The organism is Roseimarinus sediminis (assembly GCF_050433125.1).
GTDB classification, from domain to species: domain Bacteria; phylum Bacteroidota; class Bacteroidia; order Bacteroidales; family Prolixibacteraceae; genus Roseimarinus; species Roseimarinus sediminis.
On sequence record NZ_JBNPXV010000014.1, the window covers coordinates 90,858 to 133,936 of the forward strand.

Here is a 43,079-nt window from a genome sequence, read left to right on the forward strand (position 1 = left end):
TGGAAAGCCTGCCTTTCAACACCAAGGGTGCCGACTGGGGACCTACCTTGTACAAGAACCAGCTGGTTTATGTTTCAACAGGCGATCCCGATGAAAGCAGGGACATCAAATACAACTGGGACCAACTTCCCTTTCTCGACATTTATTCGGTTGAAATTGATGAGTACGGGAATTATTCAAAGCCTGACATCTATGCGAAGGAGCTGATGACTTCATTTCACGATGGTCCGGCCACCTTCGATACCAACATCGACCGGATGTATTTCAACAGTAACCGAACCAATAAAAACACCAACCGGGTAGACGATGCCAATAACCTTCAGATTTATTATGCCGACCTCGAAGATGGCAAATGGGAGTTAAAAGGTGGATTTAAGTACAACGATGCCCGCGATAACTATCGCCATCCGTCGATCGATGCCAGCGGCGATGTGCTTTATTTTGCCTCCGACCGCCCCGGCGGAAAAGGTGGCAACGACATCTGGTGGTGTCGCAAACAAAATGGAGAATGGGGTGAACCCGTTAATTTGGAGGAGATCAATACCGAGGGTGAAGAAGTATTTCCCTTTATTGCCAGCGACGGGGTATTGTATTTTTCATCCGACGGACTGGGGGGCATGGGTGGCCTCGATATTTACATGGCCCTGCCCGACCGGGGTGTGTTTACCTCTTATGAAAATATGGGTTATCCCGTGAATACTTCGCGTGACGATTTTGGCTTGGTACTTGAAGAGACCGGCATGAGCGGATATTTTTCTTCCGACCGCCCGGGTGGCCTGGGGCACGATGATATTTACCAGGTCGACATTCTTTACGTCCCGGTACAAATAAGGGGTGTGGTGCGCGACCGAATCAATACCTATGAACTCGAAGGAGTAAAAGTAGCACTGCTCGACGAAAACATGGATACCGTTGAAGTAGCTTATTCGAAAGAAGATGGCGAATTTGTATTCAGCGCTTTCAAACAACGAAACTATAAACTGGCAGTAACGAAGGAAGATTATCTCCCGGCCGAGAAAGAAGTTTCGACCTACAATAAGCTGCCCAATGAAAAAATATTGGTTGAAATCTTTATCGAAATGAATTTCGACCTGATGGATCAGCCCGACCGACTTGAGCCGCTTAGCCTTGAAAAAATTGGTGATGATGAACTGCAAATTATACAAATCGAACACATCAACTATGCATTCGACAGTGATGAAATTCTGAAAGATGCAGCGTACATTCTCGATAAAATGGTTGATATGGTTAGTAAATACCCCGATCTGGAGGTGATCATCGAATCGCATACCGACTCAAAGGGTAGCGATGAATACAACCTGCGCTTGTCGAAACGACGCGCTGCATCGGCCTATGAATACCTGGTGGATAAAGGAATTGAACCAACAACCATTGAATATACAGGTTATGGTGAAACCCAGCTACTGAATCATTGCGACGATGGAGTGGATTGTATCGAGGAAGAACATGCCATTAACCGACGTTCGATTATTAAACTGGTGCGCAGGGGCAAATACAAAACCAACCGGAATGCACGAAGCCTGTTCTATTTCTAGGAAAAGGGAGACAAAAGACTGAAGGCAAAAGACTGAAGGCAAAAGACTGAAGACAAAAAGATTATAGACTGAAGACAAAAGACTATAGACAAAAGACTATAGATTATAGACTATAGACTGAAGACTGAAGATAGAAGGTTGGATGGTTAAATGGTCAGGTGATTACTAAAGTCAGGAAGAAAATGGAAGCGATTGAAAGCAATGGAAGGCAATTGTTTCCCATTGCCCGAAATTGGAGTCTTCGCAATGGCGGTCTTATGAACTTATGTACTTATTCACTCAGGAGCTCAGGAACTCAGGCACTCAGGAACTTAAAAAAAACCACAACAGACACAATAGAAAAGGGTTGAAAGCAATAGGAAGCAATTGGAAGCGATGGAAAGCAATTGTCTTCACCTTTGCATGGAATGGAAATCTTCGCAATAGCTTTCTTATGCACTCAGGTACTAAGGCACTCAGGCACTCAGGAACTCCAAAAAAACCACAATAGAAACAATAGGACACAATAGAAAAGGATTGAAAGCAATAGGAAGCAATTGGAAGCGATGGAAAGCAATTGTCTTCACCTTTGCATGGAATGGAAATCTTCGCAATAGCTTTCTTATGCACTCAGGTACTCAGGCACTCAGGCACTCAGGAACTTAAAAAAAACCACAACAGACACAATAGAAAAGGATTGAAAGCAATAGGAAGCGATGGGAAGCAATTGTCTTCACCTTTGCATGGAATGGAAATCTTCGCAATAGCTTTCTTATGCACTCAGGTACTCAGGCACTCAGGCACTCAGGCACTCAGGAACTCCAAAAAAACCACAATAGACACAATAGGACACAATAGAAAAGGATTGAAAGCAATTGGAAGCGATGGGAAGCAATTGTCTTCACTTTTGCATGGAATGGAAATCTTCGCAATAGCTTCCTTATGCATTCAGGTACTCAGGCACTCAGGCACTCAGGCACTCAGGAACTCCAAAAAAACCACAATAGAAACAATAGGACACAATAGAAAAGGATTGAAAGCAATAGGAAGCGATGGAAAGCAATTGTCTTCACCTTTGCATGGAATGGAAATCTTCGCAATAGCTTTCTTATGCACTCAGGTACTAAGGCACTCAGGCACTCAGGAACTCCAAAAAAACCACAATAGACACAATAGAAAAGGATTGAAAGCAATAGGAAGCAATTGGAAGCGATTGGAAGCGATGGTCTTCACCTTTGCATGGAATGGAAATCTTCGCAATAGCTTTCTTATGCACTCAGGAACTCAGGAACTCAGGAACTCAGGCACTCAGGAACTTAAAAAAAACCATAACAGACACAATAGAAAAGGGTTGAAAGCAATTGGAAGCAATTGGAAGCGATTGGAAGCGATTGGAAGCAATTGTCTTCACCTTTGCATGGAATGGAAATCTTCGCAATAGCTTTCTTATGCACTCAGGTACTCAGGCACTCAGGCACTCAGGAACTTAAAAAAAACCACAACAGACACAATAGAAAAGGGTTGAAAGCAATAGGAAGCAATTGGAAGCGATTGGAAGCGATGGTCTTCACCTTTGCATGGAATGGAAATCTTCGCAATAGCTTCCTTATGCACTTAGGTACTTATGCACTTAGTTACTAAGGCACTAAGGTACTCCGGCACTCAGTCACTCAGTCACTCAGTCACTCAAAAATTCATGCACTTTTTCACTTCGTTCCACTCACCAGAAACGCTTTTTTGAAATGCCTGCTGTAGCCCTCACTGTGCAATACTTCGGCAAACAAAACATAGATGCCTGTCGAAAGTTTATTTCCCTGATGATTGCTCACATCGTAATGAAGCTGATTGTTGCTTCCGCTGAGTTCATTATTCAACAAACGTTTTACTTCTCGTCCGTGTGTGTCGAATACAAACAAATTCACAAGATAATCGCTTTTTGTAAGGTGGAGTTCAATGATTAATTCATCGTGATAGCCATCGCCGTTGGGTGTTACCACATCGCTTTCGAAGGTGAGCAGGTCAGCTTCAGCCTCTTCATTTTTACTTTGTGAATTGGCGTGGCCCGGAGTGGCATATTCGTTCAGCGAGGAGGCCGATTGCCAGTTGCCCCGCTCGTTGGTGGGTGCAGTCAGTGCCAGGCGTTCAATCGAAACGCCTTCCCGATCGGACAACCAGGAGCTGTGCATGTCTTCATCATAAATCAGCTCGTCGATAACTTCAAGCGAATCGTTAAGTACAAGTACGCGACCCGCATCGTTATTGAAGGCCGGCATGCGTTCTACAAACCTCAGGGCCTCGCGGTGAACGACCCGGTAAGCGCTTAAAATGGCTGCTGTGTCGGTGGTGAAGGCCAGGATGCTATCGGGCAGGAACGACAGATGCTTTTCCGACAAAGGAAAAATGCTTTTCAGTTTCAGTGAATCGTCGCGGGTGGCCAGCTTCAAATCGGCCAGATCGATGGGAAAGGCGGTATTGTTTACCAGTTCGACAAAATCGGCACCATCGGGAAAGGGGTTAAACAGCAATTCGTTGATCAATACCGTGCCAGCTTTGAGTTGGGGGCGGGCAAGGGTAATTTCTTTCGAAAGTGACAGATTCCCACATTCATCAGCGATTCCCTTAATGGTGAGCTGATAGAGCCGGTCGAAACTCAGTGGCTGATCTAAAATGAGCAGTATGCCAAAGCGATCGTCCCTGTAAATGGCTTGTCGAACGCTTAAAGTTGAAAGTGAATAGGAATGGATGTTTTGAGCCAAAAGGCGGTCGAGCGGTTCATTGTACAGCAGCAGGATGCTGGTGTCGGTGAACAGGTCGCTCTCTGTTAGGACGGGAGGATCAAGGTCGGGATGGTTTTTCCAAAGGGTGTTGACCTTTCCCGGACTACCTCCAACAGCTGAGCCCGAAGCCTGCCAGTTGCCGTACTGGCCGCAAAAACGTTCGGGGTCGATGCGTTCCAGACTATAACCTCCTTTGGCTTTTTCTTCATAGTGGTACCAGCGTTCATCATAAGTGATCCCGTCGATGGTGTCGTTGTTGCACCTTAGAATGATAGTACTTCCTGCATTCTTAAGGGTGGGGAAATGTTCGAGCGGGAGAATGGTACCGGCATTCGGAAAGGAGGTGGCAGTTTCATCGGGACAAAGCAGGGCATATGCACCGGGATACAGCACCGTGTCGATCAACGGATAATTTTTATCATCTACCCGAAGCTGAATCGTGGAAAGGTTGATATTCTTTGAACTTCGGTTAAAAACTTCAATGTATTCAACATTGGGGAGCCCGACTGGCGGATAGGGATCGGCCATGATTTCACTGAGTACCAGATCGTGTTTTCCGGCATCCATCACATTGATGAAGGATAGGCTGCTTTTTTCGGTACTTTGCCCCTGAAGGTCAGTAATGCTGAATGCACTGGCGCTTAAATACAGTTCGGCCATGGGAGCACAGTAAAGTAAAATAGCTTGAGCGCTTTCAATTTTAATTGAATCGACATTGTAAAGCTGACCCGATTTTCCGGCGATCTCAAAGTGTTGTGTCGTTAAGGCCGAGGTGTTAATTGCTTCGTTAAAGTGCAGCTTGAAAATGCCTGTCTCAACTGCCTGAACATCGAGTAAAAAGGGAGCACTGTTATGGGCAGCCACTAACATGCTGTCGAGCCAGAGCAGGCCCGAGCGTGTGGCAGTATGTTTGAAATACAGCTGCATGGAACTGATCTGCTCCAGGCCTGGATTAACAAAGTGCACTGCAGCCTGTTTGCCGGTAAGCCGGCTTTCCAGACCCAGCAGACAGTTGCCCCGGGGAGTAATGATCAGCGTAATATGGCAGGTTTCATTGGCATCCCAGTCGTAGTTGCTTTCAGCAAGCAGTTCGTCAGCTGCTCCATTGAGTGTTGTCCAAACCGAAAGTAAATCGGAGCTGCCTGCTGCATTCACTCCAATGGCCAGTCCGTGTTCCTGCTGCTCATCTTCAAATACCATATAAAAAGCGTTCGACGACGAAGGATCCCAGTTACCGTTTTTAATTTGAAAGGCAAACAAATGCACTGCTTCGCTTAGTAAAAGCGGATTCATGGTGTAGCCGAGGCCTGAAGTGCCACTGCTGTCTTTTTCGAGCGAGCGGGCCGATTGCTTCCCTTCGATGGGCTGGTCATCGGATAAATTCCATCCATCGAAGTTCCACTGCCCCGAAAGCTCATTTTCAAAATCCTCATTGAGCAAAACAGCTTGTTTTGAAAATAGGAAAAGCGAATCGGCAACAGGCCTGAGCTTTCCTTTTGCCTCGCTTATGCTGAAATGCTGGATTCCGGCCCGCTTAGGGAGCAGGGTAAAAAAGTAACGGCTGCCATCGCTTGTTTGGCGAAGCACTTGCAGTTCGCCACTTTCAAATAAGGGCTCAAACTGCTGCCCGCTAATCATTTCACCATAGTCGTTTATCACGGCAGCTGTTAGTTGAATGCTGTCGCCGGTAAAACCATAGAAAGGCTGTTTTAACAGGATCAACTGTGAAGGAGCCGAAAGCAGGGAGTCGTACACTTCCACTTCGATTTGCCTGATGTACACTTTGTCATTGGCATACGAAGCATTCATGCGCAGCATGATCTGCAGACTTTCACCCTGAATATTGCGTGCGAGCAGGGTGGAGTTGCCCCAGTTTCCTGCAGCGGTTGAGTCGGTGTTGAAGGGAAGAATTCTGTCGTCGTCGGTCCGGTAGGCTGCTTTGATGTACTTTTTCTCCACATTGGTATTGCTGCCGGTTTCACCACAGTGTACCAAAATATTGACAGCCGCGTAAGTGCTGATGTCGATCACTGGCGAGTACCACAGGGCCTCTCCGTCGCTGTCGATGAGTTCGAAACGGCCACCATCGACCGGAACACTCTTGGCATAATCATTTTCATCGGCGAAATTGCACTCGTCGGTATTTAATGACCAGTCGACCTCCGAAAAATCGCTTTGCAGCTTTCCGGTACTATCGACCCATGTACCTTTACCGGGAAGCTCAAAATCTTCACTCCAGATCACTTGCCCCACAAGCGCCTTACTTAATGTAATCGTAAAAATTACCAGGCTTATGCGAATAAAATGGCGCATTTTGTTGAATTTTGAGAGGAATGTATAATTTTGCTGATCTAATTTATTAAAATTCAATTTTTAAAGCATTTAATAACCTAAAAATTTTTTACGATTATGAGAGTCGCTATAGTTGGTGCAAGCGGCGCAGTAGGCCAGGAGTTTCTGCGCGTTTTGGAGGAGCGAAGTTTTCCGCTCGACGAGTTGGTATTGTTCGGATCATCACGCAGTGCTGGTAAGGAATATACATTCAAAGGAAAAACACTCGTAGTAAAAGAGCTTAAACAGGGTGATGATTTTAAGGACATCGACATTGCCTTAACTTCGGCCGGAGCTGGTATCTCCAAGGAATTTGCATCAACAATTACCAAACACGGCGCCATCATGATCGACAATTCGAGTGCATTTCGTTACGACAACGACGTGCCTCTGGTGGTTCCAGAGGTGAACCCCGAAGATGCCAAAGTGCGTCCCCGCAACATCATTGCCAATCCTAACTGTTCCACCATACAGATGGTGGTGGCACTGAAACCCATTAACGACCTGTCGAAAATTACCAGGGTACATTGTGCTACCTATCAGGCAGCCAGTGGAGCAGGAGCCCAGGGTATTGCCGAGCTCGAAGAACAAATCAGGCAGGTAGCCAATGGCGATGAGGCCACTGTGAGTAAATTTACCCATCAACTGGCCATGAACATCATCCCGCATATCGATGTCTTCCTCGATAACGACTACACCAAAGAGGAAATGAAGATGAACTGGGAAACCAAGAAAATTATGCACACCGATACCGAAGTTTCGGCTACCTGTGTACGCATTCCGGTGGCCCGCGCGCATTCCGAAGCCATTTGGGTTGAAACCGAAAAAGAGCTTTCGGTCGAAGAAGTTAAAAATGCCATGGAGGCTTTCGAGGGCTTGACTGTTCTCGACAATCCGGCTAAAAATGAATATCCGATGCCTTTGTTTGTTTCGGGCAAGGACGATGTATACGTTGGCCGTATCCGCAAGGACATTGCATCGAACGGTATTACCTTCTGGTGTGTGGGCGATCAGATCAAGAAAGGTGCTGCACTCAACGCGGTGCAGATTGCCGAATGGCTCATTGCCAATAAAGAGGTGTAAGGCTGGAGGCTTTAGAAAAAAGATATTAGACTAAAGACTTTAGATAGAAGAAATAAGACAAAAGACTTTAGACAAAAGATGTTAGACTAAAGACTTTGGATCGAAGATATTAGATTAAAGACTTTAGATAAAAGATGTTAGACTAAAGACTTTGGATCGAAGATATTTGATAAAAGATCTTAGACTAAAGACAATTGATTAAAGACCGGAGCGCAGCGGGTGTAAAGCCTGAAGCCTTCGGTCTTTCTAATTTATTCCTTCGTAGTTCAGAAAAAGTGCCTGGAGTAGAGACACTTCATCAAAACCCAATGTTGGCCGGTACACTCACCTGAGAGGGCATACACTTTATGTAATATGCTGTAAAACATAGTCGTGAAATATGGTTTGTATTACAAACCTGTTTATCTTGCAAACTAAAATCGATACTCATGACTGGCAACAACGATTTTACTGAAAAGCAATCAATGGCACTGATCCGTGACATGATTGAAGTTTCGTCGCGAAACATCAAGAAAGACGGCTTACTGATCCTCATTTGGGGACTGGTAATTTTTCTCGGACGATTTCTCAATTTCTTCCCCGAGGTTCAACTGATAGCTAAACGCTTAATGCTTGTATTCGACGTGCTTGCCTGGGGGCTTGGCCTGGGTGCCATCGGGTTTACAATATTCTATATTTATAAGCAGCGGAAACGAACGAAAACCTACATTGGACTTACGGCCCGTTATACCTGGGTGGGGATACTGGTAGTGTACAACCTTGTGGCCATTATTACCAATGTTAAAACCGGTGAAACCAATTTTGAGATGCTTCACCCTATTCAGATGAGTCTGATTGGTTTGGCACTGTTCATTACGGGTGGCTTGTACCGCGAAAAGCTCCTTTTGGCGGGAGGGCTTATTTACTGGGTCGCAGCATTTATTGCGGTAGGGTACGAAATGCCTTATCAGTTCATGATTGAGAGCATAGCAGGGCTTTTGGGTTTTGTAATTCCCGGTGCCTGGTTGTATTATCAATACCGGCAACGGCATGTTTGAGGCACTCGATCCCTTATTGCACCAACAGGTTCGTTTGGGCATTGTGTCGCTGCTGATGGGCGTAAAATCGGCTGAATTCAAGTACCTGCTCGAACACATCGATACCACGAAGGGAAATCTTAGTTTTCAGCTAAGCAAACTGAGTGAGGCCGGTTATGTTGAAATTCAGAAGAAATTTACAGGCAGCTATCCGCAAACGCATTGTGCCATTACTGAAAAAGGCATTGAAGCTTTTGAAAAATATATTGAGGCCCTGCAAAGCTATCTGAAATGATGGCGCTCAACTATTCGAATGAAGCGGCCTTTTTTATCTGACAACTTTTAATCAATATTTACAAGCCTACTGACATACTGTTGTCACCTTCCCTCTTTTTCTTTGTGGCATAAATCGTAAAACCCTCGTTAGCTATGAAGAAAACCAACTTGTTGATGATTGTATTAATGATGTCAACTTTTACATTAACCACTCAAAAATTAAATGCCATGGAAAAAAAGAAAGTCGAAAAAACACCGGTACTGATGTACACCATGAAAGCTACTTTAGCTACCATCGCTGAAGCACCTGGTACCATCCCCGATGAAATGGTTGCCAAAGCGGGTGAACTGGGTCTTGAGATTGCAGGTCCGCAAATCTGGCAATACCGCAATGTGGATGGAAATCCCAACTCACAGTTCGATCTCGATATTTGCCTTCCGGTAAGCGAAATGAAAGGCGATCCGGGAAAGTTCAAATTCGCAGTGCTTCCCGAAATAACTTGTATCTCCGAAATCCACAAAGGTTCGTGGTCAAAGCTGAGCAATACCTACAACCGGCTCATGGGCGAAATGACACGCAAAGGGATTGTTCCGGGCAACATGAGTCGCGAAATTTATCATGAATGTGACTTTGAAAATGAAGAAAACTGTATTACCGAAGTACAGATGATTATTAAGTAATAGCCATGAAAACAGAATGAGTGTGCTATTGAGGCAGGAAGCAGGTCGTTGCGATGACGGGCAATTGGAAAGTTGCCATCTTTTCCTTACTGAGGGGCACGCTCAATCTTTAAAATCAAGCAGCATGAATACACCCATCCCCAAAATCGATTTAGTGTCCAAATGTGGATTGTATTGTGGCAACTGTAAAAAGTTTCTGAATGGTAAATGTGCCGGATGTGAAGCCAATACCGGGGCAAGCTGGTGTAAAGCCCGCGCCTGTTGTATCGAAAACGGATATACCACTTGTGCTGATTGCACAACAAGTAGTCCCCGCGATTGCAAAAAATTCAGTAATTTCGTTTCCGACCTGTTTTCATTTGTCTTCAGGTCCGACCGCCCGGCTTCGATCGCTTACATCAGGGAACACGGCCGCGAAGGCTTTGTACAGCTGATGGAAAATCAAAACCGGATGGTGATTAAAAAATAGGGCATGGGTGCATGAGTTGTTGAGTACACAGGCTCAGTGCTTAAACAGGACCACCTATGTGCTTATGAACCTATCGCTTACATTGGAAACCAATGAACCGCATCGATCGACTAAATGCCATTCTAATTCAGCTTCAGAGCAAGCGCATCGTGAAAGCACAGGAAATTGCCGATCGTTTTGAGATCAGTTTGCGAACCGTGTACCGCGACATTCGCGCCCTCGAAGAAGCAGGCATTCCCATTGGAGCCGAGGCAGGCATCGGTTATTTCCTGCAGGAAAGCTATCACTTGCCACCTGTAATGTTTACTTCGGATGAGGCGGCCGCCTTGCTTTTTGGTGAGAAGCTCATCGAAAAGATGAGTGATGATAAAATCATAAGCGATTTTTGTTCGGCGCTCTACAAGATCAAAGCGATACTGAAACCCTCGGAAAAGGATTATCTCGAAAAACTACACGAAAGGGTGGCGGTTTACAACCTGAATTCGATGGGCGACCGCTACCATCAGTTAAGGCTTTTTGAAATTCAGGATGCTTTGGTGAATAAAAGGGTTTTGCGCATTAAATACGAGGCCCGCTATGCGGGAGAAGCAGAATGGCGCGAGGTGGAACCCATTGGTTTGTGCAACTACAGTTCGCGCTGGCATCTTTTTGCATGGTGCCTGCTGCGGAAGGATTACCGCGATTTTCGGCTCGACCGCATCGAGGAACTGCAAGCGACCGAACGGAATTTCAAAGGAAAGAAACACCTCTCGGTTGCTGAATACATGGATCATATTTCAAATTTCAGCACGCAGGCCAACATCAGCATTTTGCTTCCAAAATGCAGTTTGAAACTGATCGAAGATTCAAAATACTGGTACGGTTTCCTTTCGCAGGAAGAGGATGGTGAGTACCTAAGAATGCAATTCGCAAATGACGATCTGAATGGTTTCGCCGTGTGGCTGCTCAATACCGGAAGCCACGCCAAAGTGGAGTCACCGAAGGAATTAAAAGATATTGTAATTGGCTACGTTCAATCGATGGCTGAGCAATACCGGGAATATCTTTAGAATGAATTCTTTTTGCAATAGCTACTAAATCATTTAATGCCTGGTTGGTCCAAATTATTTTAACCATTCAGAAAGTCGCTGTTTTACTTCTCACTGGTATAAACATTTCTCACAAAATTATATTTTACGATTGATCATTTTTTTCGCCAGCAAAGATCAAACAAGTTCCGATCCACTGAAAACTTTATCTTTGCTCCATGAGCATGGCTGCAAAATATTCTGACTTAATAAAGCTCAAAGCCAAAGCCCTTGGTTTTTCTGCCTGTGGCATAACCAAAGCCCGCAGGCTTGATGAGGAAGAAGCCCGTTTGAAGGCTTTTCTTGACCAGGCTTACCACGGCAAAATGGCTTATCTGGCCAATCATTTCGAGAAGCGCCTCGATCCCACTCAGCTGGTGCCAGGTGCAAAATCGGTGGTGGTGGTGCTGCTTAATTATTTCCCAGACGGATTTCAGCAAGGGATTGATGTTCCGTTAATTTCGAAGTATGCTTATGGAAAAGATTATCATTTGGTAATTAAGGAAAAACTGAAAGAACTTTACAACTACATCGATACAGAACTTGCTCCGGTTAACGGACGCATGTTTACCGATTCGGCGCCGGTGCTTGAGCGTGCCTGGGCGGTGCAGGCCGGTTTGGGATGGATTGGAAAAAACGGTCTACTGCTCAACAGGCAACTTGGTTCCTTCTTTTTCATTGCCGAACTGATACTCGATCTTGAGCTGGAATACGATCAAGCCTACAAGAAGGAACACTGTGGCAGTTGCAACCAGTGTTTGAGTGCCTGTCCGACCAATGCCCTGGTAAAGCCCTATGTGCTCGATGCCCGGAAATGCATCTCCTATCTCACCATTGAACTGAAGGATGAGATCCCCGAAGCGTTCCGTCCAAAGCTGATGCGCCGGGCATTTGGCTGCGACATCTGTCAGGATGTGTGCCCGTGGAATCAGCGTCCTCAAAGCCACCATGTTAAAGAATTTGAACCGCATTCCGAGCTGCTGAAAATGTCGAAAGTCGACTGGCAGCTTTTGTCGAAGGAAAAATTCAATGAGCTGTTCCGCTATTCGGCAGTGAAGCGGGCTGGTTATCAGAAGCTAAAGCAGAATATAAAAAGCATATTTGATCAATAAGTCGAAATCTTTGTTGTACAATATAAATAATGGTTGCTATGTTGTCAGAAAATAAACAGAAAATTATTGATGAGCTTGAGGACCTTTCACGAGGTGAAGAATTTAAGGTATTGAATTATATTAGAACGCTTAAGAAAAGCAGCTATGGCGAAGGCCTGGAAAACGCCATCGTAAGTGAGCCTTCTTTGGCAGCTGAATGGAATACCAGGGAGGAGGATGAGGCATGGAAAGACTTGTAAAAGGGGACGTTGTTGTGCTTCCTTTTCCTTTTTCAAACCTGACTGTTACCAAACGACGACCAGCTCTAGTTCTGCCAGCTTAAGAAGAAATCTAATTGCTCTAAATCTCCCATTCACTTACTCACCCTTCTCCGGAATTACTAACACCTTCATTCCCCGTGTACTGTTTCTGAAAAGAACATAGGGATCGACCTTATTTATTGTACAGACTTCCTCAAGGCTTTGCGTCGGACGATCAACACGATAGGATGCTTCCTTGATCTGCTTCATAAAAACTTCCGCCGGGACATCCAGAAGTACAGTAGCAATTTCTTCGATCGTCATTTTTTCAATGTGTGAAACAGGCGGATAATCGATTTGCTCACCCCAGGCATCCGAGGCCCAGTCGCCAAGTTGCATCACACTTTGAAAAGGCGGAACATTCAGCAGCGTGCCGGCGGCAAAAAGCAAAACTACGATCGATGAAGCAAGCAGTTCCCTTTTTCTGCGCAAGCCTGCTTTGGTCTTTCGGGTGAAATACGAAAAAAGTATCTTCCAGTTCATCGAAAAAACATGCGAGATGGCAAAGCCCAGAAACAGGTAGGAGAAAAGCGTGTGCAATGCCTGCCACTGATTGAGGTCGATCCAAAACAGTTCCCAGCCCAGCCAGCGAAAAACCCTGCCGGGGGGTGCCAGATAGAGGATCAGGCCCGAAACCGACATGATCAGAAAGGAAAAAAACATTCCAAAACTTACAAAACTTCGCCACTTAAAGGTTTTTCCCTGATCCATTTTCAAATTTTTATCGTATTTCGAAGTAAGACCACACAAAATTAGAAAAAGCTGCGACAATTTGAAGTAAGCCACTGCTTGTGAAAATTGACAATAATTTAATGGCTGCTACAACTATTTTGTGTTTTGATTGTCTATATTTCGTAATTGAAAATCTAAACAGAAAAATGAGACACGCTATATACCTGTTTTTTCTACTTTTTCTTACGATACAACTTGAGGCTCAAAAAACGGTTTCGCTTTCAGGCCGAATCAAGGATGCCGCAAACGGTGAAGACCTGATTGGGGCCACGGTGTATGTTGACCAGCTTAAAACGGGTACCGCCAGCAATAGCTATGGTTATTTCTCCTTGGGTGTTCAACCTGGTTTTTACAAGCTGTCGGTTTCCTTTCTGGGATACGAAACAGCCATTTATACCATTTCGGCCGATCGTGATACCCTGCTCGACATAAGGCTTGAGCCCTCATCGGAGCAGTTGGGTGAAATTGTGGTGAGCACCGAAGCCGTCAATCAGAACATCATCGGAAATGAAATGGGCACCTTTACCCTCACACCAAAGTCGATCAAAGCCATTCCCGTATTGTTTGGCGAACAGGATGTGTTGAAAACCATTCAGCTGATGCCTGGAGTTTCGTCGGCAGGTGAGGGCAGCTCAGGTTTTTTCGTGCGTGGCGGGCAGGCCGATCAAAACCTGGTATTGCTCGATGATGCACCGGTATTCAACCCTTCGCACCTGCTGGGGTTTTTCTCTGTATTTAATTCCGATGCCATTAACAGTGTAAAACTGTACAAGGGCGGTGTACCGGCCCGTTTTGGCGGACGGGCATCGTCGGTGCTCGATGTGCACATGCGCGAAGGGAATACCGAACGCCTCTCACTGAGCGGTGGCATTGGTTTGATTTCGAGCCGGGCCACCCTCGAAGGGCCCATTGGCAAAAAGGGAAGTTCCTTCCTGCTTTCAGGCCGACGAACCTATGCCGACCTTTTTCTGCTTTTGTCAAAAAATGAGACCCTGCGCGAAAGCCGCCTCTATTTTTACGACCTGAATCTGAAAACGCATCTGGAGCTAAACAGCAAAAACCAGCTCTATCTGTCGGGTTATCTGGGACGCGACGCCTTAAAAACTTCGATTTTTGGTTTCGACTGGGGAAACAAGGTAGCCACCCTGCGCTGGAACCATCTGTTTTCATCCCGTTTTTTCAGCAACACTTCCATTATTTTTAACGACTACAACTACGATACAGCCGCCGATCTCGATTTTGCCTTCGATTTAAGTGCAGGTATCAGGGGAAATACCTTTAAGCAACGGTTTACCTGGTTTGCCGGGGCGAATAACACCGTAACCTTTGGTGCCGAAGTGAATGACTATCTTTTTAAGCCGGGCAGTCTGGAAGTAATTTCGCTCGAAAATGAAGCGCAAAACTTTGAAGTGAGTTCAAAGGAAGGACTCGAATCGGCAGCTTATTTGTTCAATGAGCAGAAAATTGGCAGCCGTTTAACCCTGGGCTATGGCTTACGACTTTCGCATTTCATTCGCCGAGGACCGTCGACTGAATACCAGTTTGACCACTTGGGTGATCCTGTCGACACCATCAGCTACCAGAAGGGCGACTGGTATGCACCTTATTTGAATTATGAACCCCGTTTTAATGCCACCTTCGTTTTTAATGAAAACACCAGTGTCAAGGCAGGCTTTAACCGGCTCACCCAGTATATCCATTTATTGCAAAATGCCACTGCCGGAACGCCAATCGATTACTGGATTCCAAGCAGCGCGAATGTAAAACCACAAATTGCCGATCAGATCAGCGCCGGTATTTTTCGAAATTTCAGCATGCACCGTTACCAGTTATCGGCCGAGGTATATTACAAAAACATGCAAAATCAAATTGACTACCGTACAGGCGCCGAGCTGGTGCTCAACGAAATGGTTGAATCGGAATTGCTCTACGGAAAGGGGAAAAGCTATGGACTCGAACTGTTGTTGGAGAAAAAGGAAGGAGCTTTTACCGGCTGGATAGCCTATACGCTGGCCCGCTCATTGCGGCAAATCGACGGGATCAACAAGGGCGTGTGGTATCCTGCTCGTCAGGACAGGGTGCACGATGTGTCGGTAGTCGGTGTTTATCAGCTGAATCCTAAATGGACTTTTTCGGCTACCTGGGTTTATTATACCGGCAACGCAGTAACCTTCCCGGCAGGTAAGTATTATTTCGAAGGAAATGTGGCCAGTCTTTATACCGAAAGAAACGGTTACCGCATGCCCGATTATCACCGGCTCGACGTGGCTGCCACCTGGTTGTTGAAGGAAAGAAAAAACCATCGGTCGGAATTAAGTTTTTCGGTTTACAACGCCTATGCACGTAAAAACCCCTACAGTTATGTTTTTTCCGAAGATCCTGATCATCCGGGGCAAACACAAACTACCATGGTTTATCTGTTTTCGGCCATCCCGTCGATCAGCTGGAATTTTAAATTTTAATGTCATGAGAAAACTGATTCAAATTACAGCCATCGCATTTTTATTCATTGCCTGTGAGGAAGTGGTGGTGCTCGATTTAAACGAAATAGAAAAGAAACTGGTGGTTGAAGCTTCGGTGAGCAACCGGCCCGGAATGGTGGATGTTGCACTGAGCTACAGTCAGGGGTTTTACGACGAACCCCAACAGGTACTTCTTACCAATGCCAGCATAACGTTGAGTTCCAGCCGGGGCTTGAGGGAATTGCTTGTTCTAAACGATCAGGATCATTATGTATCAGGCAACATCGATCCCGAAGGAGGCGAAGTATTTACCCTGAACATTGAGGTCGATGACATACAGGTCGAGGTGAGTACCACCTTGCCCGAACCGGTGCCCATTGCACAGGTTGATTTTGTTCCCAATCCTTTCTGGGGCAGCAACGACAGTCTGAATGTATTTGTCAGTGTGAACGATCCAAAGGGAAGCGATAACTTCTTCCGTTTGATGGTAAATCATTATGGAATGGTTTCACCGGGTGAATACTACCTGCTCGATGACACTTTCGGAAAGGACGGCATTATTTCGATGCCGGTATATTACAAAACCTTTAAGCCGGGCGACACAGTCGTTGTCAGTTTATGGCACCTCGCTCCCGAGCTCTATTCATATTATACCAGTTTGAGTAACAACATAGGGGGCTCGTTCAATTCAATTGCTCCCGGGAATCCCGAAAGCAACCTGCCCGACGATGTGTATGGTTTCTTTAAAGGCTACAGCATCGATCAGGATACGCTGATAGTTCCCCGATTTCCCTTCTGATTTCAAGTGCTTTTGTTACTTTTGTTGCTCGTCGTTTGCTGATTATGGGGGAAGCAGCCGGAATGTTATGCAAGCTGGTCAATTGCTCTTCCCGACGCCAGCGATGTCAGTAATGCTTAAAACCTTATCTCATGAAAAAAATAAGCTTAGTCGTAATTGCAATTGTATTGATTATGAGCAGATGTAAAAATGGAGAAGAAAAGCCGGCTGCGGCTTTAGATGGTTTCCAGTTTAATGTGGAACAGTTTGCCGATCTGAAAATCCTGCGCTATCCGGTGCCGGGTTTTGATGAATTGAGTTTGCAGCAAAAGGAGTTACTTTATTACCTTTCGCAGGCGGCCATCGAAGGACGCGACATTGTTTTCGACCAGAATTACAAAAACAATCTGGCCATTCGACGTACCCTCGAAGCGATTTATATCCACTTTGACGGTGACCGAAATACCGACGATTTTAAAGCGTTCGAAGTGTACCTGAAACGCATCTGGTTTTCCAACGGAATTCATCACCATTATTCAAGCGACAAGTTTGAACCCGGCTTCAATCAGGAATATTTTACCGATCTGCTGATGGCCGTTGAAGAATCAAAATTTCCCATCCCGAAAAATGAGATCATCAAAACCCTGTTGCCCGTCATTTTCGATCCTGCCTTCGATGCCAAGCGCGTTAATCAGTCCGAAGGAGAAGACATCATCGCCACTTCGGCCAACAATTACTGGGGCCCGGGCATTAGCCAAAGCGAAGCCGAAGCATTTTATGCTGCCATGAAAGTGGAAGACGATCCCGAACCTGTTTCCTACGGTTTGAACAGCCGCCTGGATAAGGAAAACGGGAAGCTGGTCGAAAAGGTATGGAAGGTGGGCGGAACCTATTCGGCTGCCATCGAAAAAATAGTATACTGGCTCGAGAAAGCCGAAAAGGTGGCAGAGAATGAAAAGCAGAAAAAGGTGCTTTCGCTGCTGATCGAATACTACAAAACCGGTGATCTGCAAACTTTCGATCGTTACAATGTAGCCTGGCTCGACGACGACAGCTCGCGCATCGATTTTGTAAATGGTTTTATCGAAACTTACGGTGATCCGCTTGGACTGAAAGCCAGCTGGGAAAGTGTGGTTAATTTCAAAAATGAAGAAGCAACGCTTCGTACCGAAATCATTAGCAACAACGCCCAGTGGTTTGAAGATCATTCACCTGTTGACGAGCGTTTTAAAAAGAAAGAAGTAAAGGGCGTTACTGCCAAAGTGATTACTGCCACCATGTTGGGTGGCGATTGCTATCCTGCTACCCCCATTGGCATTAATTTGCCCAATGCCGACTGGATCAGAAAAGAACACGGATCGAAATCGGTAACCATCGAAAACATCACTTATGCCTACGATCAGGCAAGTAAGGGAAATGGTTTTCTCGAAGAATTTATGCTGACGGATGAAAGCATTGAAAGGCTGAAGAAATACGGTTTCCAGGCCGACAACCTGCATACCGACCTGCACGAATGTCTGGGGCATGGCTCAGGCCAGTTGTTGCCCGGTGTTGCCGGCGATGAACTGAAAGCCTACGGGGCGGCCATTGAAGAGTCGCGCGCCGACCTTTTTGCCCTTTACTACATGGGCGATGAGAAAATGGTGGAACTGGGGCTCTTACCCGATATGGAAGCATACAAAGCTGCTTACGACGATTACATCCGCAACGGACTGATGACCCAGCTTACCCGAATCAAACTGGGCGACAATGTTGAACAGGCCCACATGCGCAACCGTCAGTTGATTTCACGCTGGGCTTTTGAGCATGGTAAGGCCGATAAGGTAATTGAGCAGTTGGTAAAAGAGGGAAAAACCTATTTTGTGATCAACGATTACGAGGCTTTGCGCTCCTTGTTTGGAGAGCTGTTGGCCGAAATACAGCGGGTCAAATCGGAAGGAGATTATCAAACAGCCAAAGAACTGATTGAAACGTATGCCGTAAAAATCGACAGGGAGCTGCATGCCGAAGTGCTGGAGCGTTATGCAAAACTGAAGCTGGCACCCTACAGTGGCTTTGTGAATCCTGTGTGGAAAGTTTCGAAGGATGAGCATGGAACAATCACCGACATTCAACTCGACTATTCCGAAGGCTACACCGGGCAGATGTTACGCTATTCGAAGGAACACTCGTGGTTGCCCGTGTACAATTAAAGCTTTATAGCTAAAAAATAAAAAGAACCGGTTCGATGCTTGTCATCACCGGTTCTTTGCTTATATGTAATTGGTATTGTGTATTTTATTTCCTGATGATTCAGGCACTTTGGGCTTCCATGTTAAAGATGGAAATGCTTTCGATCAGTTCGGCTGCAAATTTCTCAAGTTCTTCGGCACTGGCCGACATTTCTTCGGCTGTGGTGGCATTCGACTGGATACTCAGATTGATTTCGCCGATGGCATTGTTCACCTGTTCGGCACCTGCTCCCTGTTCACGACTCGATGCATAAATGGATGAAATCAGTTCAGTAGTTGTTTCCATCAGCGGAATACTTCCGGCCAGCTTCTCGCTTGCATTTTGTGAAACAGAGGCAGCACTTTTCGATAACTCGATGATTTCGGCAGCTGCTTTCTTGCTGCGTTCGGCCAGATTGCGAACTTCGGCAGCCACCACACTGAAGCCTCGACCGTGTTCCCCTGCACGCGCTGCTTCAACGGCCGCATTCAAGGCCAGAATATTGGTTTGAAAGGCGATGTCGTTGATAATTTCTATTTTCTCGGTAATATTGTTCAGTACTCCAATGGCATTCAGGGCAGCACTGTTGCCTTCTTTTACCGAAGCATTGGCCTCAAGGGCGATGCTGTTGGTCCGTTCAGCACCCTCGGTATTGGACGATGTGCTGACGACAATTTCCTCCATCGACGAGGAGATTTCTTCAATGGAGGCAGCTTCACTGCTGGTTCCCAGCGAAAGTGAATCGGAAGTGGCCCTCAGTTGCAGGCTGGCTTGATTTACCTGCATCGAAATGTTCTTAATGCTTCCAATACTGCTCATCAGATTTTCGGAAAGGCTTCCCAGCGAGCGGGCCAGTATGCCCAGTTCGTTGTTTCGTTGCTGGTCCGTAGTGTTAATTTCGATGAGCAGATTTCCCTTCGAGAGTTCTTCCACATTCTTTAAAGCACTGTCGAGTGGCTTTCTGATTTGTTTGTAAACCAGATAGATTAAAAATGCCGATATGCCCATCCCAAAGGGCAGCGACATCATTTGAGGGTAGGCTTCAGGAAAAGCATCGGTAAGCTTGGTGCTTACCACCAAAATAAACAGGTTAATAACCCATAGCGCTGCAATATTAAACAGTATGCTGTTTTTAAAAAGGATACGCAGTACAACAATGGCTGTTGGAATCCCAATTCCTAAAACAATAATAATATCCTTGAAAACTTCATTCATAATTAAACCCTTTTTTATTCCACAGTATTTAAAACAGGAAAATATGTTTTGTTATTTGCAATTGAAATCAGTGTTTTGGCGAAGTGTTCCGAAAAGTGCGTTTTAAGTATGCCGGAAACAAAGCCTGCCTTTTGCATTTCGCGGTGGAGGTTAATGTCGTCCGACATGCTTACACCAATGAAATAGCATTTTGCAAGCTGTTTTTTGACTGTTTTTACGGCAGCAATTCCACTTTCTTCGTTAAGCATGATGTCCATTAACACCAGATCGGGTGTTTGCAGGGTAAGCAAATGATTGAATTGTTCAACATTGCCTGCTTCACCTGAAACATGAAGCTGCCGGTGATTTCTCAGCATAAACTTCACCGCTTCAATAAAAGCTGCATTATCGTCTACAATGATGATATTTTTCTTGTTTTCCCCTTCCATCTTGTGAAGGCAAAAATAGAAACAGGAAATAAGGCCTTAGTCAGGATAAAACTGCGTTTTTTTCAGGGGAAAACCCTTGAATTCAATGAGGTGAGCTATAGTTCAATTAAGCGGTTTTTGATGGCAAAAAGGACCAGTGCCACGGCATTGTTAGCTCCTGTTTTCTGCATTAGTTTGGCTTTGTGCCCTTCGACGGTCTTTGGACTGATGAAGAGTTTTTCGGCAATTTGAGCATTGGTACAGGCCTGGCAAACCAGTTCGAGTACATCGAGCTCGCGTGCCGATATTTCGAGTTGTTGTTGCAAGGCACTTCCCGAAGGAGCCTGTTTTTTTGTTAGAATAATGTTCATCAGCAGTTCCTGCGAGAAATAGTTATCACCCAGTGCCACGGCTTCAATTGCCTTCACGAGTTCAGAGCTGCCTGCATCTTTCAGTACAAAGCCCTTTACCCCGGCTTCGATCATACGCAGGTAATGAGCCTGGTCGCCATGCATCGAAAGGGTGATGATTTTTAAATGAGGATGCCTGGCCAGTGCCTTTTCTGTAGCTTCGAAGCCATTCATCCGGGGCATGTCGATGTCCATCAGCACCAGATCGGCTTCAACACGGTCAAGTAGTTCAAGCAGATCGACTCCGTTGGCTGCTTCGCCTGCTATACTGAAATTCGGATGCCGGCTCAATACAAACTTCACCCCTTCGCGGAAGAGGTCGTGATCGTCAACAATAATGATTTGGATGGGCTGTTGATTCATGAGTTTTAGCATTAATGTGTTGAATCGCCTTTTAAACCAGTGGCCTGGACTTGTGCATTTAATTCAAATCCTTGATCGGGAGCAGTTTTCATCTGGATGCTTCCATTCAGATTTTCAATCCGGCTTTGAAGGTTGAATAGTCCGATCCCTTTGGCTTTCTGTTTTATCTCCTTCATGTCGAATCCACAACCATTATCTTTATAATGAATGGAGATGTAGTTGGCTTTGAGCGACAAGCTGATTACTATTTGTGTTGCATTGGCATGTTTGATGGTGTTGTTAATTAGCTCACTGGCAATGCGGTATATGCTTATCTCTATCTCCGGAAGTAGTCTTTTTTGCAGGTTCGATTCAAAGTCGATTTTAATTGCATTGCGAAATTTTACTTTCTCGATGAACGACTCAACCGCCCTTGTGATTCCCATGTTTTCGAGAATGTACGGGCTTAGGTTGTTCGATACTTCTTTCACTGTTTTTATCGACTCATTCAGCGTAGAAGCGATGCGTTCTTCAATTTCGCCATCCCCCGGATTGTTAAAATATATTTCAAGGTAGATTTTTAGTGTCGAAAGCAGGGGGCCAAGCCCGTCGTGTAGTTCCTTTGAAAAGCGGTTGCGTTCTTTTTCTTCGGCAGCCAGCGAGGCCAGGTAATTCATTCTTTCATGATTCACCTTTTCGGTGTTGTTGCGAATAATGAAAAGAAAGGCTTTTTTTTCGTTGTAGTCGATCACACGACTGCTTACATCAATGTAAAGAAGGCCTTTGGGGGGAATCTCAATTATCAGACTTTGTTTGTGTGGCATCAGTTCAGGATGCTGATAATACATGTCGAATAACTTGTGCTCGGCTGCCGGAATAAAGTAATCGGCCTTGGTGTTTCTGATTTCATAATCGTTTTGACCGCTTAGTTCCTTATAGGCAGCATTGTATTCCAGTATATTTTTCTCCCGGTCAACAATGATAATGGCTTCGCTGCTGTTGTCGAAAATATTTTTGAAATTTTGTTCCTTCTGCCTTGCCAGCTGCTCCGAATGGTAGCGTTCGTCGGCCAGCAATGAGAGTTGATGATTCTTGCGTTCAAGTGCCAGCTTTTGCTTCTTCAATGCTCCAATATTGTCGATTAGTTTCTGACGAATGTACCGGGTAGTAAATGAGATAATCAGGCTGAGCGCCACAACGATCAGAATATTCGTCAAAACGGTTTCGAAGGGCAGTATACGACGATAGAGATAGGACCCCGGCATGATGTAATGATTTCGGGTAAGAAGATAAAGCAGTATGGTTGTGAGTGTGCTTAAAACGAGCCAATAGATGCCTTTCTGAAAATCAAAATAAATTGAAGCAAGTACAATGGCGGCTGTAAACCACAAGTAAGCAGAACTGACAAAACCACTTTCAAGCAGGTTCAGTGCTCCCAAAAAAAATATAGACAAGATCAGGGTGCTTGCTCTCAATTGGTAGGAAAGTGACTTGCGGAAAAGTGCAATGCCCAGTACAAAAAGGTAAACCAGCAAATAGAAAATCCAGAAAACAGCAATGCCCAGTGTGAAGGCTTTAAAAATAGAAGAAATAACTAAAGGAAGTCCGGCTAAAGCTCCCACAATTAGCGCAATATTTACCAGCCTGCTCTTAATGAGCTCTATTTCCTGAAAAATCTGTTCTCTCATCTCCTGTCCCTGAAAACTTTAAATGTAAACCGAAAATCAGAAGCAAGCAAGCAGCAAGCGTATTTTGTAAATAAAAAGTTGCATTTTGTTGTTTGGGCTTGATGCGAAATTTTTACCCGCTTCTTATACTATTCCCTGCTACTCTTTTGAAAAGCAATTAAATTTTGCTTTATTGTATTAGCATCATTAAAAACCGATCAAAAACCCATCCTTCCTTTAGCTAAACTGACACAGCATGAAAAAAAATCACAACCAAGCCATAGTGCCATTGATAAGTTGAAAGGAGATTGCTTATGTATCGTTTGTTCTTCGAAAATAACCTCGATGCCTTGCTTTTATCGAATGATGCCGGCGACATTTTTGCCGCCAACAAAGCCGCCTGTGTTCTTTTTCAAAGAAGCGAGCAGGAACTGATACAGGGGGGCAGGCAGTCAGTAGTCGACAAGGAGGATCAACGCCTTCCATCCATCTTAAGCAGCCGGGCACGCAATACAAAGGTGAAGGCTCGACTCCGTTTACTTAGAGGTGATCAGTCAACTTTCGAAGCAGAAATCACTACCACCATCATCGAATATGAAAATGAAAAACATACACTGATCCTTGTTCGTGACATTAGCCGTGAAGTCGAAAATGAAAGACGACTGTTGGAAAATCAGCGTCATAATGAAATCCTGATCAGTAACCTGCCTGGCATGGTGTACCAGTCAGACTTCAACAATGATTATTCATTCAGCTATGTGAGTAGTGGCTGCTTGCGACTTACCGGTTACAAAAGCAGTGACTTTCTCAAGGGAAAGATTTCTTTTGGAGAACTGGTGCTGCCAAAGTACCGGGATTTTTTATGGGACGAATGTCAACGAGTGGTGCAGGAAAGGATTAATTTTGAAGGAGAGTATCAGATTCGCGACCGGCAGGGAAAAATCAAATGGGTCTGGGAACGCTCCCGCCCGGTGTATAACGAACAGGGAGAACTGCTCTACCTCGAAGGTTATATCGAAGACATATCGCGTCGGAAAAGCACCGAGATCGAATCGATGAAATTTTCGCGGGCCGTGGAGCAAAACATGACTTCAATTATTTTGACCGATATTAACGGGAACATTGAATATGCAAATCAGTCTGCAGTCGATTTGTCGTGCTATTCATTGGATGAGTTGATTGGGAAAAATATGCGTATTCTAAAATCAGGGTTTGTCCCCGACGATGTATATTCCAACATGTGGGTCACTATTACCGCAGGTAAAACATGGAAAGGTGAATTAATAAATAAAAACAAAAAGGGTGAATTGTATTGGGTTAACAAGTCCATCTCTCCCATTATCGATCCCGATGGAAATATCACCAACTTTGTTAGTGTTGCAGAAAATATTACCCAAAGAAAAAAGGACGAAGAAGAACTGATTGAAGCCAAAAAGAGGGCCGAAGAGGTCGACCTGCTCAAAACCGCTTTCCTGGCCAATATGAGTCACGAATTGCGAACACCGCTTAATGCAGTAATCGGCTTTTCTGAACTGATCAATGAGGAACTGCCAAAGGAGCAGATTCTTGAGTTTTCACGTACAATCAATCAGAGCGGAAATAATCTGCTTGACATTGTAGAACAAATTTTCGATGTATCACTGCTCGAAACCGGTGATATGGCGGTCGATCGTTCTGTTTTTGACCTGGTTCCCTTATTTGACGGGTTGGAGACCGAGGTAGTTCGTATGCAGCAAAAGCACAGGAAGCAGGATTTGCATGTCAGCGCCATTCTGCCCGCTGGAATGAACTCTTATATGTTGAATAGTGATGAAAAACGCCTGCGCCAGATCATGCGTAATTTGCTTGATAATGCGGTGAAGTTTACCACCCAGGGTGCTGTGCAGTTTGGCTTTGAGATTGATGGTAAGCAGTTGCTTTTTTGGGTGAGTGACAGCGGACCGGGCATTTCACCCACCATGCAAAAAATGATTTTTACCATGTTCAGTCAGGTGGAGCAATCGTATACCCGAAGTACCGGCGGCACCGGAATTGGATTAACCATTTCACAGAAGCTTGTTGAATTGCTCCGGGGCAAAATGTGGGTCGAAAGCTGCGAAGGACAAGGAAGTACTTTCTATTTTACTATTCCCTGTACATTCCAGTCGGCAGCTTCAATATAAAGTTTTGCATACACAAAATCCCGGTCGGGATAATGCCAAATGGCCTCGCCGTACGAAGGCACTTTGATGCCGTTGATTTCCTGATAATCCGACATAGGCGTCGACCATGGAATGTTTTCCGATTTTCCATTCCCAGTGGTGGCATAGCGGTCGTTGCTGATGAAATTGACCAGTTCGCCTTTCTCATTAAAATAGATGCTTGCACTGATGGTTTGCCCATACTGGCTGATGGTGGCTTTAACGCTCAGCTCGTCGATGCTTTCCCAACGAACGGGTGCATCAACCAGGGCTCCGGGAGCGATAATGCACAGATCGTTCAGGTAGGTTACCAGTTCGGCCTTGTCCATCTCAGGACCTTCGGCATAAGCAATTTTAAAACGCCCCAGCAGTTTGATCAGCATAATGGCACCCCGCTCATCGTAGCGGTGTCTGCCCGAAAAGAGGCTGTTGCCCATGTGGAAAATGCGGGTGGGATGCCCGTCGATCCAGTTGTATTGTTCCGATTTCACCTTCATGTATTTTCCTTCCTTCCTACTAAACTGCCCCCTGAACTTCAGATAAAAATTACGGGGAATGCTTTTTCCCACCCAGCCGCAGTAAGTCAGGTAGCGGGCAACAGGTGCAGGCAAATGCTGCAAGTCGGCAGCACCGATCACTTTTGTTGCTGCAGATTCATCCTGCATGCGTTCGTTTACTTCATTCCGGAACAGGCTGCTGGTCGATTGGCAGGCGCTCAGTATTGTGCTTGTCATAACGGTGATAATTAGTAGTTGAATGGTTTTCATGTTGATGTGTTGAAATTCAGGACTTAGTCTTTTGAAACAAGCAGCATCATCGAAAGGGGGGGGACAAAAATACTGTGACTTCGGTGTACTTTCAACCCTTGTTCATCGATGGCCAGGCCCGATGCAATTTCGGTCCATTCCCGTGCCTCAACCGGAAATACGATCGGTGTACTGTTGTTGTTGAAGATCAACTGAATTTGTTTCCAGCTGTCGTTATTGGCATGTTCGCCCAGGGTATAGGCAACAACTCCCGGCAGATAATGATCGGAAAAGCGCAGGTGTTTCTGAATGGATGCCGTATCGGGCAGTCTGAATGCAGGGTGTTTTTTTCGGATGGCAATCAGCTTTTTGAAATAGTCGAAAACGTACGAGAACATGGCTTTACGGCTCCAGTCGATGAGGTTGATTTCGTCGCCGGCCTTGTAGGAATTGCCGTTTCCCTTTTTAGTACGCAGCATTTCGACCCCGGCATGAAGAAAAGGAATGCCCTGCGAAGTAAGCAGGATGGCCCCTGCCAGGCAAACCATGCGACTTAGTTCATTCAACTTCGCTTCGGGATGCGAAAGCTTGAGTTTATCGTACAGTGTATAATTGTCGTGGCACGAAACGTAATTGACGCAGGACTGCGGACTCATTGACCAGGCCCATTTAATGGAAGCCACATAGGCATAGTTAATCTGAGGATGGCCTGTTGCAGCCACAATACCGTATTTAAGCGATTCCTCATTGAGTGTTTGTCCGCTTACAAAACCAAGGCTGTTGGGCTGAGCCCAGTGTCCTTTGATAGCATCTCTGAAATCGTCGTTAAACAGTGCAATGCGCTTCAATTTTGATGAATTGCTTTTTACGGCCCTGCGTTTTTCATCCATGGGGCTGGATGCAGCGGTCCATCCTTCGCCGTACATCACAATGCGCTGGTCGATCTGGTCGAGGGCTTTGCGGATGGCATTCATAGTGTCGATGTCGAATATGCCCATCAGGTCGAAACGAAAGCCGTCAATGTGGTATTCGCTTGCCCAGAAAACAATGGAGTCGATAAGATATTTCCTGACCATGGCTCTTTCGGACGCAATTTCATTTCCGCAGCCGCTGGCATCGCTAAAGGTACCGTTGGGTCGCTGGCGGTAATAATAGCCCGGAACCGTCTGGTTGAAACAGGAATGATTAATGAGTCCGGTGTGGTTGTACACCACATCCATAATTACCCCGATGCCTTTGTCGTGCAGGGCTTTAATCAGCTGTTTCAGTTCGTTGATCCGGGTGGCTCCATTGTGGGCATCGGTGGCGTAGGAGCCTTCGGGGGCATTGTAATTCAGCGGGTCGTAGCCCCAGTTGTATTGCTTCTTTTCGGGGTGTTCCTCGTCGACGGTAAAAAAGTCGAACACGGGCAACAGGTGCACGTGGGTAATTCCCAGTTCGCTCAGATGATCGGGTCCTGTTTTCACCCCTTCGGGCGAGCGACTTCCAGCTTCGGTAAAGGCCAGGTATTTGCCCTTGTGTTGCATGCCCGAATGATCGTCGATGCTGAAATCGCGCACATGGAGTTCGTAGAGCACCATGTCGGTGTAATGTTCTGGTAGTATGTTCCGGTCGTTTTCCCATCCGTCGGGATGGGTGCGGTGCAGGTCGCAAATCATGGCCCGCTTACCGTTTACCCCTACTGCATAGGCATAAGGATCGGGCACTTCGTCCATCCATTTGTCCTCAATCAGGCATTGAACCGTGTAATATATTCCATGGCAATCGCCATCGATGCGGGCCTCCCAGACGGCTTCCTTTCTTTCGGCTTCAATCAGACTGAAATGACTGTCGCCCGAGCCTTGTTTATACAGGCGTAGCAGCACCCGTTGAGCAGTGGGTGCCCACAAGCGGATAATGCTTTGTTGGGCAGAATAGCTCAGGCCCAGCGGCTGTTCGTTATAAAACGGATAGGTTGAGAAGTCGATGTTTCCGAAATTCCAGTTCATGCCTTTCTGAATAAGGTGGATTTAGTAAGCACATACCGCGTATTGATTGCTTTGTTCTGATCGTAGCGCAATTCGATTCGTATTCGGGAAAACTTTTTCAGTTCCTTGTTAAAGTCGTAAAATGCCTTTAAGTCGATGGGCAATTGATGGCTTTGACCTGCTTCGAGAAAGAGCGGATATATTTTGGATGAATTGACTGCCTTAATTTTGAACGCCCGGTTTTGGCTTGTTCGTTTGAACCTGATCACAGGATGTTCGATAACGATGGCTTTTTTTGAGCTGTTCTCAATTTTCAGATGAATGGTCTCGGGCCGGTAGGTTTTGTTTTTTGTTAAGTATACACTGATGTCACTTTTAAAAGGATTACGAATGCTGAATTTCAGTTTTCGTTTTTTGCCAATCAATGCAAGTGCAAGAAGCGCCAAAACAATAAAAAGCACCCAAATGAGCTTATGCCCTTCGGGACCAACGGTTTCTATTTGTAGTAAGTGATGAATAAATGGTGTCGTGTTCATATATGCTGATTTCGGAGCTAAGTTAATGAAAAGTAACAAGGATGAGGGAGGAATGGTTAAATGCCTTAATGAATAAAGCCGAATGAGCATGGGACAATAATATTTTTTGTATACTTTAAACCCCACTAAAAAACTGAACTCAGTTGAATAAAATTAACCAGCAAACGCAGTTTCACGCATGAAAAAATATGTTTACAATTTTCTTTTACCGGCAGCGGTATTGTTGTTCTTAAACTCCTGCTCAACTGTGATCAATTTAGCTAATCTAAAGTATGATGAAAAGCTGGATTTATACCAATACCCGGTTGATGCAAACAATTCGATTTACCCAAGAGACGAAAACCAGCATGTGATAGGGAGCCATAATATTGGTAGTTTCTATACGCAATTGGAAGAAGTTGAGTTTGAATATGATTTTACTAAAAGCATTGAGCAGGATGATTTTTTGAAGTTCATCGATCATCAGCTTTCAAGAAGTTATTCCGAAATCAATCAATTGATAATTTCAAATGAATTTGATGCTGCTTTGACTGAAATCAATCGTCTGGAGGTATTGTATCCCGACATTACCAGGTTTAGCGATTTACTCTTTCTGAAAGCCATTGCATATGAACACTCAGGCAGTATTGAGCAGGCACATGCCAGCTACCTCGATTTTCTGAATTACTCATCTGCTAAGTACTCCCGACGATTCAGAGGGTATCGTGATTTCGACCGCAATGACAGTATTTGGGCTTTGGAAAGAAGTTTTGCCAAAGAGAAATATTTTGACTCCACAAAAGCTGATTATTCTAAATTTCTGTCAGTCATTGAACCAAAATATCATTACTCTAGTTTTCAACCAGGATTCCTTATCAACCCGGAAGACTATTCACGGGGTATTGACTGGATTTCGATGTTTGTGTTTGGATATGATTATTCGAACAAAATAGGCATAGCTTATCATGTGAGTAGAAAATTGAATAGCAGGTTTGATATGAATGTCTGGGCGATGTCATCGGGTAATACAAGCAGTTTCGGAGCTGGAGTTCCTATTCAGATCTATAAATCATCTGATAATCGATTTGCAGCAAAAATAAGTCCCTTCGTGAGTTTTGCGTATACCGATACTATTTTGGTAGATGATGCAACTTATGGAATACGGCAAGGACTTTTTAATTTTGGAGCAAAGCTGTCGGGTGCCTTTTATCTTTTACCTAATTTATCGCTGGGTGCCTATTATAAGTATAATTTTCATAATGCCAATCATCCAATTCTTACAAAAAAACACAACCTTTCTCTTTGGTGGCAGAATGAATACGACCTGAGCATGTATTATGCCATCTTAAAGGGCTTGAGTGTGAAAGCCGGGGTTTACAATGGAGATCTTGTTGGGGGCATCCTATGGAGTGGCTGGGAAATTTCGTACAATATCACCAATCCGGGTCTTTTATTAAGGATTGACATGTATTAAAACAGAAAATTTAAAATGAGATGAGAAAGTGAGCAATTAATAATTCGACCAATAAGTGTGGATGATAAAAACGAAATATTTGAATATCGTTGCGATAAAGATATATCCTGTTTCGACCAATTTGTGGTACACGAAATAGCGAATCTATATTTCAATAATCTTGTTATTTGTATAAGCTGTTGTTTTATTGTCTGAAAGCCAGGCAGGTCTTTTCAGCAGCATTGATCAGATGAAGCGGGTAGAGCGATGCATGGCTGACCCTTACCGGATTGATATCGATGCCGCCCCGACGGGTGTACTGGCAGGTAATCATCAATTGCTCCGGCTGGTATTTGCTGATAAGCCGCTGGTAAACCAACTCGCAAATTTCTTCGTGAAAATGATTTTCGTTCCGGAGTGAAACGAGGTAGCGCAAAAAATCTTCAGGCTTTGGCAGCTGCGCACCCTCCATCGAAATATACAAGGTGCCCCAGTCGGGCTGATGGGTGATTTTGCAATTACTGCGCAAAAGGTGCGTTCCCCATCTGATGCTTCCTTTTCCCTGATTTTCACCCAGAAGTTCAGGCGTTTCACGGTATACATTGCAGGCAGGAAGTTGGTGTTGAAGCAGCTCTTCAAGAAGCACAAAGCCGGAGAAATCATCTTCAGCTGCAGGCACACGATGATCGAAATAAGTGATCTGCACCGGGCAGCCCAGTAAGGTTTCCAGATCGTTTTCAATCGTCGATACTGCTTTAGCGATGCCTTCCCCTGCGCTTCCTCCCAGCTTTTCCATATTAAAGGCGTTAAGGTAGAGCTTCAGCGATTTGCTTTCGACCAGGAATTGGTTGTTGCAGGGATATACTATTTTAAGCATCCCGGCGATGGGCAAGCCATTGTCGAGCAGAAAACTGAATTCGTAGGCATGCCACACATCGTAGCCTTTAAAAGGCAGCTGTTCATCTGAAATGTCGTATTGCTCCCGGTTCAGTTGGCGGGGAACTGCAACCAGTACCGAGGGGTCGTAGTGTTGGGGATAAGCGCTTTGCTTTCCTAAATGAGTGGCTTCAATTGACATGGCTGTAATGTTTATCGCTTACTTGCAAGGCTGGTGAAGTACTATTTAAACTCCTGAAATGCCGTCGAAATAGGTGATTTGTAATCTCGGACTGTAACGCCAGCCCCGTTCGATGGATGCCTCGAGCGCCACCATGCGGGTTTGAGTCAACTCGTCGGCGGTGCTTCCCAGGGGCATGAGCACCACATCGTCGGGTTGCCAGCCGGTGAGCCGGTTCAGAAAGCTTTCTTCTATTTCGTCGAGTTCAGCGGGATGCTGAACCACAAACTTCAGCTGAAAGTCTTTTCCGGGTGTAGCGCGGCAATGATCGATGATGGCCTGCAAGGCGCTAATATTGATTCTTGTTTTCTCAGCCTGTTCGGGAGGAAAGGGAATCATCACAGCGGTTTTTTCGAGCTTCTCCCTGCTGGGCACCGAATTGCGCAGTTTGGGAGAAATGCTGAAAAAATCGATTCCGCTGACCAGCTTTTCATGGTACAGGCTGCCATTGGTCTCAACGGCAACGTGCATATTTCTTTCGGCCTTCAATTCAGCAATTAAACGGCTCAGACCTTCGGGCTGAATAAAGGGTTCGCCTCCCGAAATAACCAGATGATTCATTCGGCCCATGTTCTGAAGAATGAGCTGTTTTACTGTTTCGATGGGGATCCGTTTTTCACCACGGGTATCGAACGAGGCCAGCGGCGTGTCGCACAGGCTTACATCGCCGTTGGGGAGCAGCCACATGCAGCGCAGGTTACAGCCTGCTGTGCGCAAAAAGAGCACCGGCACACCAGCCATTTTGCCTTCGCCCTGCAGGGTGCCGGCTACCGAAAATCCTGTGGCAGGACCTTTTTTCAGGAGCTGTCCCTTTTCATCCTTTACAATCGGGAAGATGGCTTCGGGGGCCAGAAAAATATATTCGTTGTTCATTTTTGTTTTTTTTGTAGCGACGCGATGTTTACAATGCCGTATCGATTACGCCTGCCTGGGCAAAGGCCTTGGCGCGCAGGAGGCAGCTGTCGCAGGTGCCGCAGGGCTTTTCTCCGCCACGGTAGCAGCTCCAGGTAAGGCTCCAGTCGACCCCCAGTTCTTCACCGATTTTTATTTCATCGGTCTTGTTAAGGTGAATAAAGGGTGCGTGGATGCGCATTTTTCTGCCCTGTTCCACCGCAGCCACCGTGCCCATGTTGATGGCATTTTCCATGGCACTGATGAATTCTTCGCGGCAATCGACATAGCCCGAATAATCGACCTCGCTGACACCAATGAAGATATCCTGCGCACCAATGGCTTCGGCATACGATGCGGCTACTGAAAGAAAAACCATGTTGCGGGCAGGTACGTAGGTTGGCGGAATGTCAGTACGGTCAAGGTCGCCGTCCTCAACTGCGATGGCTGCATCGGTGAGTGAACTGCCGCCCCACAAATTAAGTTTCAGCGACACGATGTTGTGTTCGAGGGCACCTGCTTTTTGGGCGGTGGCTTTGGCACACTCCAGTTCTTTGTTGTGTTTCTGTCCGTAGTCGAACGAGAGGGCATGCACTTCGAAACCTTCACTTTTGGCCATATAAAGTGCTACCGACGAATCTAATCCGCCCGATAGCAAAACGACTGCCTTCCTCATGAAGTGATGTGCTTAAGCCCGGTTATACAGGGTTTGTTGCCCCGTATTTCGGTAGTAATAAGGTGTTTCATATCCTAGTTTTATTTATAGACAGGATGGTTTCGAACTGTCTGCATTTATTTTATGCGGGCAAAAGTAAGACTTTTTCCCGGTAGTTAAAAACTTTGTATTGGTACGTACTGTGGCTACCTGATTATCAACTTTCCTGCGGTGTTGATTTGCTTTCCGTTTAAACGGACCAGGTACATTCCCTGTGTCAGGGTGCAGTTGCTGATCAGCTGCCGGCTGGCCAAGCCGTTTAGATTTTCTTCGGTCCTGTAAACGAGTTTGCCGTTCAGATTATAAATGCCAATTTCAATCATTCCGCTTAGCTCTTGTTCGAATTCGAGCGTCAGGGTTGAAGCACTGCTTTGGTAAGCCTTGAATGATGAAGTGTTTAAATTACTGAAGCCAACGCCTACGCTGGTTTCGAAGGCACCCAGATCGGGAGCTGGTCCCTGAAAAGGAAAGCCCAGATCGGTCCCGGCATTTACCAGGTCGCTGTCGTCGTTCAGACGCATAAAATCGACCACAGGCAGCGAACCGTCGCTCTGGCGGGGACCCGAAATGCCGGTGGTGTCGACCGATATAAAATCGGATGCATCGACCGAAAAAGGAGCATTCCAGCTGTTGCTCTCCTGAACTACAAACGATGCCAGATTTTTATTTCCATTAAATACCACACAGTTTTTTACTTCGGCTACTTTCCCGGGGGCAATATTCCCGGGGATGCTGTAATCGTATCCCAGGTTGCCGTATCCTGTACAATTGTAAAAGAACATGTCGCCCCGGTTGTTGTTTTGGTCGAAGCCCTTCGATTTGTTGTAGAATGCAAGGCAGTTGATCAGGGTGAAGTTGTGTTTCAGGTTCCTGTCGTCGCTGCCACCTACTTTAAATCCGTTACCATTGGCTTTGGCTCCTCCATCGCTGCCATCCTTGAAATAGCCGTTGCTCCAGGTCCAGCAGTTTTCGAGTACAGTGCTTACATCGTCGTTGCCACGCATGTAACCGTCCCAGCCGTCGTCGACATTGTTCCAGGCGCGGCATCCGTAAAAGTAGTTGTTGCTGCCCACGTCGAGTTTGGCGGCAAAACCATCGGCATCGCCGTAGTCGGTCGGATCGGCATTGAAATACGAATCGCAGTTGATCATTTTATTGTCGTGCGCCCCGTTGCCCAGTTGCAGGCCGGTGTCCTTGTTGTCGTGAAAGCTGCAAAATTCAATCACATTGTGATTTCCCGAAATATTCAGGGCATTGTCGCCGGCATACATCATCTCAATCCCCTTTATTTTCCAGTAACTGCCTGAGAGGATCATTCCTCTTTTTCCCATTGCAGTGCCCGAAAAGTCGAGTACGGGTTTTTCATTTTCATAAGCCAGCAGAAAAAGACTGTCGCTTTCGGTTCCGCTGTCTCTGATATAGATGGTGGCATTGTGCTTGTAAACGCCGCCGCGGAGCCAGATGACATCGCCCGGATTCACCACGTCGATGGCTTTGACAATGCTTGCAAAGGGTGTTTCAAGGCTAAGTCCGTCGTTGCTGTCGTTTCCGTTGGTGGCAACATAGTATTGTGAAGCCATGCTGAGGCTTGCTAAGAGACTGAAGGTAATGAGTAAAATTAATTTCATGAGTTGTTTTCTAATTTTCTGTTTTGCGCTTTATTTTCTGAAGGAAGAATACTGTAATAAACATAGCGGTTTACGGGTGTAACAAGCCCGTATTTTTCGCCCAGCTTCACCACACTTCCGTTTTGATATTCAATTTCTGAAGGCCTACCTTCGAGTACATCGCGTGTTAACGAAGAGTTGGCGTCGGCAGGAAACTGATCGACAGCGGCCATGGTTCTTTCTACGATGTTTTCAGGCAGGTCGATGCCGGCAGCCAGTGCCAGTTGATAGATCTCGGTATACAATTCGATGAGTAGCTGGCGGGTTTCGGGTGTCGAACGCAGTTCGCCGTAGTTACTGCGTGTTACCACCAGCAGGGCACTGGAGCAAATCATCAGGAATTTCTTCCATATTTCGCTTTCAATGTTTTCGGCCCAGGTGTTTTTGATGCCGGCCATGTCGAAGGTATATTTGATCCAGGCGGCTCTTTCGGTGTGGGCCCCGTCGGTCTCACCAAAAATAATCACCGGGTCGGAGCCCATGTGCCGGATGACTCCTGGCGCTTCAATTTTGCTGAATATTTTACACATGCCGCCAACCATGTGTTCCGGGCCGATGTGGGCAGCCAGGTCGCTGAGTGCCATTACGCCGTTTTGCAGGGGCATCACCATGGTTTCGGCTCCCAAAAGAGGCGCGATGCTTTGGGCTATTTCGCGTACCTGCCAGGCCTTGGTGCCAATCAGTACCAGGTCGGCCGTGCTTACACTGTCGAGCTGCTCGCTCACTTTGGCCGGCTGAATGGCAAATTCGCCTTCGGGTTCAATAATGCGCAGCCCGTTTTCCCTGATGGCTGCAAGGTGTTCTCCACGTGCAATAAAAGTGACATCGTTGCCTGCCAGCGCCAGTCTTCCACCAAAATATCCTCCGACTCCGCCGGTTCCGATCACTGTAATCTTCATTTGCTTATACCATTTCAAGCAGCAGTTGCTGAAGTTTCTTCAGACTGAAATCATCGGTGAGCAGATCCTTGTGTGTAAGGCTCGTGCTGCCTGTTGCTTCTTTATTTCTTTCAACTTTTTTAATAAACACATCGTCGGGGCTGATCACTTTCAACGAAGATTCCATTTCGATATCATCCATGTGTGCCCCCAGGAGCATTAGCTCACGGGTGGTAAATATGCCCCTGTTTTTGATGCTGCCAAAAGTAACAATATTCTTTAGAAGCGGATAATCTGTCGATTGAAGATAACCCCGTTCGCTTTGCAGGTAGTCGGGGATGAGTTGCTTAAACCGGGAAAGGAAGGTGTCGGCATAAAAACCGATGGTTTGTACGCTCTCTTTTTTTAGGGTTTCACTGATCAGTGCCAGCTCCATCTGATCGTTCAGCGGTACGAGCAGGGCGCCAATTTTTGCCAGTGCCAGTACAAAAGTAAGGCAGTTGGTGGTTTCGGCCACCACGAGTGCAACGGGCGTTCCTTTATCGACGCCGTTGTATATGAGCCCCTTGGCAAGGAGGTTGGTTTTCTCGTTCAGTTCACTAACTGTGAAAACGTTGATCTCGTCGTGAAAGCTTGATATTACTGCATCGGGCTGTGTTTCAACCAGCTGATCGACATAGTCGGCAAGCGTGAATGCCTTGTTGTTTTTTTTCATTGTTATAGGGGTTGGTGCTTTATGACTGAATTTTTGTGAACTACACCGGGGTGTAAATCACTGCAATTATTTTGGCTGGTTCATCGAGGTAGGCATGCACATTGTGACTCACAATCGAATCGTAGTAGATGCTATCTCCGGTGTTCAGCACATATACTTCCTTTCCGTAGTTGATTTCGATGGCACCTTCGAGTACATAAATGAATTCTTCGCCTTCGTGCGACGAAAGCATGTAGTCGTTGGCCTCACCCGGTTTGATGTCGACAATGTAAGGTTCCATGTGGCGGCCCGATTTTCCGCTGGCCAGGGCAAAAAAGTCCATGTGTGAGCGGGCTTTCAGGTTTTTATTCGAAAAGCTGGCTCCCTTGTTCTTCTCCTCGGCGAGTGTTACTACAGGGCCCAGTTGCTCGTGATCGTCGACAAAGGTACCCAGACGAACGCCCAGCGAGCGGGCAATTTTAATCAAAGGCGACAGCGAAGGCAGAATTTTATTTTCTTCTATCTGACTGATTTGTTCGCTATCGAGGTTGCTTCGCAGGGCCAGTTCTTCAATGCTGATTTGGCGATTCTCCCTGATCTTTTTGATCTTCTCTCCAACATTCTTGCTGCTTGTCATAAGATGATTTCCCTTTATGTTCCTGAAATTGTTGATGAAAGGCAAATTTATCAAAAAATAAGCTGAAATGCGATGAATGCATTAAAAAGATGGCGATGCCGATGATGGAAAGAAAAATGCCTGCAGCCGATGCAGGCATTGTGGCAAATGCTTTATGTGCAATGAATGGAAGCGTTTCAGATCACTTCGATGTTCCTTTCTTTCAGCATCTCAAGACTGAGTTCCCTGAGCCGGTATTTCTGGATTTTTCCGCTGGCAGTCATGGGATAGTGGTCGACAATAAAAATGTATTTCGGTATTTTGAAGCGGGAAATTTTTCCTCTGCAGTAGTCTCTGATTTCTTCTTCAGGAATTTCATTTCCTTCTTTTAAAATAATGAAGGCACCAACTTGTTCGCCATATTTGGGGCTGGGTACTCCGGCTACCTGAACATCCTGAATGCCGGGCATCTGGTAGAGGAATTCCTCGATTTCGCGGGGATAAATGTTCTCGCCGCCACGGATAATCATGTCTTTGATTCTTCCGGTGATCCGGTAATTGCCGTCGGCGTCCTTCACACCCAGATCGCCCGAGTGGAGCCAGCCTTCTTCATCGATGGCTTCGGCAGTGGCTTTTGGGTTTTTGTAATACCCGGCCATAACGTTGTAACCCCGGCAGCATACCTCGCCCTGTTGTCCAACAGCTAGTTCACGGCCTGTTTCGGGATCGGCAATTTTAACTTCGATGCCTGGCAATTCACGACCTACCGTGCCCACTTTCACTTCAATGGGATCGTCGACCCGGGTTTGGGTAATTACCGGAGAGGCTTCGGTGAGCCCATAAGCAATGGTCACTTCGCTCATGTTCATCTTGTCGATTACCTGGCGCATGGTTTCGATGGGGCAGGGCGAGCCGGCCATGATGCCGGTACGCAGGGTGCTAAGGTCGAACAGGTCGAACATGGGATGATTCAGTTCGGCAATGAACATGGTGGGTACACCGTAAAGCGCCGTACATTTCTCTTTTTGTACCGAAGCCAGTACGGTGAGCGGATCGAAGGTCTCGGTCATCACAACGGTGGCACCGTGCGTAATGATGGCCATGATGCCCAGCACCAGTCCAAAGCAGTGAAACAGTGGCGGGGGCAGGCAAACACGGTCGGCACTGGTGAAATTCTGGCATTCACCAATCCAGAAGCCATTGTTCAGAATATTGATGTGGGTAAGCATTACACCCTTCGGAAATCCGGTGGTTCCCGAAGTGTACTGCATGTTGATTACCTCGTGGGCTTGAACCCGGGCTTTGGCGCTTTCAAGCAGCTCGTCGTCGATGTGTTCTCCCATGAGCAACAACTCAGGCGTGTTGTACATGCCCTTGTGTTTTTCGGGTCCGATGAAGATGACCTGTTCAAGCACAGGAAATTTTTCACTTTTAAGATAACCCCGTTGACTGCTCTTTAACTCGGGTACCAGTTCGTACACCATCGAAACATAGTCGCTGTCGCGCCAGCCATCGATGATGCAAAGTGTTTTCAGATCGGCATTCTGCATCAGGTATTGCAACTCGTGCAGCTTATAGTTGGTGTTAATGGTGACCAGTATGGCGCCTATTTTGGCCGTGGCAAAGGTGAAGGTCAGCCAGTCGGGAACATTGGTGCCCCAAATGCCCACATGGTCGTCTTTTTTGATGCCCAGTTGCAGCAGCCCTTTGGCCAGGCGATCGGCCCGCAGGTTGAATTCTGAGTAGGTAAAACGCAGTCCCCGGTCGGGGTAAACCATAAAATCCTGATCGGGCATTTCAAGGGCCCATTTTTCGATATAACTGCCCAGTGTTTTCTCAATTAGTTCCATTGTACTTGTGTTTTAAATTGAATGCTTTAGACCGGAGTGTAAACAACAGCGAGAATTTTGGCATTTTGTGTATGGGCAGTATGAACATGATGTTCAACAATGGAGTCGTAGTAAATGCTGTCGCCAACATTGAGTTGATACTTTTCTTTTCCGTAGCTGATTTCGACCGAACCTTCGAGAACGAAAATGAATTCTTCGCCTTCGTGCGATGAAAGCTGATTGATGGCTTCACTTTTTTGTTCGATATCGATGATGAAAGGTTCCATGTGGCGACCGCTTTTCCCGTTGGCCAGTGCATAAAAGTTGAGGTGGGTATGGGCAGCGCTGTTTTTGTTTGAAAAGCTGCTTCCTTCTTTTTCTTTTCCTGCGCGGGTAAGTACCGGTCCCAGCTGTTCCTGATCGTCGAGAAAGGTCCCCAGACGCACTCCCAGGGCGCGGGCAATTTTAATCAGGGGAGCCAGGGAGGGAAGCAGTTCGTCCGATTCAATCCGTTCGATCTGCTGCTGATCGAGTTGACAGCGTTCGGCCAGTTCGGCCAGGCCGATATTTTTTGACTGGCGGATTTGCATGATTTTACCGCCAACATTTTTGCTTGCTTGCATGGTAAGCTTGTTTTGGTTGAAGGCAAATTTAAAAAAATGAAGCAAAAGGCAATATTTTCTGAATAAATAAAAACATGAAGATGGGTTTGGTGATGAAATGAAAGTGGGAAGTGGGTGTCCCGGTGAGACGGATCAAGGCCGGTGTTTTTGAGGCCGACTAAATAGCAATTCCAGTTTTTAGGAATGGGTTGAGCGATGCTGTTTCGGAATCTATTTATTTCAAATGATTCCTATTTCAAATTATCTTTTCCTAAAAACCATGGGATTTCTACTGGTATGTAAAACTGCTGAAATGATGATGATCATGCTCGCTTCATTAATTGTATAGTGAATAATAAATGGAAATACGTTTAAAACGTGAGATCGTATATTTTTATAACGGATTCCGGATGCCTTAGGGTTTTGCCTGATAAAATTGACTTTTTTGCGTACTTCAGCAGTAAATCTTTTTCCAAGACCTTCTTGCTGTTTGTTATACCATTTAGCAGCTTCGCGAATGTCTTCTTTTGCAAGGGGGAGTATGATTACTTTATACATTACAGTTCCTTTTCGATATCGTCTAAAGCGGCATCAAAGTCCGACGCGGAATCCGGATTTTTTTTATAGTCCTCAAGGCGATCTTGAACAATGGTTTTATGCCATTCGGGAACTTCATTGATTTGCTGTTCTTTTTTCAAAGCGTAATCGAGCATATTTTTAATGGCACGGATCAGGTGCTCATCCTCAATTTGCTCAAATTGTCTGATAATCGTTTCTTTTTCAGCTTTTATGTTCATGATGCATCTTTTTGTAATTACTAATTGAGTGCGCTGCTAACTATTCCAAAGATACTAAAAAAAGGTTGCTGTGTTTTCTTCCGTTTTCAGGATGTAATATGAAAGTGAATCAAATAGCTGAATTTCTGAAGTTGTTAAATTTGAAATTCACAAGAAAATAAAACAATAGTTATTCTGTCGCTAAGGTATTGCCATCTTAGTCACTAAGGTTTTACTATTTCGATCACTAAGGTTTTACTATCTCGATCGCTAAGGTTTTGTCATCTCGATCGCTAAGGTTTTTTTATCTTCATCGGTAAGGTTTTATTGTCTTTGTCGGTAAGGTTTTTTTATTATGTTAGAAAAGTACGACCAAGGGGGGTACATAGTAACTTATCGTGCGAAATGAAATTGTTTGATTCAGTACGACAGTATGGAATGAAAAAGTAAAAAAACAGGGCGGTTTATCAACAAACCGCCCTGTTGTATCGCTTAATAAACCTGATTGGCCAACTCAAAATAAAACTCACAACTGTGGAATTTATCATGCTCATTGTGCGTGTAACTCCCCGTACTTGTGTAGTGATACTCAAGATAATTATTCACCGATGGAGGATCGGTTGAATAATTGACGGTGTATTTTTTACTGCCTTGGTTTGGGCTGATGGCAAATACAAAACGATCGTCGGCAGCTATGTCAGGATCGCGAGGGCCCGAAAAGGGTACCTCTTTGGCTTTGACCGTCCATGTCTCGTTTTTTTCCCACAAATCATCAACAATTAAATTACTGAATTCGAAAGAAACCACTGTTTTGCCAGCGCTGTTTTTCGACACCGAACCTGAGATCGTTCCATTTTGATGGTAATTGTTGTTACGGGTGAGCTCCCATGCGGTGCTGAAATTGTTTCCATTCCAGTTGAGTTTTACCTTGTCGTTGAATGAGAAATTCATTGAAGGCCCTGTGTAATCGTATCCGCCCGGATCGAGTACGAACCAGAAATGCATAAACGAAGGAAATGTGATTGGTTCTTCTTCTTCTTCTTCTTCTTCTTCTTCACTCAGACTGGCATTAAAGAGATCGGAACTTACGTAAAAATCACCGATCCAGGTAATGGCATAAATTCCATCCTGTTCCCAGTTGATTTGCTTGTACAGATCGTCTGAAAAATCGATTTCAAAATTGCCGGTCATGCATTGTCCTTTCGCAATTTGTTTGTTCGTTCCGCTGTTGTACAACAATATTTCACCGGTATAGGCCAATTCATCGGGATATTCCTGGTCGGGGATGTGTTTAATCTCTCCTTTAATGATTCTTTTTTCCTGATCGTAGCTTTTTATATCGACCTTTATTTCTGGAATAAAAAGCCGGTAGAGATTAGCGCCTGCTTCGAGGATTTGCGGGATTAATACAGCAGCCTGCGATTGGGCACACTCCTTATCGATATAGGGGTATCCTTTGTAGTATTTCGAGTAGTAATGATCTTTGCACATCATTACATCAACACCCGAAATTTCCTTGTAGTAGGTGAAGTTCGTTTCGTTGTAGGAACAATCGTCTAACCAGGGCGAACGAAAGAAATCAGCTCCCTTGTGAATAATCGGGGAAGTTTTGTTTCCGTAAATCGTTTGTCCGGTAAAAAAGTTCCGATTGGTGTACTCTGCCAGCGGAATGGCAATATCGGCCAGCGTATTGGCTTTCTGAAAGGTATTCTTCAATACAGGGTCCACCTTTCCTTTTGCAAAAAGGTTTTCTATGTCGGAGAAGCCTTCAAGGTATTCCTCATATACATCGGGACTGCCTAAGTCGATGCTTACAATGGAGGTGAAACCAGGATGGGCATCATCGCGAACGTGCGCGGGGCACCCCATATCGGCAATCATGTGCAAGGTTTCGCCCAAAGCCCGGTAGGCAAATGCGATGGCTTCATCCTTTTCCTCCTGATCGAAATAGGTGAAAGCCCTCACCATCATTTCTTTTCCGGCCTCCCAATTGTATTGATGACCCGGGTGGTCACGGGCCCACTCCAGGTGGTCTATCTCCACATCGGTGATGTAATTGAAATAATCAGACGCTTTAATTACATCGAGGTAGTTCTTCAAATACCGGTCGCCGACTGGTTGAGTGGGGTTATAAAAGTGTCGGAAGCTGGCAGCCACTTCGGGCTCATCGGCACTAAAGCCTCCGTGGATGGCCCAATTCAGACTATTCATCTGAGCAAGGCCTTCCTCAACCGAAAGCAATCCTGTTGAGGTGACTGCTTCACCTGTGTATTTTTTAAGACTATTGGAGTCGAAAACATAATATCCAAATTTTGAAAAGGAAGCTAAGGACTGTTCAACGTTATCCTGAAATTTCAAATAAATTGAGTAATTAATGTTAGGATGGACCACTTTGTTTCCGTATCCGGTCAGTATCAGGTTGACTATGGCAAAGCCAATACAACCCATTAAAAAGTAGCTGATTCGTTTCATGGTCTTTTATTAAAATCGTATAATTCTCCAGTTGCCTTCCCGGTCGACTCCCATGGTAAGGGTGTAGTCAACACCGTCGATCGTGTAGGTGAATTCTGCAAAGCTCCCGGTGGCAGTTGTCAATTTGCGTTTGGCGAAAGCTTTCCCAATCGAATTCAGTTCATCGTTGCTGTATTGATGATTAAAGTCTTCATGCCCTGCATCATCAAATTTCAGTTCAATCAGGCCTTCGAAGTTGTTCTCATTAAAGAGTTCTTCAATGGTATTTCCTGTCTGTTTTATTCCCTCATAATCGATTTTCTGCTCTTGTAATTCCTGGTCGATCGCATCGAACAGCGGATCGTCATCAGGGCCGCTGCATTGCACCATCGAAGTGATCAATCCCATGAATATAAATCCGTAAAAGAGGAAATAGATATCCGGAGCATTGCTTAGCGACAGTGCATTTTTAATTTTGGTTTTAAACGATGGTTTCATCATCTTCTATTTTTATTCTGATACACTGTCGGTAAAAGCCGGATAGTTGATCCTTAAAGTGACTACGTGCTCACAGTATTCATTCTCAACTATATTGTACTGATCGCTGGTAAGCATCACCAGTCCGTAAGTACCATCACTCAGTTTAAAAACCAATACGGTATTTAAAGGGGTCTGGTCGCAGGTTGACTCATATTCCCCTGCAGGAGGAGTAGTTAAATCGGAAAAAGATGAATATTCTGTGACCACATAATTCCCGCACAAAGCGGGTAAATCGGTACACCAGGGTTCATTGATAATTCCCATTCCGTCGATGTCGTCGGGCATGTTTCCCCTTGTACTTATCCCTTCTTTAAAATGGTAGAACATATTCTCATAGTCGAGCTGTACCTCTTTGTAGTTATTGGGGTCCCATGTCTTGTCATCTTCTTCACATGCGGTGAAAATCACCGGCAATAAAATTAGCAGTACCCATGTTATTCTTTTCATCTTGCAATTGTTTTAAGTTAATATTTGCTTTCACTAGTGTCCCATTAAAATTGGGACGTTATTAAAAATTAAACAAATTTGGCTCATTAAGCCTAAAACGTTCTTTGTCATTTTGAAATTTAGTT

Annotated in this window: 38 protein-coding genes (1 of these 38 only partly in view); 15 read left to right on the forward strand and 23 right to left on the reverse strand. The window is 45.4% G+C overall.

Annotated features, from left to right (window positions below):
* Together FHS86_RS15930 and FHS86_RS15935 are read left to right on the forward strand one after the other, a co-directional pair.
* Positions 1–1,556: the 3' portion of an OmpA family protein gene (locus tag FHS86_RS15930; protein WP_429415933.1), read on the forward strand. The gene continues 445 nt to the left of window position 1, outside the view; 1,556 of the gene's 2,001 nt are visible here — the last part of the coding sequence; the start codon falls outside the window, past its left edge; its stop codon occupies positions 1,554–1,556.
* 577 nt (positions 1,557–2,133) lie between these two features.
* Positions 2,134–2,976: a hypothetical protein gene (locus tag FHS86_RS15935; RefSeq protein ID WP_429415936.1), complete on the forward strand. Its 843-nt coding sequence runs from the start codon at positions 2,134–2,136 to the stop codon at positions 2,974–2,976.
* Between the two features lie 265 nt (positions 2,977–3,241).
* On the opposite strand, the gene FHS86_RS15940 is transcribed toward FHS86_RS15935, so the two are convergent.
* The gene (locus FHS86_RS15940) at positions 3,242–6,625 is read right to left on the reverse strand and encodes a lamin tail domain-containing protein (protein WP_429415939.1); all 3,384 of its coding nucleotides are present in this window, start codon (positions 6,623–6,625) and stop codon (positions 3,242–3,244) included.
* A gap of 96 nt (positions 6,626–6,721) precedes the next feature.
* Here FHS86_RS15940 and FHS86_RS15945 point away from each other — a divergent pair, with 96 nt between their 5' ends.
* The 8 genes from FHS86_RS15945 to FHS86_RS15980 all read left to right on the forward strand — a co-directional run bounded on the left by FHS86_RS15945 (position 6,722) and on the right by FHS86_RS15980 (position 12,586).
* Positions 6,722–7,726: an aspartate-semialdehyde dehydrogenase gene (locus tag FHS86_RS15945; protein ID WP_429415942.1), complete on the forward strand. Its 1,005-nt coding sequence runs from the start codon at positions 6,722–6,724 to the stop codon at positions 7,724–7,726.
* A 428-nt stretch (positions 7,727–8,154) separates the two neighbouring features.
* Positions 8,155–8,763, forward strand: coding sequence for a hypothetical protein (locus FHS86_RS15950; RefSeq protein WP_429415945.1), 609 nt, complete (start codon positions 8,155–8,157; stop codon positions 8,761–8,763).
* Entirely contained in the window at positions 8,756–9,037 is a 282-nt protein-coding gene (locus tag FHS86_RS15955; protein ID WP_429415948.1) for a winged helix-turn-helix domain-containing protein, read from the forward strand. Before FHS86_RS15950 ends, FHS86_RS15955 begins: the two co-directional genes overlap by 8 nt.
* Positions 9,038–9,246: 209 nt before the next feature.
* Positions 9,247–9,699, forward strand: coding sequence for a GyrI-like domain-containing protein (locus FHS86_RS15960; RefSeq protein ID WP_429415951.1), 453 nt, complete (start codon positions 9,247–9,249; stop codon positions 9,697–9,699).
* 124 nt (positions 9,700–9,823) lie between these two features.
* Positions 9,824–10,168: a DUF3795 domain-containing protein gene (locus FHS86_RS15965; protein ID WP_429415954.1), complete on the forward strand. Its 345-nt coding sequence runs from the start codon at positions 9,824–9,826 to the stop codon at positions 10,166–10,168.
* Positions 10,169–10,260: 92 nt separating this feature from the next.
* Positions 10,261–11,217, forward strand: coding sequence for a helix-turn-helix transcriptional regulator (locus tag FHS86_RS15970; RefSeq protein ID WP_429415957.1), 957 nt, complete (start codon positions 10,261–10,263; stop codon positions 11,215–11,217).
* A 197-nt stretch (positions 11,218–11,414) separates the two neighbouring features.
* A complete protein-coding gene (gene queG / locus FHS86_RS15975; RefSeq protein WP_429415960.1) occupies positions 11,415–12,347 on the forward strand; it encodes a tRNA epoxyqueuosine(34) reductase QueG in 933 nt (310 codons plus the stop codon).
* Positions 12,348–12,385: 38 nt separating this feature from the next.
* The gene (locus FHS86_RS15980; protein ID WP_429415963.1) at positions 12,386–12,586 is read left to right on the forward strand and encodes a hypothetical protein; all 201 of its coding nucleotides are present in this window, start codon (positions 12,386–12,388) and stop codon (positions 12,584–12,586) included.
* Between the two features lie 117 nt (positions 12,587–12,703).
* Here FHS86_RS15980 and FHS86_RS15985 read toward each other — a convergent pair whose 3' ends face one another.
* A complete protein-coding gene (locus FHS86_RS15985; RefSeq protein ID WP_429415966.1) occupies positions 12,704–13,357 on the reverse strand; it encodes a DUF4405 domain-containing protein in 654 nt (217 codons plus the stop codon).
* Between the two features lie 167 nt (positions 13,358–13,524).
* Here FHS86_RS15985 and FHS86_RS15990 point away from each other — a divergent pair, with 167 nt between their 5' ends.
* From FHS86_RS15990 to FHS86_RS16000, 3 genes are all read left to right on the forward strand, one after another.
* Positions 13,525–15,840, forward strand: a complete 2,316-nt coding sequence (locus FHS86_RS15990; RefSeq protein ID WP_429415969.1) for a TonB-dependent receptor — start codon at positions 13,525–13,527, stop codon at positions 15,838–15,840.
* Between the two features lie 4 nt (positions 15,841–15,844).
* Complete coding sequence (locus FHS86_RS15995; protein WP_429415972.1) at positions 15,845–16,639, forward strand: DUF4249 domain-containing protein; 795 nt, start codon at positions 15,845–15,847, stop codon at positions 16,637–16,639.
* Between the two features lie 131 nt (positions 16,640–16,770).
* The gene (locus tag FHS86_RS16000; protein ID WP_429415975.1) at positions 16,771–18,810 is read left to right on the forward strand and encodes a dipeptidyl-peptidase 3 family protein; all 2,040 of its coding nucleotides are present in this window, start codon (positions 16,771–16,773) and stop codon (positions 18,808–18,810) included.
* Positions 18,811–18,910: 100 nt separating this feature from the next.
* Here the strand turns inward: FHS86_RS16000 and FHS86_RS16005 are convergent, their stop codons facing one another.
* The 4 genes from FHS86_RS16005 to FHS86_RS16020 all read right to left on the reverse strand — a co-directional run bounded on the left by FHS86_RS16005 (position 18,911) and on the right by FHS86_RS16020 (position 22,891).
* On the reverse strand, positions 18,911–20,044 hold the full coding sequence (locus tag FHS86_RS16005; RefSeq protein WP_429415977.1) for a methyl-accepting chemotaxis protein: 1,134 nt from the start codon (positions 20,042–20,044) through the stop codon (positions 18,911–18,913).
* A 14-nt stretch (positions 20,045–20,058) separates the two neighbouring features.
* Positions 20,059–20,472 (reverse strand): response regulator, encoded by a 414-nt coding sequence (locus tag FHS86_RS16010; protein WP_429415980.1) that lies wholly within the window; start codon positions 20,470–20,472, stop codon positions 20,059–20,061.
* A gap of 95 nt (positions 20,473–20,567) precedes the next feature.
* Positions 20,568–21,224, reverse strand: coding sequence for a response regulator transcription factor (locus tag FHS86_RS16015; protein WP_429415983.1), 657 nt, complete (start codon positions 21,222–21,224; stop codon positions 20,568–20,570).
* A gap of 11 nt (positions 21,225–21,235) precedes the next feature.
* The gene (locus FHS86_RS16020; protein WP_429415986.1) at positions 21,236–22,891 is read right to left on the reverse strand and encodes an ATP-binding protein; all 1,656 of its coding nucleotides are present in this window, start codon (positions 22,889–22,891) and stop codon (positions 21,236–21,238) included.
* Positions 22,892–23,184: 293 nt separating this feature from the next.
* Here FHS86_RS16020 and FHS86_RS16025 point away from each other — a divergent pair, with 293 nt between their 5' ends.
* Entirely contained in the window at positions 23,185–25,032 is a 1,848-nt protein-coding gene (locus FHS86_RS16025) for a sensor histidine kinase (RefSeq protein ID WP_429415989.1), read from the forward strand.
* Here FHS86_RS16025 and FHS86_RS16030 read toward each other — a convergent pair.
* Genes FHS86_RS16030 through FHS86_RS16040 form a run of 3 tightly spaced genes read right to left on the reverse strand, consistent with a single transcriptional unit; the run spans position 24,987 to position 28,299 of the window.
* Positions 24,987–25,784 carry a DUF6544 family protein gene (locus FHS86_RS16030; protein ID WP_429415992.1) on the reverse strand — a complete coding sequence of 266 codons (798 nt, stop codon included), beginning with the start codon at positions 25,782–25,784 and terminating at the stop codon, positions 24,987–24,989. The genes FHS86_RS16025 and FHS86_RS16030 overlap by 46 nt on opposite strands.
* Positions 25,785–25,840: 56 nt before the next feature.
* A complete protein-coding gene (gene pulA / locus FHS86_RS16035) occupies positions 25,841–27,784 on the reverse strand; it encodes a type I pullulanase (RefSeq protein ID WP_429415995.1) in 1,944 nt (647 codons plus the stop codon).
* Entirely contained in the window at positions 27,781–28,299 is a 519-nt protein-coding gene (locus FHS86_RS16040; RefSeq protein WP_429415998.1) for a hypothetical protein, read from the reverse strand. The genes pulA and FHS86_RS16040 overlap by 4 nt, the downstream gene beginning before the upstream one ends.
* A 247-nt stretch (positions 28,300–28,546) precedes the next feature.
* Here FHS86_RS16040 and FHS86_RS16045 point away from each other — a divergent pair, with 247 nt between their 5' ends.
* Complete coding sequence (locus FHS86_RS16045; RefSeq protein ID WP_429416001.1) at positions 28,547–29,752, forward strand: hypothetical protein; 1,206 nt, start codon at positions 28,547–28,549, stop codon at positions 29,750–29,752.
* 184 nt (positions 29,753–29,936) lie between these two features.
* Here the strand turns inward: FHS86_RS16045 and FHS86_RS16050 are convergent, their stop codons facing one another.
* The 14 genes from FHS86_RS16050 to FHS86_RS16115 all read right to left on the reverse strand — a co-directional run bounded on the left by FHS86_RS16050 (position 29,937) and on the right by FHS86_RS16115 (position 42,954).
* The gene (locus FHS86_RS16050) at positions 29,937–30,809 is read right to left on the reverse strand and encodes an NADPH-dependent 7-cyano-7-deazaguanine reductase QueF (RefSeq protein WP_429416004.1); all 873 of its coding nucleotides are present in this window, start codon (positions 30,807–30,809) and stop codon (positions 29,937–29,939) included.
* Between the two features lie 45 nt (positions 30,810–30,854).
* Positions 30,855–31,721, reverse strand: a complete 867-nt coding sequence (locus FHS86_RS16055) for a 7-carboxy-7-deazaguanine synthase QueE (protein WP_429416007.1) — start codon at positions 31,719–31,721, stop codon at positions 30,855–30,857.
* A 28-nt stretch (positions 31,722–31,749) separates the two neighbouring features.
* The gene (gene queC, locus FHS86_RS16060; protein ID WP_429416010.1) at positions 31,750–32,415 is read right to left on the reverse strand and encodes a 7-cyano-7-deazaguanine synthase QueC; all 666 of its coding nucleotides are present in this window, start codon (positions 32,413–32,415) and stop codon (positions 31,750–31,752) included.
* 185 nt (positions 32,416–32,600) lie between these two features.
* Positions 32,601–34,082: a right-handed parallel beta-helix repeat-containing protein gene (locus FHS86_RS16065; protein ID WP_429416013.1), complete on the reverse strand. Its 1,482-nt coding sequence runs from the start codon at positions 34,080–34,082 to the stop codon at positions 32,601–32,603.
* On the reverse strand, positions 34,079–35,020 hold the full coding sequence (locus FHS86_RS16070) for a ketopantoate reductase family protein (RefSeq protein WP_429416016.1): 942 nt from the start codon (positions 35,018–35,020) through the stop codon (positions 34,079–34,081). The genes FHS86_RS16065 and FHS86_RS16070 overlap by 4 nt, the downstream gene beginning before the upstream one ends.
* Before the next feature lie 4 nt (positions 35,021–35,024).
* Positions 35,025–35,714 (reverse strand): AMP-binding protein, encoded by a 690-nt coding sequence (locus tag FHS86_RS16075; RefSeq protein ID WP_429416019.1) that lies wholly within the window; start codon positions 35,712–35,714, stop codon positions 35,025–35,027.
* A gap of 40 nt (positions 35,715–35,754) precedes the next feature.
* Positions 35,755–36,330: a helix-turn-helix domain-containing protein gene (locus FHS86_RS16080; protein WP_429416022.1), complete on the reverse strand. Its 576-nt coding sequence runs from the start codon at positions 36,328–36,330 to the stop codon at positions 35,755–35,757.
* A gap of 176 nt (positions 36,331–36,506) precedes the next feature.
* On the reverse strand, positions 36,507–38,159 hold the full coding sequence (locus FHS86_RS16085) for an AMP-binding protein (RefSeq protein ID WP_429416024.1): 1,653 nt from the start codon (positions 38,157–38,159) through the stop codon (positions 36,507–36,509).
* 26 nt (positions 38,160–38,185) lie between these two features.
* Positions 38,186–38,761, reverse strand: a complete 576-nt coding sequence (locus FHS86_RS16090; protein WP_429416027.1) for a helix-turn-helix domain-containing protein — start codon at positions 38,759–38,761, stop codon at positions 38,186–38,188.
* A gap of 240 nt (positions 38,762–39,001) precedes the next feature.
* Positions 39,002–39,298, reverse strand: a complete 297-nt coding sequence (locus FHS86_RS16095; RefSeq protein ID WP_429416030.1) for a type II toxin-antitoxin system RelE/ParE family toxin — start codon at positions 39,296–39,298, stop codon at positions 39,002–39,004.
* Complete coding sequence (locus tag FHS86_RS16100; RefSeq protein WP_429416033.1) at positions 39,298–39,537, reverse strand: addiction module protein; 240 nt, start codon at positions 39,535–39,537, stop codon at positions 39,298–39,300. The genes FHS86_RS16095 and FHS86_RS16100 overlap by 1 nt, the downstream gene beginning before the upstream one ends.
* Positions 39,538–40,008: 471 nt before the next feature.
* Entirely contained in the window at positions 40,009–41,988 is a 1,980-nt protein-coding gene (locus tag FHS86_RS16105) for a hypothetical protein (protein WP_429416035.1), read from the reverse strand.
* A 9-nt stretch (positions 41,989–41,997) separates the two neighbouring features.
* Entirely contained in the window at positions 41,998–42,465 is a 468-nt protein-coding gene (locus FHS86_RS16110) for a hypothetical protein (protein WP_429416038.1), read from the reverse strand.
* Between the two features lie 12 nt (positions 42,466–42,477).
* The gene (locus FHS86_RS16115; RefSeq protein WP_429416041.1) at positions 42,478–42,954 is read right to left on the reverse strand and encodes a hypothetical protein; all 477 of its coding nucleotides are present in this window, start codon (positions 42,952–42,954) and stop codon (positions 42,478–42,480) included.
* Positions 42,955–43,079 lie beyond the last annotated feature (125 nt).

What these genes read in the sequence shown, in the direction of transcription:
- FHS86_RS16030 (WP_429415992.1), bottom strand. Translation starts at nt 25,784, where the DNA reads ATGACAAGCACAATACTGAGCGCCTGCCAATCGACCAGCAGCCTGTTC.
- FHS86_RS16100 (WP_429416033.1), bottom strand. Translation starts at nt 39,537, where the DNA reads ATGAACATAAAAGCTGAAAAAGAAACGATTATCAGACAATTTGAGCAA.
- FHS86_RS16095 (WP_429416030.1), bottom strand. Translation starts at nt 39,298, where the DNA reads ATGTATAAAGTAATCATACTCCCCCTTGCAAAAGAAGACATTCGCGAA.
- FHS86_RS16050 (WP_429416004.1), bottom strand. Translation starts at nt 30,809, where the DNA reads ATGTCAATTGAAGCCACTCATTTAGGAAAGCAAAGCGCTTATCCCCAA.
- FHS86_RS16105 (WP_429416035.1), bottom strand. Translation starts at nt 41,988, where the DNA reads ATGAAACGAATCAGCTACTTTTTAATGGGTTGTATTGGCTTTGCCATA.
- FHS86_RS16055 (WP_429416007.1), bottom strand. Translation starts at nt 31,721, where the DNA reads ATGAACAACGAATATATTTTTCTGGCCCCCGAAGCCATCTTCCCGATT.
- queC (WP_429416010.1), bottom strand. Translation starts at nt 32,415, where the DNA reads ATGAGGAAGGCAGTCGTTTTGCTATCGGGCGGATTAGATTCGTCGGTA.
- FHS86_RS16015 (WP_429415983.1), bottom strand. Translation starts at nt 21,224, where the DNA reads ATGAATCAACAGCCCATCCAAATCATTATTGTTGACGATCACGACCTC.
- FHS86_RS15955 (WP_429415948.1), top strand. Translation starts at nt 8,756, where the DNA reads ATGTTTGAGGCACTCGATCCCTTATTGCACCAACAGGTTCGTTTGGGC.
- FHS86_RS15965 (WP_429415954.1), top strand. Translation starts at nt 9,824, where the DNA reads ATGAATACACCCATCCCCAAAATCGATTTAGTGTCCAAATGTGGATTG.
- FHS86_RS16085 (WP_429416024.1), bottom strand. Translation starts at nt 38,159, where the DNA reads ATGGAACTAATTGAGAAAACACTGGGCAGTTATATCGAAAAATGGGCC.
- FHS86_RS16110 (WP_429416038.1), bottom strand. Translation starts at nt 42,465, where the DNA reads ATGAAACCATCGTTTAAAACCAAAATTAAAAATGCACTGTCGCTAAGC.
- FHS86_RS15995 (WP_429415972.1), top strand. Translation starts at nt 15,845, where the DNA reads ATGAGAAAACTGATTCAAATTACAGCCATCGCATTTTTATTCATTGCC.
- FHS86_RS16005 (WP_429415977.1), bottom strand. Translation starts at nt 20,044, where the DNA reads ATGAATGAAGTTTTCAAGGATATTATTATTGTTTTAGGAATTGGGATT.
- FHS86_RS15935 (WP_429415936.1), top strand. Translation starts at nt 2,134, where the DNA reads ATGGAAATCTTCGCAATAGCTTTCTTATGCACTCAGGTACTCAGGCAC.
- FHS86_RS15960 (WP_429415951.1), top strand. Translation starts at nt 9,247, where the DNA reads ATGGAAAAAAAGAAAGTCGAAAAAACACCGGTACTGATGTACACCATG.
- FHS86_RS16080 (WP_429416022.1), bottom strand. Translation starts at nt 36,330, where the DNA reads ATGACAAGCAGCAAGAATGTTGGAGAGAAGATCAAAAAGATCAGGGAG.
- FHS86_RS15985 (WP_429415966.1), bottom strand. Translation starts at nt 13,357, where the DNA reads ATGGATCAGGGAAAAACCTTTAAGTGGCGAAGTTTTGTAAGTTTTGGA.
- FHS86_RS16070 (WP_429416016.1), bottom strand. Translation starts at nt 35,020, where the DNA reads ATGAAGATTACAGTGATCGGAACCGGCGGAGTCGGAGGATATTTTGGT.
- FHS86_RS16075 (WP_429416019.1), bottom strand. Translation starts at nt 35,714, where the DNA reads ATGAAAAAAAACAACAAGGCATTCACGCTTGCCGACTATGTCGATCAG.
- FHS86_RS16020 (WP_429415986.1), bottom strand. Translation starts at nt 22,891, where the DNA reads ATGAGAGAACAGATTTTTCAGGAAATAGAGCTCATTAAGAGCAGGCTG.
- FHS86_RS16010 (WP_429415980.1), bottom strand. Translation starts at nt 20,472, where the DNA reads ATGGAAGGGGAAAACAAGAAAAATATCATCATTGTAGACGATAATGCA.
- FHS86_RS15950 (WP_429415945.1), top strand. Translation starts at nt 8,155, where the DNA reads ATGACTGGCAACAACGATTTTACTGAAAAGCAATCAATGGCACTGATC.
- FHS86_RS16065 (WP_429416013.1), bottom strand. Translation starts at nt 34,082, where the DNA reads ATGAAATTAATTTTACTCATTACCTTCAGTCTCTTAGCAAGCCTCAGC.
- pulA (WP_429415995.1), bottom strand. Translation starts at nt 27,784, where the DNA reads ATGAACTGGAATTTCGGAAACATCGACTTCTCAACCTATCCGTTTTAT.
- FHS86_RS16000 (WP_429415975.1), top strand. Translation starts at nt 16,771, where the DNA reads ATGAAAAAAATAAGCTTAGTCGTAATTGCAATTGTATTGATTATGAGC.
- FHS86_RS15945 (WP_429415942.1), top strand. Translation starts at nt 6,722, where the DNA reads ATGAGAGTCGCTATAGTTGGTGCAAGCGGCGCAGTAGGCCAGGAGTTT.
- queG (WP_429415960.1), top strand. Translation starts at nt 11,415, where the DNA reads ATGAGCATGGCTGCAAAATATTCTGACTTAATAAAGCTCAAAGCCAAA.
- FHS86_RS16040 (WP_429415998.1), bottom strand. Translation starts at nt 28,299, where the DNA reads ATGAACACGACACCATTTATTCATCACTTACTACAAATAGAAACCGTT.
- FHS86_RS16025 (WP_429415989.1), top strand. Translation starts at nt 23,185, where the DNA reads ATGTATCGTTTGTTCTTCGAAAATAACCTCGATGCCTTGCTTTTATCG.
- FHS86_RS15980 (WP_429415963.1), top strand. Translation starts at nt 12,386, where the DNA reads ATGTTGTCAGAAAATAAACAGAAAATTATTGATGAGCTTGAGGACCTT.
- FHS86_RS15970 (WP_429415957.1), top strand. Translation starts at nt 10,261, where the DNA reads ATGAACCGCATCGATCGACTAAATGCCATTCTAATTCAGCTTCAGAGC.
- FHS86_RS15940 (WP_429415939.1), bottom strand. Translation starts at nt 6,625, where the DNA reads ATGCGCCATTTTATTCGCATAAGCCTGGTAATTTTTACGATTACATTA.
- FHS86_RS16090 (WP_429416027.1), bottom strand. Translation starts at nt 38,761, where the DNA reads ATGCAAGCAAGCAAAAATGTTGGCGGTAAAATCATGCAAATCCGCCAG.
- FHS86_RS15990 (WP_429415969.1), top strand. Translation starts at nt 13,525, where the DNA reads ATGAGACACGCTATATACCTGTTTTTTCTACTTTTTCTTACGATACAA.
- FHS86_RS16115 (WP_429416041.1), bottom strand. Translation starts at nt 42,954, where the DNA reads ATGAAAAGAATAACATGGGTACTGCTAATTTTATTGCCGGTGATTTTC.